Genomic DNA, 57,104 nt, shown 5'->3' with positions numbered 1-57,104 from the left:
TCCTTCGCCGGCTTCGCCCCCGCCGACAACCCTCAGATCACCGTCTACTGCGCCATCCAGAACCCCACCAAGGGCAGCTACTTCGGCGGCCAGATCTGCGGACCCATCTACAAGAAGGTCATGGAGTTCGCCCTCAAGACCCTCCACGTCGCCCCCACGGGCAGCGAGCCCGCCCGACTGCCGGTCTTCTCCGACCGCACCCCGTGACCCTCCGGGAGCACCAGTGACAACGATCACCCCCCATTCCGGGAACCGGAAATCGAACTCCGGCGACGCCCCGGGCTCTTTTGGCCCCGCACAGGGTGCGCCCGGTACGCTCACCGCCGTGCCACACGCTGATCAGTACCGAACCACCCCGCCCCGGCCGCAGCAGGCCCGCCCGACACCCCTGGGCGACCTGGCCGCACAGCTGGGCGTCGACACCCCCGGCGCCGGCCCCGTCTCCATCACGGGCATCACGCACGACTCCCGGGCCGTACGCCCCGGGGACGTGTACGCGGCCCTGCCCGGCGCCCGCGCCCACGGCGCCGACTTCGTCGCCCAGGCCGCCGGACTCGGAGCCGCCGCGGTCCTCACCGACCCGGCGGGCGCCGAGCGCGCCGCCGCGACCGGCCTGCCGGTCCTCGTCGTCGAGAACCCCCGCGGCCGGATGGGCGAGCTCGCCGCCGAGATCTACGGACGGCCCGGCGCCGACCTCCTCCAGATCGGCATCACCGGCACCTCCGGCAAGACCACCACGGCCTACCTCGTCGAGGGCGGCCTGCGCGGCGCCGGACGGAGCACCGGTCTCGTCGGCACCGTCGAGATGCGCATCGGCGACGAACGCATCAAGTCGGAGCGCACCACCCCCGAGGCCACCGACCTCCAGGCGCTCTTCGCCGTCATGCGCGAGCGGGGCGTCGAGGCGGTCGCCATGGAGGTCTCCAGCCACGCCCTCGTGCTCGGCCGGGTCGACGGCTGCGTCTTCGACGTCGCCGTCTTCAACAACCTCAGCCCGGAGCACATGGAGTTCCACTCCGACATGGAGGACTACTTCCGGGCCAAGGCCGCGCTCTTCACCCCCGAGCGCAGCAGGCTCGGCGTCGTGAACCTGGACGACGCGTACGGCCGCAGGCTCGCGAAGGAGGCGACCGTCCCGGTCGTCACCTTCTCCGCCGAGGGCCGCGCGGACGCCGACTGGCGCGCCGATGACCTCGTCCTCGGCTCCCACGACTCGACGTTCACCGCCGTCGGCCCGCAGGGCGAGCGGATCTCCGCCACCGCCCCGCTGCCCGGCCCGTTCAACGTCGCCAACACCCTCGCCGCGATCGCCACGCTCGCCACCGCGGGCCTGGAGGCGAAGAGCGCCGCCGACGGCATCGCCGCCGTCCCCGGCGTCCCCGGCCGCCTGGAGCGGGTCGAGGCCGGCCAGCCGTACCTCGCGGTCGTCGACTACGCCCACAAGACGGACGCCGTCGAATCGGTCCTGCGCTCCCTGCGCGAGGTCACCGAGGGCAAGCTGCACGTGGTCATCGGCTGCGGCGGCGACCGGGACACCACCAAGCGCGGCCCGATGGGCGCCGCGACGGCCCGGCTCGCCGACACCGCCGTCCTGACCTCCGACAACCCCCGCTCCGAGGATCCGCTCGTGATCCTCTCCGCGATGCTCGCGGGCGCCGCGGAGGTCCCCGCGCAGGAGCGCGGCGAGGTCCTCGTCCTCGCCGACCGCGCCGCCGCCATCGCCGCCGCCGTGGCCCGCGCGCAGCCAGGGGACACCGTCCTCGTCGCGGGCAAGGGCCACGAGCAGGGCCAGGAGATCGCCGGGGTCGTACGCCCCTTCGACGACCGCCAGGTCCTCCGCGCGGCGATCCTCGAACAGCACGGCCGGGTCGCCCTGGGGGGCGGCAAGGACACAGACAGCCACCCGAACAGTCAGGGATGAAGCAGTGATCGCCCTCTCCCTCGCCGAGATCGCCGAAATCGTCGGCGGGCAGCCGCACGACATACCGGATCAGGCCGCCCGGGTCGCCGGGCCCGTCGTCATCGACTCCCGCGAGGTGCGGCCCGGCAGCCTCTTCGTCGCCTTCGCCGGTGAGCACGTCGACGGCCACGACTACGCGGAGCGCGCCGTCGAGGCGGGCGCGGCGGCCGTGCTCGCCGCCCGGCCCGTCGGCGTCCCCGCGATCGTCGTGGACGACGTGCAGACCGCGCTGGGGGCCCTCGCCCGCGCGGTCGTCGAACGGCTCGGCACCGACGTCGTCGCCCTCACCGGCTCCGCCGGCAAGACCTCCACGAAGGACCTGATCGCCCAGGTCCTCGACCGGCACGCGCCCACCGTGTGGACGCCGGGCTCCCTCAACAACGAGATCGGCCTGCCGCTCACCGCGCTCCGCGCGAGCGACGAGACCCGGCACCTCGTCCTGGAGATGGGCGCCCGCGGCATCGGGCACATCCGGTACCTCACCGGCCTCACCCCGCCCCGCATCGGCCTCGTCCTCAACGTGGGCACCGCCCACATCGGCGAGTTCGGCGGCCGTGAGCAGATCGCCGAGGCCAAGGGCGAGCTCGTCGAGGCCCTGCCGTCCGCCGAGGAGGGCGGGATCGCGGTCCTCAACGCCGACGATCCCCTCGTCCGCGCGATGGCGAGCCGCACCAAGGCCCGCGTGATCCTCTTCGGCGAAGCGGACGAAGCGGCCGTACGGGCCGAGAACGTCCTCCTCACAGAGAACGGACAGCCTTCTTTCAGGCTTCACACACCCACCGGGTGCAGCGACGTGACCTTGCGCCTGTACGGTGAGCACCACGTGTCGAACGCGCTCGCCGCGGCCGCCGTCGCGCACGAGCTGGGCATGCCTGTCGAAGAGATCGCCACCGCGCTCTCCGAGGCCGGCACCCTGTCGCGCTGGCGCATGGAGGTCACCGAGCGTCCGGACGGCGTGACGATCGTCAACGACGCCTACAACGCGAACCCCGAGTCCATGCGAGCCGCCCTGCGCGCGCTCGCGTCCATGGGGCGGGCCGCACAGGCCCGAGGGGCTCGTACGTGGGCGGTGCTCGGCAAGATGGCCGAGCTCGGTGACGCATCGCTCGTCGAGCACGACGCGGTCGGACGGCTCGCCGTCCGGCTCAACGTCAGCAAGCTCGTCGCGGTCGGGGACAGGGAAGCGTCCTGGCTGCAACTGGGCGCATATAACGAGGGTTCGTGGGGTGAGGAGTCGGTGCACGTGTCCGACGCGCAGGCGGCTGTCGACCTGTTGCGCAGTGAGCTGCGCCCGGGGGACGTCGTCCTTGTGAAGGCTTCCAGGTCGGTCGGTCTCGAACGGGTCGCGCTGGCCCTCCTCGACACCGAGGGCGAGGTCGCCGGACGATGAGGCAGATCCTCTTCGCGGGGGCCATCGGGCTCTTCCTGACCCTGATCGGTACCCCGCTGCTGATCAAGCTCCTTGCCCGCAAGGGGTACGGGCAGTTCATCCGGGACGACGGCCCGCGCGGCCACGCCGGGAAGAAGGGCACGCCCACCATGGGCGGCATCTCCTTCATCCTGGCCACGCTCATCGCGTACGCCCTGGCCAAGGTCATCACCGGCGAGGACCCGACGTACTCGGGTGTCCTGGTGCTGTTCCTCATGGCCGGCATGGGCCTGGTCGGCTTCCTCGACGACTACATCAAGATCGTCAAGCAGCGTTCGCTGGGCCTGCGGGCCAAGGCGAAGATGGCCGGCCAGCTGATCGTCGGCATCGCCTTCGCGGTGCTGTCGCTGCAGTTCGCGGATCTGCGCGGGCTCACGCCCGCCTCCACGAAGCTCTCCTTCATCACGGACTTCGGCTGGGCCCTCGGCCCGGTGCTGTTCGTGGTCTGGGCGCTCTTCATGATCCTGGCCATGTCCAACGGCGTGAACCTGACGGACGGTCTGGACGGCCTGGCCACCGGCGCCTCGGTGATGGTCTTCGGCGCGTACACCTTCATCGGGCTCTGGCAGTTCCAGGAGTCCTGTGCGAACGCGGTGACGCTGACCAACCCCAACGCCTGTTTCGAGGTGCGCGACCCGCTCGACCTCGCCGTCGTCGCGTCCGCCCTCATGGGCTCCTGCTTCGGCTTCCTGTGGTGGAACACTTCGCCCGCCAAGATCTTCATGGGCGACACCGGCTCGCTGGCCCTCGGCGGCGCGCTGGCCGGTCTCGCCATCTGCTCCCGTACGGAGCTCCTGCTGGCCCTGCTCGGCGGCCTGTTCGTGCTGATCACGATGTCCGTGGTCATCCAGGTCGGCTCGTTCAAGATGACCGGCAAGCGCGTCTTCCGGATGGCGCCACTCCAGCACCACTTCGAACTCAAGGGGTGGTCCGAGGTCCTGGTCGTCGTCCGGTTCTGGATCATCCAGGGCATGTGCGTGATCGTGGGCCTGGGCCTCTTCTACGCGGGATGGGCATCGGAGAAGTGACAGAACAGCTCGACTGGAACGGCAAGAAGGTCACCGTCGCGGGGCTCGGCGTCTCCGGGATTCCGGCCGCCCGGGTGCTGCACGGCCTGGGCGCGGTCGTGACCGTCGTCAACGACGGCGACGACGAGCGCTCCCGGGCGCAGGCCGCCGACCTGGAGGCGGAGGGCGTCACCGTCCGCCTCGGCGACGGGGCCACCCTGCCGACCGGCACCGAGCTGATCGTCACCACCCCCGGCTGGCGGCCCGACAAGCCGCTCTTCGCGGCCGCCGCCGAGGCGGGCGTCGAGGTCTGGGGCGACGTCGAACTGGCCTGGCGCCTGCGCGGCCCCGACGCCGCTCCGTGGCTCGCGGTCACCGGCACCAACGGCAAGACCACGACCGTGCGGATGCTCGCCTCGATCCTGGAGGCGGCCGGTCTGCGGACCGCCGCCGTCGGCAACATCGGGGTCTCGCTCCTCGACGCCGTCCTCGGCGAGGAGCCGTACGACGTGCTCGCCGTCGAGCTCTCCAGCTACCAGCTCCACTGGGCGCCGTCCGTCCGTGTCCACTCGGCCGCCGTCCTCAACCTGGCGCCGGACCACCTCGACTGGCACGGCTCGATGGAGGCGTACGCCGCCGACAAGGGCCGCGTCTACGAGGGCAACCAGGTCGCCTGCGTCTACAACGTCGCCGACAAGGCGACCGAGGACCTGGTCGTCGAGGCCGACGTCGAGGAGGGCTGCCGCGCCATCGGCTTCACCCTCGGCACCCCCGGCCCGTCCGAACTGGGCGTCGTCGAGGGCATCCTCGTCGACCGGGCCTTCGTCGAGAACCGGCAGAAGAACGCCCAGGAACTCGCCGAGGTCGCCGACGTCCAGCCGCCGGCCCCGCACAACATCGCCAACGCGCTCGCCGCGGCCGCCCTCGCCCGCGCCTTCGGCGTCTCCGCGACGGCCGTACGGGACGGGCTGAAGGCCTTCCGGCCGGACCCGCACCGCATCGAACTCGTCGAGGAGATCGAGGGCGTCACGTACGTCGACGACTCCAAGGCCACCAACACCCATGCCGCGGAAGCCTCGTTGGCGGCCTACGACCCGATCGTCTGGATCGCCGGCGGCCTCGCCAAGGGCGCGACCTTCGACGAGCTCGTCCAGAAGTCGGCGAAGCGCTTGCGCGGGGCCGTCCTGATCGGCGCCGACCGCGCGCTGATCCGCGAAGCCCTGGCGCGACACGCCCCGGAAGTACCCGTGGTGGACCTCGGCCGGACCGACACTGGGGCGATGTCCGAGGCGGTCCGGGAGGCGGCCCGGCTTGCCCGCCCGGGGGACACGGTGCTCCTCGCCCCGGCCTGCGCCTCGATGGACATGTTCACCAACTACAACAAGCGGGGCGAGGCCTTCGCGGACGCTGTCCGCGCCCTCGCCACCACCGGGGACGCCTGACCTGACCAGTGGGAGGGTCCGGCCGGACCGGGCACGACTGGAGGGGGCAGCGACCATGCCGAGCAAGATCGCCGGGACACGCCGGCCTTCCGCCGTACGCGGCGGAGGGCGGGCGCCAGCGACCCCGCGGCGGCCGCGCGGCGGGGGCGTACGGCGGCTGTACGAGCGGGCGCTGAAGGCCTGGGACCGGCCCCTCACGGCGTACTACGTGATCATCGGTGCCGCCCTGCTCATCACCATGCTCGGCCTGGTGATGGTCTTCTCCGCCTCGATGATCACGGCCCTCCGCTACGACCTGGTGCCCTCCTACTTCTTCCGGAAGCAGTTCTTCGCCGCGCTCCTGGGCACCGGACTGCTCCTGGCCGCCTCCCGGATGCCGGTGAAACTGCACCGGGCGCTCGCCTACCCGATCCTGGTCGGCGCCGTCTTCCTGATGGTGCTCGTGCAGATCCCCGGGATAGGGCACTCGGTCAACGGCAACCAGAACTGGATCTCGCTCGGCGGCCCCTTCCAGCTCCAGCCCAGCGAGTTCGGCAAGCTGGCGCTGATCCTGTGGGGGGCCGACCTGCTCGCCCGCAAGCAGGACATGCGGCTGCTGTCCCAGTGGAAGCACATGCTCGTGCCGCTGGTCCCCGTGGCCTTCATGCTGCTCGGACTGATCATGCTCGGCGGCGACATGGGCACCTCGATCATCCTCGCCGCGATCCTCTTCGGTCTGCTGTGGACGGCCGGCGCCCCCACCCGGCTCTTCGTCGGAGTGCTCTCCGTCGCCGGCGCGATCGGTGTGCTGCTGATCAAGACGAGTGACAACCGGATGAAGCGCTTCGACTGCATCGGCGCGACCGACCCCGGTGGCGAGGGAGCCCCCTGTCTCCAGGCCGCGCACGGAATCTATGCTCTGGCCTCGGGCGGATGGTTCGGTTCCGGGCTCGGTGCCAGTGTGGAGAAATGGGGCCAACTCCCCGAAGCGCACACCGACTTCATCTTCGCGGTCACCGGTGAGGAACTGGGCCTCGCGGGGACGCTGTCGGTACTCGCCCTGTTCGCGGCTCTAGGCTATGCGGGTATCCGCGTGGCCGGACGCACGGAGGACCCCTTCGTGAGGTACGCCGCGGGAGGCGTGACCACCTGGATCACGGCGCAGGCCGTGATCAACATCGGTGCGGTGCTCGGCTTGCTGCCGATCGCCGGAGTCCCGCTCCCGCTGTTCTCGTACGGGGGGTCGGCCCTGCTGCCGACCATGTTCGCCGTCGGGCTCCTCATCGCCTTCGCGCGACAGGAACCCGCCGCGAAAGCGGCCCTGGCCATGCGCCGCCCCGGCTGGGGCAAGCGGGCCGGGGTGAGATGGAAGTCGATGCGACGGCGCGTCAAGAAGCGCCCGTCCGGAGAGCGGTGAATTTCGGTGCATGTCGTACTCGCCGGCGGGGGGACCGCCGGCCACATCGAGCCGGCGCTGGCCCTCGCGGACGCCCTGCGCAGGCAGGACCCCAGCGTGGGGATCACAGCGCTGGGCACAGAAAAGGGTCTGGAGACCCGGCTCGTGCCCGAGCGGGGCTACGAGTTGGCGCTCATCCCCGCCGTACCGCTGCCCCGTAAGCCCACCCCCGAGCTGATCACCGTTCCCGGGCGGCTCCGCGGCACCATCAAGGCCGCCGAGCAGATCCTGGAGCGGACGAAGGCGGACTGCGTGGTCGGCTTCGGCGGCTACGTGGCGCTGCCCGGCTATCTCGCGGCGAAGCGGCTCGGGGTGCCGATCGTGGTCCACGAGGCCAACGCCCGGCCCGGGCTCGCCAACAAGATCGGCTCGCGGTACGCGGCCGGGGTCGCCGTCGCCACCCCGGACAGCAAGCTCCGCAACGCCCGCTACATCGGCATCCCGCTGCGGCACACCATCGCGACCCTCGACCGGGCGCGCGTGCGCCCCGAGGCGCGCGCCGCCTTCGGGCTCGACCCGAACCTGCCGACGCTGCTCGTCTCGGGCGGCTCGCAGGGCGCCCGGCGGCTCAACGAGGTCGTCCAGCAGATCGCCCCGGTGCTCCAGCGCTCGGGCATCCAGATCCTGCACGCGGTGGGCCCGAAGAACGAAATGCCGCGCGTCGACAACATGCCCGGTATGCCGCCGTACGTGCCGGTACCGTACGTGGACCGGATGGATCTCGCGTACGCCGCTGCCGACATGATGCTCTGCCGCGCGGGCGCGATGACCGTCGCCGAGCTCTCCGCCGTCGGGCTGCCGGCCGCCTACGTCCCGCTGCCCATCGGCAACGGTGAACAGCGGCTCAACGCCCAGCCGGTGGTCAAGGCCGGCGGTGGACTCCTCGTCGACGACGCGGAGCTGACGCCGCAGTGGGTGCAGGGCAACGTCCTGCCCGTACTGGCCGATCCGCACCGGTTGTACGAGATGTCCCGTGCGGCCGCCGAGTTCGGCCGCCGGGACGCCGACGACCTGCTCGTCGGCATGGTGTACGAGGCGATCGCCGCCCGCCGACAGGCGTAGCGGCGACGGAAGGCGGAAGCGTGGCAGCCGGATCGACGACCGCCGAGAAGAGCGGCGCGAAGAAGCCGAAGGGGTCGTCGGAGCGGCCGTCCCGCACGGGCGCCCGGAATCAGCGGTTCCGGGTGCCCGCCCCCCGTGTGCTCCTCGTCGCGCTCGGCGTCGTCGCCCTCACGGCCGGGGTGATCTGGGCGCTGTACGGATCGACCTGGTTCCGTGTAGAACGTGTGAAGACTTCCGGCACAAGGGTTCTGACCCCCGGTGAGGTCGAGAAGGTCGCCGCCGTTCCGACGGGGGCGCCGCTCGTCTCCGTCGACACCGAGGCGATCGAGGCGCGGCTCCGGCAGCAGCTCCCGCGCATCGAATCCGTCGACGTCGTGCGGTCCTGGCCGCACGGAATCGGTCTGAAAGTGACAGAACGGAAGCCCGTACTCCTGCTGGAAAAGGGCACGAAGTTCATCGAAGTGGACGCGACCGGCGTCCGGTTCGCCACCGTCGACACCGCCCCCCGGGGCGTCCCCCGGCTCGTCCTCGACGCCGCCTCCTCGCCCAGCCTGCGCCGCTTCGACGCGGACCGGCTGCTGGGCGAGGCGGTCCGCGTCAGGGGTGAACTCCCGGAGGAAATCGCCCGGAACACTCGTGTCGTCCGCGTCACCTCGTACGACTCCGTCACTCTGGAGCTGACCAAGGGGCGCACCGTCTTCTGGGGGAGCGCGGAACACGGCCCGGTGAAAGCCCGGGTGCTGACCGCTCTCATGAAGGCGACGCCCAAAGCGGGGCACTTCGATGTAAGTGCCCCCACGGCGCCCGCGTCGTCCGGGAGTTGACGGACATCGCCGCTGGCCAGCACCCTGGTTCGCCAGCGCTCCGGGTGATCACATAGGGTGAAAAGAAAAACGGGAGGTTCGGCGTGTTCGTTGAACGTGCGCCGCTTGTCGACTTAGTGTCCTGTTCGGAAGAGTCCAGCGAACAGCGACACTGGTAACCCTAAACTTCAACGTTAGGGTTTGGGTCGGCGTTCCGGACCGCCCCAATCGGCATCCGTCGTCGCAGCGCGACCAACCACCGCGTAGCGGCGACACGTAACTCGAGGCGAGAGGCCTTCGACGTGGCAGCACCGCAGAACTACCTCGCAGTCATCAAGGTCATCGGTGTCGGCGGCGGTGGTGTCAATGCCATCAACCGAATGATCGAGGTCGGCCTCAAGGGCGTCGAGTTCATCGCGATCAACACCGACGCGCAAGCGCTGTTGATGAGCGACGCCGACGTCAAGCTCGACGTCGGTCGTGAACTCACCCGGGGCCTTGGCGCCGGGGCCAACCCGGCCGTCGGTCGCAAGGCGGCAGAGGACCACCGTGAGGAGATCGAGGAGGTCCTCAAGGGGGCCGACATGGTCTTCGTCACCGCCGGCGAAGGCGGCGGCACCGGCACCGGCGGCGCACCCGTCGTCGCCAACATCGCGCGCTCGCTCGGCGCCCTGACGATCGGTGTGGTCACCCGACCCTTCACCTTCGAGGGCCGGCGCCGCGCCAACCAGGCGGAGGACGGCATCGCCGAGCTCCGCGAAGAGGTCGACACCCTCATCGTCATCCCGAACGACCGACTGCTGTCGATCTCGGACCGTCAGGTCTCCGTGCTCGACGCGTTCAAGTCGGCCGACCAGGTGCTGCTGAGCGGCGTCCAGGGCATCACCGACCTCATCACCACCCCGGGTCTGATCAACCTCGACTTCGCCGACGTCAAGTCGGTCATGTCCGAGGCCGGATCCGCCCTCATGGGCATCGGTTCCGCCCGTGGCGACGACCGCGCGGTGGCCGCCGCGGAGATGGCGATCTCCTCGCCGCTCCTGGAGGCCTCCATCGACGGCGCCCGCGGGGTGCTGCTCTCCATCTCCGGCGGCAGCGACCTCGGTCTCTTCGAGATCAACGAGGCCGCGCAGCTGGTCAGCGAGGCGGCCCACCCCGAGGCCAACATCATCTTCGGTGCGGTCATCGACGACGCCCTCGGTGACGAGGTCCGGGTCACGGTCATCGCGGCCGGCTTCGACGGCGGCCAGCCGCCGGCCCGCCGGGACAACATCATCGGCTCGGTCTCGGCCAAGCGCGAGGAGCCGGCTCCGGCGCCCCGCATCAGCGAGCCGTCCCGCCCGATGGGCGGACTCGGCACGGTGGCCCCCCGCGAGGAGCAGGTCTCCGTCCCGGTCGAGCCCGCCCCGGCCGTCAACGAGACCCCGCTGACGCCGGCCCCGCCGGTCGTCCCGCCGGCCCGTCCGTACGCGGACTCCCAGGCCGAAGAGCTGGACGTCCCGGACTTCCTGAAGTGATAGGGCAGTACTTCGACGCGAACGGCGCGCACTTCGCCTTCACCGACAGGTGGGGCGGGGTGAGCGCCGTTCCGTACGAGGAGCTCAACCTCGGCGGCGCGGTCGGGGACGACCCCGAGGCCGTCCGGACCAACCGGGCGCTGGCCGCCGGAGCCCTCGGGCTCGACCCGGCCCGCGTCGTCTGGATGAACCAGGTGCACGGCGCGGACGTGGCCGAGGTCGAGGGACCGTGGACCACCGGGGTCGTCCCCGCGGTCGACGGCCTGGTGACCGCGGCCCGCGGCCTCGCCCTCGCCGTCCTCACCGCGGACTGCGTCCCGGTCCTGCTCGCCGATCCCGTCGCCGGGATCGTCTCCGCCGCCCACGCCGGGCGGCCCGGAATGGTCGCGGGGATCGTCCCCGCAGCCGTCGAGGCCATGATCGGTCTCGGCGCCGACCCCGCCCGGATCGTCGCCCGCACCGGCCCCGCCGTCTGCGGGCGGTGCTACGAGGTGCCGGAGGCGATGCGCGCCGAGGTCGCGGAGACCGAACCCGCCGCCTGGGCCGAGACCGGCTGGGGCACTCCCGCCGTCGACGTCACCGCCGGGGTGCACGCCCAGCTCGAACGGCTCGGCGTCACGGACCGGCAGGCCAGTGCGGTCTGCACCCGGGAATCCGGTGACCACTACTCGTACCGCCGCGACCGCACCACCGGGCGACTCGCGGGATATGTCTGGTTTACCCAGGAAGAGACATGACGGACCGGAAGTCGCAACTCGCCGAGAATCTCTCCCGGGTGGAGGAGCGCATCGCCGCCGCTTGCGCCGCCGCCGGGCGCGCGCGGGAGGAGGTGACCCTCATCGTGGTCACCAAGACCTACCCCGCGAGCGATGTGCGCATGCTGCACGAACTGGGCGTGCGGCACGTCGCCGAGAACCGGGACCAGGACGCCGCCCCCAAGGCCGCCGCGTGTGCCGACCTTGATCTGACCTGGCACTTCGTGGGCCAGTTGCAGACCAACAAGGTCCGATCCGTGGTGGGTTATGCCGATGTGGTGCAATCCGTCGACCGCTTGAAGCTCGTTTCCTCTCTCTCCGCGGCCGCGGAGAAGGAGGGGCGCACGCTCGGCTGTCTGCTCCAGGTCGCGCTCGACGCCGAGTCCGGGGAGCGCGGCGCCCGTGGCGGCGTCTCTCCCGAGGGGGTCGAGGAGTTGGCGGCCGCGGTGGACGCCGCTCCCGGTCTGCGGCTCGACGGTCTGATGACCGTGGCGCCGCTCTCCGGTCCGTACGCGGGCAGACAACGCGCCGCCTTCGACCGGTTGATGGATTTGTCGACTGCCCTGCGCGCGACCCGTCCGGCTGCGAACATGGTGTCAGCAGGGATGAGTGCGGACCTCGAGGAGGCCGTCGCTGCCGGGGCGACACACGTACGCGTCGGTACGGCGGTACTCGGTGTCCGCCCGAAGCTCGGGTAACGTCGCGAAGCAAGTCGGACCACAGCAGAAAATATGGTCATTCCGCAGAACAGCGGGGTGGCCCGTGGATCGCGGGCACTCGGTGACGCTGCGACATCGGCCGGTATGGCGATCCACCACAGAGCGGAGGACTCAGAGAATGGCCGGCGCGATGCGCAAGATGGCGGTCTACCTCGGCCTCGTGGAGGACGATGGGTACGACGGCCGGGGCTTCGACCCCGACGACGACTTCGAACCCGAGCTGGAGCCGGAGCCCGAGCGCGAACGGCGCCACACGCCTCCGCGGCAGGTGGAGCGCGAGGAGCCGGTGCGCGTGGTGCAGCCTCCGGCACCCCGGGAACCGATTGCCCATTCTGTCCCGGTACTCGCCGAAAGCGGACGTCCGGCCCGAATTGCCCCCGTGGCATCCATCACACCCGAACGCCCGAGCCTGGAGAAGAACGCACCGGTGATCATGCCCAAGGTCGTGTCCGAGCGGGAGCCCTACCGCATCACCACGCTGCACCCCCGGACCTACAACGAGGCCCGTACCATCGGGGAACACTTCCGTGAGGGCACCCCGGTGATCATGAATCTCACGGAGATGGACGACACGGACGCGAAGCGACTTGTCGACTTTGCCGCCGGACTCGTCTTCGGGCTCCATGGCAGCATTGAGCGCGTGACGCAGAAGGTGTTCCTGTTGTCGCCTGCTAACGTCGATGTCACGGCGGAGGACAAGGCCCGGATCGCTGAGGGCGGATTCTTCAACCAGAGCTGAGAACAACGGAACCGGACGGACCGGTCGCGACGCGGCCGGGCAAGTGAGAGCACGTAAGCCAGGGGAGAGGGAAACGCGGGATGGGCGTCGCACTACAGGTGGTCTACATCGTGCTGATGTGCTTCCTCGTCCTCCTGATCGTCCGGCTGGTCATGGACTACGTCTTCCAGTTCGCGCGTTCATGGCAACCCGGTAAGGCGATGGTGGTCGTTCTGGAGGCCACCTACACTGTCACCGATCCACCGCTCAAGCTTCTGCGGCGACTCATCCCGCCGCTGCGTCTCGGGGGCGTGGCACTCGACCTGTCCTTCTTCGTTCTGATGATCATCGTTTACATCCTGATCTCCGTCGTGAGCAGCTTCGCGAGGTGATGGTGGAGAGAACTGTGGACGATACGGTCTTGCCGACTGCCGACGACTACGTAGAGGTGAAGAAGAGATGCCGCTGACCCCCGAGGACGTGCGGAACAAGCAGTTCACGACCGTCCGCCTTCGAGAAGGCTATGACGAGGACGAGGTCGATGCCTTCCTCGACGAGGTCGAGGCCGAGCTGACCCGCCTGCTCCGCGAGAACGAGGACCTGCGCGCCAAGCTGGCCGCCGCGACGCGTGCCGCCGCGCAGAACCAGCAGCAGCAGGGCATGCGGAAGCCCCCGGAGCCGCAGGATCGTCCCGTCGGTCCCGGCGCGCCTGTGCCCGCGGCCATATCCGGACCGCCGGTCCAGCAGCAGCAGCCGCCGCAGATGGGCCCGCCGCAGCTGCCTTCCGGTGCCCCCGCGCTTCCCGCCGGCCCCATGCAGGGCGGCCCGATGCAGGGTGGCCCCATGGGCCCCGGCCCGATGCAGGGTGGCCCCATGCAGGGCGGCCCGATGGGTCCCGGCCCGATGCAGGGCGGCCCCATGGGTCACCCGCAGCAGCAGCAGATGCAGCAGCAGCAGATGCAGCAGCAGCCTCCGCAGGCCCCGGGTGGCGACAGTGCCGCGCGTGTCCTCTCGCTGGCCCAGCAGACCGCCGACCAGGCGATCGCCGAGGCCCGCTCCGAGGCCAACAAGATCGTCGGCGAGGCGCGCTCCCGCGCCGAGGGCCTGGAGCGGGACGCCCGCGCCAAGGCGGACGCTCTTGAGCGGGACGCCCAGGAGAAGCACCGCGTCGCGATGGGCTCCCTGGAGTCCGCTCGCGCGACGCTGGAGCGCAAGGTCGAGGACCTGCGCGGCTTCGAGCGCGAGTACCGCACGCGTCTGAAGTCGTACCTGGAGTCGCAGCTGCGTCAGCTGGAGACCCAGGCCGACGACTCGCTGGCGCCGCCGCGGACCCCGGCGACGGCCTCGCTGCCGCCGGCGCCCTCGATGGCCTCGGCCGGCGCGAGCGCCCCGTCCTACGGTGGCAACGGCGCGATGGGCGGTGCGCCGTCCATGGGTGGCGCCCCCTCCTACGGTGGCCAGCAGCAGATGTCCCCGGCGATGACCCAGCCGATGGCTCCGGTCCGGCCGCAGGCTCCCCAGCCGATGCAGCAGGCGCCGGCGCCGATGCGGGGCTTCCTGATCGACGAGGACGACAACTGACGGCGGGCGGTCGCGCGATGAGCGCGTAGCCGTCGGCAGGCTGCAAGGGCCGGGATCCGGGTAACACCGGGTCCCGGCCCTTCGCCGTACCCGGACCCACCCGGACCCACCCGGACCCGCCCGGACCCGGCCCCCCGGGGCGGGAGCGAGGGCCAGGGGGTGGTGCGGGTGGTCGCCGGTGGTGCGCGTGGGTGGTCGGGGGGCGCCTGCGGCGGGCCTTCCCCCACCCCGCCCCTTCCCGAAACCGGGGCTCCGCCCCGGACCCCGAGGAGGCCCCGGGGGCAGCGGCAGCTTCGCGCCGCCCCGGGCTCCCAGCGCCGCGGCGGCTTCGCGCCACCGCCCCGCGCTCCCGGCACTGTGGCGGCTTCGCGCCGCCGCCCCCGCTCCCGGAACTGTGGCGGCTTCGCGCCGCAAGCCCCTGGCCTCAGCACCGCCGCGGCTTCGCCTTACCAGCCCCCGGCAGCCCGCGGCGGAGCCGCCAAGGGATGCTGCCGGGAAGGGGCGGGGTGGGGGAACGCGAAAGGCCCGGCACCCCCACCGGGGTGCCGGGCCTTTCCGCGGGGCTTACGCCTTGCGGAGGCGGAACGTCAGGGCGAGGGAGTCGTCCGTGAACGGGGTGCCGTAGGTGTCGTCCGCTTCGCCTTCGGCGTGGTCCGTCGCGAGGACCTCGTCCGAGATGAGCGCGGCGTGGGCCGTGAGGGCCTCCGTCGTCTCCGGGGACGTGGACGTCCAGCGCAGGGCGATCCGGTCCGCGACGTCCAGGCCGCTGTTCTTGCGGGCCTCCTGGATCAGGCGGATCGCGTCGCGGGCCAGGCCCGCCTTGCGGAGCTCCGGGGTGATCTCCAGGTCGAGGGCGACCGTGGCGCCGGAGTCGGAGGCGACCGACCAGCCCTCCCGCGGGGTCTCCGTGATGATGACCTCGTCGGGAGTGACCGTGATCTCCTCGCCGTTCACCGAGAGCGTCGCCTCGCCGGAGCGGAGGGCCAGGGAGAGGGCCGCCGCGTCGGCCGCGGCCACCGCCTTCGCCACGTCCTGGACGCCCTTGCCGAAGCGCTTGCCCAGGGCGCGGAAGTTCGCCTTGGCGGTGGTGTCGACGAGCGAGCCGCCGACCTCCGAGAGGGAGGCGAGGGAGGAGACGTTCAGCTCCTCCGTGATCTGGGCCTGGAGGGCGGGGGAGAGGGCGGCGAAGCCCGTCGCCGCCACCAGCGCGCGCGAGAGCGGCTGACGGGTCTTCACGCCCGACTCGGCGCGCGTCGCCCGGCCCAGCTCCACCAGGCGGCGGACCAGGAGCATCTGCTCGGAGAGGGTCTTGTCGATCTGCGCGGTGTCCGCCTCCGGCCAGCCGGCGAGGTGGACCGACTCCGGGGCGTCCGGGGTCACCGGGACCACGAGGTCCTGCCAGACCCGCTCCGTGATGAACGGGGTCAGCGGGGCCATCAGGCGCGTGACCGTCTCGATCACGTCGTGGAGGGTGCGGAGCGCGGCGGCGTCGCCCTGCCAGAACCGGCGGCGCGAGCGGCGCACGTACCAGTTGGAGAGGTCGTCGACGAAGGACGAGATCAGCTTGCCGGTGCGCTGGGTGTCGTACGACTCCATCGCCTCGGTGACCTCGGCGACGAGCGTGTTCAGCTCGGACAGGAGCCAGCGGTCCAGGACCGTGCGGTCGGCCGGGGCCGGGTCCGCGGCGCTCGGCGCCCAGCCGGACGTCCGGGCGTACAGCGCCTGGAAGGCGACCGTGTTCCAGTAGGTGAGGAGGGTCTTGCGGACGACCTCCTGGATCGTGCCGTGGCCCACGCGGCGGGCCGCCCACGGCGAGCCGCCGGCCGCCATGAACCAGCGGACCGCGTCGGCGCCGTGCTGGTCCATCAGCGGGATCGGCTGGAGGATGTTCCCCAGGTGCTTGGACATCTTCCGGCCGTCCTCGGCGAGGATGTGGCCCAGGCAGACCACGTTCTCGTACGACGACTTGTCGAAGACCAGGGTGCCGACGGCCATCAGCGTGTAGAACCAGCCCCGCGTCTGGTCGATGGCCTCGGAGATGAACTGCGCCGGGTAGCGGGACTCGAAGAGTTCCTTGTTCTCGTACGGGTAGCCGTACTGCGCGAACGGCATCGAGCCCGAGTCGTACCAGGCGTCGATGACCTCCGGCACGCGGGTCGACGTCTTCCCGCAGCCCTCGGTCGGGCAGGAGAACGTGACCGCGTCGATGTACGGGCGGTGCGGGTCGAGCTCCGACTGGTCGGTGCCCGTCAGCTCGGTGAGCTCGGCGCGGGAGCCGACGCAGGTGAGGTGGTCGTCCTCGCAGCGCCAGATCGGCAGCGGCGTGCCCCAGTAACGGTTCCGGGACAGCGCCCAGTCGACGTTGTTGGTCAGCCAGTCGCCGAAGCGGCCGTGCTTGACCGAGTCCGGGAACCAGTTGGTCTTCTCGTTCTCTTCGAGCATGCGGTCCTTGACCGCGGTCGTACGGATGTACCAGGACGGCTGCGCGTAGTAGAGCAGGGCCGTGTGGCAGCGCCAGCAGTGCGGGTAGCTGTGCTCGTACGGGATGTGGCGGAAGAGCAGGCCGCGCGCGTCCAGATCGGCGGTGAGCGCCTCGTCGGCCTTCTTGAAGAAGACGCCGCCGACCAGCGGGACGTCCTCCTCGAAGGTGCCGTCGGGGCGGACCGGGTTCACGACCGGCAGGCCGTAGGCCTTGCAGACCTTGAGGTCGTCCTCACCGAAGGCGGGGGACTGGTGGACCAGACCCGTACCGTCCTCGGTCGTCACGTAGTCGGCGTTGACGACGTAGTGCGCCGGGGCGTCGAAGGCGACCAGCTCGAAGGGGCGCTGGTAGGTCCAGCGCTCCATCTCGGCGCCCGTGAAGGACTCGCCGGTGGTCACCCAGCCCTCGCCGAGCGCCTTGTCGAGCAGCGGCTCGGCGACGACGACCCGCTCGTCGCCGTCGGTCGCGACGACGTACGTGACCTCGGGGTGCGCGGCGACCGCCGTGTTGGACACCAGGGTCCACGGGGTCGTCGTCCAGACGAGGAGCGCCGCCTTGCCCGCCAGCGGGCCGGAGGTCAGCGGGAAGCGGACGTAGACGGACGGGTCGACGACCGTCTCGTAGCCCTGCGCCAGCTCGTGGTCGGAGAGGCCGGTGCCGCAGCGCGGGCACCAGGGGGCGACCCGGTGGTCCTGGACCAGCAGGTCCTTCTCGAAGATCTGCTTCAGCGACCACCAGACCGACTCGATGTACGCGGGGTCCATGGTCCGGTACGCGTCGTCGAGGTCGACCCAGTAGCCCATGCGGGTCGTCAGCTCGGCGAAGGCGTCGGTGTGCCGGGTCACGGACTCGCGGCACTTGGCGTTGAACTCGGCGATGCCGTACGCCTCGATGTCCTTCTTGCCGGAGAAGCCGAGCTCCTTCTCGACGGCGAGCTCGACCGGCAGGCCGTGGCAGTCCCAGCCGGCCTTGCGGGCCACGTGGTAGCCGCGCATGGTCCGGAAGCGGGGGAAGACGTCCTTGAAGACGCGGGCCTCGATGTGGTGCGCGCCGGGCATGCCGTTCGCGGTGGGCGGGCCCTCGTAGAACACCCACTCGGGGCGTCCCTCGGACTGCTCAAGGGTCTTCGCGAAGACCTTGCTGTCGCGCCAGAAACCGAGCACGTCGTGCTCCAGCGCGGGCAGGTCGACCTGGGCGGGTACCTGGCGGTACTGCGGCGGTGTCATCGAGTTCCTCCGGCGGACTGTCGTCATTCCGTCGGAGGGACGAGAGCGCTGCTCCCGCGGTACCACCCTCCTTGGCCCCGGGCACGTACGCCCTGAGCCCCCTCATTGGGGTCGCGACGCCGGGTCTAGTCACCGCGCTCTCGTGCGGCTTTCTTCCGACGGCTCCGGGGTGATGCTTCACATCGGGCGGGCCCCCGGGCTCTCACCGTCCCCGGGTCGCTCATGGCTGCGTACGACGCTACTCGTCCCCATCCAAGCCTTTCGCTCCGCCCAGTGTACGGGGCGGAGCGGGGGGTGGCCGACCCGATTTCCGGAGCCCCGGAGGGCCACCCGAATGGCCATACGAAGGGGGGTGGAGTTCCGTTGCGGCCATGTGGGGGAGAGGCGGGGCGGATAACCCGGTGGGGAGCTGGGCACAACGGAGGCAGGCCCGCCCCGTGGGGAGCGGGGGCGGGTGGGAACGGCGGCGTGCCCCGTTGCCGCGGGCCCTGGGCCGATTTATCGTCCCAGCACGATTCGCGAGCAAGATCACAAAATGTGAAGGGGCCGCGACATGGTGGCGAAGAAGACCGCCGCGAAGAAGTCCTCGACCGCCGATTCCACCGGTGCGGCGGCCCTGGACGGCAAGGACGTGGCCGGGAAGAAGTCGGCGGTCGCGAAGAAGCCGGCGGTCGCGAAGAAGGCGGTCGGCAAGGAGGCGGTCGGCGGGAAGACGGTCGCCAGGAAGACGGTTGCCAAGAAGGCCGCGGCGAAGAAGGCGGGTACGGCGGCCCCTGCCCGCAAGACAGCCGGCACGGCTGCCGATACCGCCGAGGCCGCCGAGGTCGCTGAGACCCCAGACGGGACCCCCGCCGCGCACGCCCCGGCCAAGAAGGCCGCGGCGAAGAAGACGGCCGCCAGGAAGGCGACCGCCGCGAAGAAGCAGACAGGAGCCAGGACGGTGGCAGCGAAGAAGACCGCGGGTGGCGTGACGACAGCGGAGGACGAGGCCGCGGTGCCCCCGGCCCGTACCGGCGAGCTCGCGGTGCGCCCCGGCGAGGACCCGTGGACGCCGGAGGAGGTCGACGAGGCCCGCAGCTCGCTCCAGGCGGAGGTCCTGCGGCTGCGCAGCGAGCTCGTCCACTCGCAGGAGGAGCTCACCGGCCTCATGCGGGACTCGGGCGACGGCGCGGGCGACGACCAGGCCGACACCGGCACCAAGAACATCACCCGCGAGCACGAGCTCGCCCTCGCCGCCAACGCCCGGGAGATGCTGGAGCAGACCGAGCACGCCCTGGAGCGGCTCGACGCGGGCACGTACGGCCTCTGCGAGGTGTGCGGCAAGCCGATCGGCAAGGCGCGGATGCAGGCCTTCCCCCGGGCCACGCTCTGCGTCGAGGACAAGCAGCGACAGGAGCGGCGCGGCTGACGGTCTCGTACGCCTGTGCCGTACCCTCGGGGCACGGTCAGGCATCGAGGTCGAGGGACTCACTCACGTGGCAGAGGCGGAGCGCATCATCGGTACGCCGGATTCAGCAGGGGCCGAGGAGTCGGCCGCCTCCGACGACGGCACGGCCGCTCCCGAGGAGCGGCCCAAGGGCAGGCGCAGGATCATCGCGCTGCTCGTGGTGGCCGTGCTGGCCTACCTGCTCGACCTGGGCAGCAAGATGCTGGTGGTCGCCAAGCTGGAGGGCCGCGAGGCGATCCCGCTGATCGGCGATCTGCTGCGCCTCGACGCCATCCGGAACCCGGGCGCCGCCTTCGGCATGGGCGAGGCCTTCACCATCGTCTTCACCTGCATCGCGGCGGCCGTGATCGTCGTGATCTTCCGGCTGGCGCGGAAGCTCTACAGCCTGCCCTGGGCCATCGCCCTCGGTCTGCTGCTGGGCGGTGCGCTCGGCAACCTCACGGACCGGATCTTCCGCTCGCCCGGCGTCTTCGAGGGCGCGGTCGTGGACTTCATCGCCCCCGCGCACTTCGCCGTCTTCAACCTCGCCGACTCGGCGATCGTCTGCGGCGGCATCCTCATCGTGTTCCTGTCGTTCCGGGGCATCGACCCCGACGGCACCGTCCACAAGGACTGAGCGGGGGCGGGGCGAGGACTGGGCGAGGGCCCGGCGGGACCGGGCGGGGAGTGGGCAAGGGCCCCGCGGGAACCGGGCCGGGGCGGATCACCTCCCGCGCAAGGCATACTCGACGGGTGAGTACGAGTCCCGAGATCCGCACGCTGCCCGTTCCCGATGGCCTGGAGGGCGAGCGCGTCGACGCCGCCATCGCCCGTATGTTCGGGTTCTCCCGTACGAAGGCGGCCGAGCTGGCCGCCGCAGGGAAGGTCCAGGTCGACGGCTCCGTCGTCGGCAAGTCCGAGCGGGTGAGCGGCGGCGCGTGGCTCGAGGTCGAGATGCCCGGGGCGCCCGCGCCCGTGCAGATCGTCGCCGAGCCCGTCGAGGGCATGGAGATCATCCATGACGACGACGACATCGTCGTGATCATGAAGCCGGTCGGCGTCGCCGCGCACCCCAGCCCCGGCTGGACCGGCACCACCGTCATCGGCGGCCTCGCCGCCGCCGGGTACCGCATCTCCACCTCCGGCGCCGCCGAGCGCCAGGGCATCGTGCACCGCCTCGACGTCGGCACCTCCGGTCTGATGGTGGTCGCCAAGTCCGAGTACGCGTACACCTCGCTCAAGCGCCAGTTCAAGGAGCGCGTGGTCGACAAGCGCTACAACGCGCTCGTCCAGGGCCACCCCGACCCGATGAGCGGCACCATCGACGCGCCGATCGGCCGGCACCCGAACCACGACTACAAGTGGGCGATCACCGCCGAGGGCAAGCCCTCCGTCACGCACTACGACCTCATCGAGGCGTACCGGTCGGCCTCGCTGCTCGACATCAAGCTGGAGACGGGCCGCACCCACCAGATCCGGGTGCACATGTCCGCCCACCGCCACCCCTGCGTCGGTGACCTCACCTACGGCGCCGACCCGACGCTCGCCAAGCGCCTCGGCCTGACGCGGCAGTGGCTCCACGCCGTCCGCCTCGGCTTCGAGCACCCGGGCGACGGCTCGTGGGTCGAGTTCGCCAGCACCTACCCCGAGGACCTCCAGAAGGCCCTGGACCGGATCGCGTCGGAGAGCCAGTGACCGCCGAGTACACCGTCCGCGAGGCGATCGGCCCCGACGACCGGGAGGCCTGCTTCGCGGTGCGCCGCGAGGTCTTCGTCGAGGAGCAGGGCGTCCCGCAGGAGCTGGAGTACGACCCGTACGACACGACCGCCGTCCATGTCCTCGCCGTGCGCGCGGACGGGCTGCCGCTGGGCACCGGACGGCTCCTGCACGGGGCGGACGCCCTCGACAGGACCGGTGGCGACGCCTCGGTGGGCTCGCTCGGCCGGCTCGCGGTCGGCAAGGCGGCCCGCGGCCTCGGCATCGGCGCGGCGGTCGTGCGGGCCATCGAGGACGCGGCGCGCGAGCGCGGTCTCGCCGCCGTCGACCTCCACGCGCAGACCCACGCGCTGGGCTTCTACGAGCGGCTCGGCTACGAGGCGTACGGGCCGGAGTTCGCGGACGCCGGCATGCCGCACCGGGCCATGCGAAGGGCCCTGTAGGCGGAGGCCCTGGCGGACCTCCCGGCGGAGTCCCCGGCAGGGGACCGGCCGGGCATATTTCCTGTCTGCCGCCCTGAGGGGGGCATCGCGGTCAAAGCGGACGTTCGTGGCAGGGTGGGCCCGTGGATCAATTGGCCCTGCTCTTCCTGCTGCTCCTCGGCGCCCTGCTCACCGTCCCCCTCGGTGAGCGGCTCGGACTGCCCGCGCCCGTCCTGATGACCCTCGTCGGGATCGTGCTGGCCGTCCTGCCGTTCATCCCGAACGTCGACATCCCGCCGGAGCTGATCCTCCCGCTGGTGCTGCCGCCCCTCCTGTACGCCTCCGTGCAGCGGACGTCCTGGCGGCAGTTCTGGGCCAACAAGCGGCCCATCTTCCTGCTCGCCGTCGCCCTCGTCTTCGTGACCACGGCCGCCGTCGGAGCCGTCGCCGACGCGCTCGTGCCCGGCATCCCGCTGGCCGCCGCCCTCGCGCTCGGCGCGCTCGTCGCCCCGCCCGACCCGGTCGCGGCCACCGCCGTCGCCGGGTCGCTCGGCCTGCCCCGCCGCCTGGTCTCGATCCTGGAGGGCGAGGGGCTGTTCAACGACGTCACCGCCATCGTGCTCTACCACGTGGCCATCAGCGCCGTCGTCAGCGGCTCCTTCTCCTGGCCCGAGGCGATCGGCGAGCTCGTGCTCTCGGCCGTGGTCGCCGTCGCCGTCGGCATGGGGCTCGGCTGGCTCTCCAACAAGCTGATCGGCTTCCTCGGGGACGTCACGCTCCAGACCGGGCTGACCCTCCTCGTACCGTTCGTGAGCTACGTCCTCGCCGAGGAACTGCACGGCTCCGGCGTCCTCTCCGTCCTCATCACCGCGCTCTTCCTCGCCGAACACGCCGTCGACGCCGACGACGTGATGGGCCGGCTGGCCGGGCAGACCTTCTGGCAGATCGTCGACACCCTCGTCACCGGCATCGCCTTCGGCCTCATCGGCCTGGAGCTCATTCACGTGTTCGGCGTGGCCGAGGGGCACGGCTGGGAGATGCTCGGCTGGGGGGCCGCCGTGGTCGGGGTGGTCGTCGGGGTCCGGCTGCTGTGGCTGCTGCCCGCCACCTGGCTGGCGAAGCGCATGCACACGCGCCGGGACGTCGACGAGGAGATCCCGACGAGCTGGCGCGAGACCATCGTCATGTGGTGGTCCGGCATGCGCGGGGTGGCCTCGGTGGCCCTCGCCCTCGCCATCCCGCTGCGTACCGACGACGGTTCGCCCTTCCCCGGCCGCGACGAACTCGTCTTCATCGCCTTCTGCGTGATCATGGCCACCCTCGTCCTCCAGGGGCTGACCCTGCCGTGGCTGGTCAAACGGCTCGGCGTACAGGCCGACACGGACGCCGAGCGGGTGCTTGAGCGCGACCTCGCGATCCGGGCGGCGAAGGCCGCCCGGCGCAGGCTGAAGGAGATCGAGGAGGTCGAGGAGCTGCCCGAGGACGTCCAGGAGCGGCTGCTGCGCGGCGCGTACGACATCGGCGCCCGGATCAGTCCGGACATGGTCGACGAGGAGCGGCGGGCCGCCTTCGCCGCGCGGACGGACCGGCTCAAGGCGGTGCAGCGGATCCAGCGGGAGCTGATGTCCGCCGCCCGGCACGAGGTCCTGGCGGCGCGCAGCGAGCCGGGGGCCGACCCGGAGGTGGTGGACCGGGTGCTGCGGCAGCTGGACGTGCGCAGCATGCGGTGACTGTCGGTGGCGGGTGGCAGGATGGCCCGCATGGACATCATGCTTTTCCACTCGGTCCACGGACTGCGCCCGGCCGTCGAGGACGCGGCCGAGCGGCTGCGGGCCGCCGGCCACCGGGTGTGGGTGCCGGACCTCTTCGACGGCTGGACCACCGAGTCGGTGGAGGAGGGCATGGCGAAGCGGGACGAGATCGGCAAGGACGAGCTGCTGAAGCGCGCAATCCTCGCCGCCGCCCCGTACTCCGAACGCGGTCTGGTCTACGCGGGCTTCTCCTTCGGCGCCTCGGTCGCCCAGACCCTGGCCCTCGGCGACGAGAAGGCGCGCGGGCTGCTGCTGCTCCACGGCACCTCGGACCTCGCGCCCAACGTGTCGGTGGACGAGCTCCCCGTACAGCTGCACGTGGCGGAGCCCGACCCCTTCGAGACGGACGACTGGCTGTCCGCCTGGTACCTCCAGATGCGCAAGGCCGGGGCGGACGTGGAGATCTACCGCTACCGGGGCGCGGGGCACGTGTACACGGACCCGGAGCTGCCCGACTGGGACGCGGAGGCGGCCGAGCGGACCTGGTCGGTGGCGCTGTCCTTCCTCGACAGCCTGTAGCGGTCAGCGGTCAGCGGTCAGCGGTCGGCGCGGTCGTAGCGGTCGCCGGTACGCACGCCCGAGGGCGCGACGGGAGTCTCCTCCTGTCGCGCCCTCGGTCTGTTGCGGGGTGGGTCAGCCCGCGCGGTACGAGGTCCAGAACTGGCCCATGCGGGTCACCTGGCCGGAAGTGAACTGGTACATGCACGCGTCGTACGTGTAGTCCATGAAGTTGTGGATCGGGTCCACGCCGGCCTTGGAGGCGCAGGAGTCACGGCCGGTCGGGCACTCGTAGGCCGGGGACTTCTCGGCCGGGGTGTCGGCCACGGAGTCGCCGGCGCCGGTGCAGCCGCCCTGGAAGGTGTGGTAGAGGCCCATCCAGTGGCCGACCTCGTGGGTCGCGGTGTCGCCCTCGTTGTAGTTGGCCGCGGAGCCGCCCGGGAGGGAGGCGTCGAGGACGACGACACCGTCCATGGACGGGTTCGAGGCGTACGAGGACGGGAAGGTCGCCCAGCCGAGGAGGCCGCCGCCCAGGTTGGCGGTGTAGAAGTTCAGCGCGCCGGCGCCGCCCTTGCGGAGGGTCTGCTTCATCTGCTTCTCGGCGGTGGAGCCGGAGGTCAGGTTGTACCAGGTGGCGTTGTCCGTGTAGTCGGTACCGGCCAGCGTGAACTGGAAGTTGGTGTTCACATTGCCGGTGCCCTGGCCCGCGTAGGCCGCGTTCAGGACGTTCATCTGGTCGTTGATGGCGGTGGCGGAGAGCTTGCCCGTCGTGCCGCTGTGGACGACGTGGAAGTAGACGGGGATGTTGACCACGGCGGCGGCGCCCGCGGTGGCGCTGAGGCGCCCCGCGGCGCCGGCCGCGGCCAACTTCTTCTTCAGGTCGTCGTCCATGGCCTTCGCCTTGGCGGCCGTGACCTCGTTGGGCTCGGCGGCGTGGCTGTCGGCACCGCGCGCCTTGCGGGCGCTGGAGACGCCGGCGTCGTCCGCACACTCCTCGGCGGAGGAACCGGCCAGGGTGGCAGTGGACGCACCGGTGGCGACGGGGGCGGAAAGCGGAGCCAGAGCCAAGGTTCCGGCCATGACGGCGGTACCGAGAATACGACGTGACATACGGGGCGATATACGGGCAAGAGCACGCACGGTGACTCCTCGTGGGGGGTGGTGGGGGAGGAACTTCCTCGCCACGGCCCGGAGATTACGCGTCCATGTCAGACACTGTTGAGGAGTGATCAAGCCCAATCATTCATGGGGCAATTCGGTCCATCGGGAAGAAAATCTTGCGCCGATTCCGGAGTTTGAGACCTCGACGTAATGGATGAGGTGACGGAGGCGGGTGGTGTGTCCGGATTCGATCTCTAAAACTCGCCACCCGCCGTAGCGATGTGATCTCCCGTTAACAGAAGAGATCATGGCTGAAAATCGCTGTTACGACCCGTCAGCGAACCGGCTGGTACACCCGCTCGACACGCTGGGTTCCGTTCTTCGTCCGGTACGAGCGCGCCCAGGCGGTCGTCGCGGCCGGGTCCGTCTTGTCGGAGACCGTGTAGTAGTCCATCTGCGAGTGCTCGGAGGTCACGTCGAGCACGCCGTAGCCGTGGTGGTCCATGTCCACCCACTTCACATGGCGGTTGGCGGCCTTCACGGCGCCGGCGGCGACGACCGAGACGGTCCCCGGGGCCACGTGCAGCAGGTCGTCGAGGTTGTCCGAGGTCACCGAGGTGACGACGAACTCGGTGGCCGCCGAGGTCGACAGCGGGTACGTCGCGGCCTTCACCGGCACGTCGTTGGCCCAGGCCATGTGGATGTCGCCGGTCAGGAAGACCGTGTTCCGGATCGCCCGCGAGGTCAGGTGCGCGATCAGTTCCCTGCGGTCGTCGGTGAAGCCGTCCCACTGGTCGACGTTGACCGCGAGCCCCTCCTTCGGCAGGCCCATCAGCTCGGCGAGCGGCTCCAGGAGGTGGGCGGGCAGGGCGCCGAACGCGACCGGCGAGATCATCACCGACGTCCCGACCAGCTGCCAGGTCGCGTCCGAGCCGGCGAGACCCGCCTTGAGCCAGTCCAGTTGGGCGCGGCCGGTGATCGACCGCTCCGGGTCGTCGACCGTGCCGCTGCCCGTCTTCGCCGGGGCGGAGCGGAAGGTGCGCAGGTCGAGCAGGTGGAGATCGGCCAGCCTGCCGAAGCGCAGCCGCCGGAAGACCGTGCCCTCGGTGGAGGCGCGGACCGGCATCCACTCGAAGTACGCCTGCTTCGCGGCGGCCACGCGGGCCGCCCACTCGCCCTCGGCGCCGGGGGTGTGGTTCTCGGCCCCGCCCGCCCAGGCGTCGTTGGCGAACTCGTGGTCGTCCCAGATCGCGATCACCGGGTGGGCGGCGTGCAGCGCCTGGAGGTCGGGGTCCGTCTTGTACTTCCCGTGCCGGGTGCGGTAGTCGGCGAGCGAGACGATCTCGTGGCGCGGCTCGTGCTGCCGGACGACGTACTTCGCCTCCGGGTAGGCCCCGCTGGCGTACTCGTAGACGTAGTCGCCGAGATGGAGGACGGCGTCCAGGTCGGCGCGGCCGGCGAGGTGGCGGTACGCGGAGAAGTGGCCGGACTCCCAGTTCGCGCAGGAGACCACGCCGAAGCGCACCCCGGGGGCGGCGGCGTCGGCGGCCGGCGCGGTCCGGGTGCGGGCGGCCGGCGAGACGGCGTCGCCCGCCGTGAAGCGGAACCAGTAGGCGGTCGCCGGGCGGAGGCCCCGCACGTCGGCCTTCACGGTGTGGTCGGCGGAGGCGCTCGCCGTGGTCGAACCGGCGGCGGCGATCCGGCTGAAGCCGCGGTCCTCGGCGAGTTCCCAGCCGACCGTGACGTCCGGGCCGAGCCCGGATCCGGGCACGGCCTCGGGGGAAGGGGTGACGCGCGTCCAGAGGAGGACGCCGTCGGGCAGCGGGTCGCCGGAGGCGACGCCGTGGAGGAAGGCGGGGGCCCCGGAGTCCGCGAGGGCGGGGGAGGCGGCGCCCAGGAGGGCGGGCGCGGCGACGGCGGTGGCGGCGGCGGCCTTGACGACCGTGCGGCGGCTGGGGGCAGGAGATATGAACTGACTGGTCACGGCCAGTCAGATTACTGACGGGTAGGCCCGTTGGGCAGGCGAATCCCGGAAGTTCGTCGACTTGTCGCCCGTACGTCGCCCGGCCCCGCACACCACTCGCCCCCGTACGCCGCCCGGCCCCGGACCTCAGGGGTCCGGGGCCGGGCGGCGGGGCGGCAAGGGAGCCGCGTGAAGGGCGTCAGCCCTTGAGGGCCGCGTCGATCGCCGTGTTGAACTGATCGGCCGTCATCGGCGGGGTATCGGCGCCCGCCGCCGTGACCGGCTTGCCGTCCATCTTCAGCGTCGGCGTACCCGTCACGCCGCTCTTGTCGAAGGCCTCGGACATCTTCATCGCCCAGGCGTCGAAGGTGCCGCTCTCGACGTTCTTCTTGAACTCGGCGTTGCTCTTGAGGGCCGGGACCGAGTCCGCGACCTCCAAGAGGTACGAGTCCTTGGCGAACTTGTCCTGGGTCTCCTCCGGGTGGAAGTCCGTCGAGTAGAGCGCCGACTTGAACTTCAGGAAGGCCTCGGGGCTCACGTTCAGCGCCGCGCCCAGGGCCGAGAGGGCGTTCTTCGAACCCTCGCCCGGGACGCCGTCGTCGATGAAGGTGGCGCCGACGTACTTGATCTTGTACTTGCCGGACTCGACGTCCTTCTCGATCCGGGAGCCCACGCCCTGCTCGAAGGTCGCGCAGACCGGGCAGCGCGAGTCCTCGTACAGCTCCAGGGTCTTCTTCGCGGTCGGCTTGCCGATGACGACCGTCGTGCCGTTCGTGCCCGAGGTGTTCTTCGGGGCCGTCACGGTCGTCGCCTTCGCCGCCGCCTCCCACTGGGTGGGCTTGTTGGACTGCACGACCGCGTAGCCGATGCCGCCGGCGGCGGCCAGGACGGCCACGGCCGAGACGCCGACGACTACCTGCCGGCGCGCCCGGTCCTTCTTCGCCTGGCGCTCGCGCTCGACGCGCAGCCGCTCGCGGGCGGCGGCCTTGTTGTTCTGGCTGTTGCGTGCACTCATGATCGTGATCTCCGTGACGGTGAGAGGAAGACAAGGGGGAACCGCTGTACCGGCGTCGCTCAGACGAGAGCGAAGCCCGGCACCGGCGGCCCCCGCCGCCCTACGGAGTGCACGAGAAGACGGATACGGGAGGACCGGGGCCGGCTCGTGGGCCGGGCGGCCCGCCGCGGGGCCGTACCGCCGCCGCGGAAGAAGGCCGCCACGAGCAGCAGCGGCCGGAACGTGAAGGCCGTCACCGCGCCGAGGACCCGGGCGAGCGCCCGCTCCCCGCCGCGCAGCCAGCACGCCGCCGCGAGCCCGACGCCGACATGCGCCAGGAGCAGCAGCCACGGCAGCGCCGGGTCGGGGGAGTCGAGCAGGGCGGCCGCGGTCCCGCTCTCGGGGGCGGCCACGCCCGGCAGCGGCGCGCCCACCGCGCCGCCGCAGAAGACCTCCACACCGACCGCGCGCAGCGAGCCCGCGACGGGGCCCCCGGCAGCGCCGTAACAGACCACCTGACCGCTGGTGAAGAGGGTGTCGGCCGCCAGCTCCAGCGGGACGAGGAGCCCGGCGATCGGGCCGAAGCCGCGCTCGCGGCCGGCCAGCGCGTACGCCACGGCGAAGACGGCGGCCGCGACCGGGACGACCGTCCCCAGCGGCAGCGGCACGCCGGAGAGCAGCACGTGGGACGCCACGGACAGCGTCACGACCAGAGCCGTGAAGAACGCCGCCCGCAGCGTCCTCAGCTGCGCCCCTGCCATGTCCATCGTCGTGGAGTGTCCCATGTCGGGCCGTAAGAGGTCCCTAAAGGCAGCCTGTGAACCGTCCCACCGGCCCCTCCTGGCCACCGACTCCTGGCCACCGCCTCCCGGCTACAGCCCGGGGATCCGGCCGTTGCGGAAGAGGTCCACGAAGATCTGGTGGTCGGCACGGGCGCGGGCCCCGTACGCGTGCGCGAAGTCCACCAGGAGATCGGCGAAGCCCTCCTCGTCGGCGGCGATCGCCGCGTCGATGGCCCGCTCCGTCGAGAACGACACCAGCGACTGCCCGCTCGTGTCGTCCGCCGCCGCGTGCATGGTCGCCGTCGCCCGGCCCAGGTCCGCGACGGTCGCCGCGATCTCGTCGAGGTCGTCGATGTCCGACCAGTCCAGGTCCACCGCGTACGGCGAGACCTCGGCGACCAGCTGCCCGGCGCCGTCGAGCTCCGCCCAGCCCAGCCACGGGTCCGCGTGCGCCTGGAGGGCCCGCTGCGAGATCACGGTGCGGTGGCCCTCGTGCCGGAAGTACTCCCGTACCGCCGGGTCCGTGACGTGGCGGGAGACCGCCGGGGTCTGGGCCTGCTTCATGTAGATGACGACGTCGTTCTCCAGGGCGTCGCTGTGGCCCTCCAGGAGGATGTTGTACGAGGGGAGGCCGGCCGAACCGATGCCGATCCCGCGCCGCCCGACGACGTCCTTGACCCGGTACGAGTCGGGGCGGACCAGGCTCGCCTCCGGCAGGGTCTCCAGATAGCCGTCGAAGGCGGCCAGGACCTTGTACCGGGTGGCCGCGTCCAGGTCGATCGCGCCCCCGCCGGCCGCGAAGCGGCGCTCGAAGTCGCGGATCTCCGTCATCGAGTCGAGCAGCCCGAAACGGGTCTGCGCCCGGGCGTCGCGCAGGGCGCCGAGCAGCGCGCCGTCGGCCGTCTCCAGGGTGAAGGGCGGCACCTCGTCCTCGCCGGCGCCGGTCGCGAGGGCGTGGATCCGCTCGCGGTAGGCGGCGGCGCAGATCCGGACGCCCTTGGTGATCTGCTCGTCGCTGAGCGCCTTGGCGTAGCCGATCAGGGCGAGCGAGGCGGCGAGGCGCTTCAGGTCCCAGGTGAAGGGCCCCACGTACGCCTCGTCGAAGTCGTTGACGTTGAAGACCAGCCGGCCGTTGGCGTCCATGTACGTGCCGAAGTTCTCGGCGTGCAGATCGCCGTGGATCCAGACCCGGCCGGTGCGCTCGTCCAGGTAGGGGCCAACACCTACGCTCCCGCCCGCCCGCCCGGTGGACTCCTTCTCCAGGTCCGCGTAGAAGAGGCAGGCCGTCCCCCGGTAGAAGGCGAAGGCGGAGCCGGCCATCTTCCGGAACTTGACGCGGAAGGCCGCGGGGTCGGCGGCGAGGAGCTCGCCGAAGGCGGTGTCGAAGACGGCGAGAATGTGCTCACCGCGCTCGGCGACGGTGGGCTGGGGGACCGACATTCGAGGTGCCTCCTGGTACCGGACGTGCTGCGAGACTGGTCATGACAAAAGGGACAGGTGTTCTGTGTCTCTCAACGGGCGACCCTAGCCCCGAGTGCCCGCCGTCTGTCAGTCGGCCGACGTAGACTTCCACGCTGTCCCCCCAGACTGTCCGCAGCCTGTTTCTCAGCGTTCTCCGGAGGCCTTCCGCCGTGACCAAGCCGCCCTTCACGCACCTCCACGTCCACACCCAGTACTCGCTGCTGGACGGTGCCGCGCGGCTCAAGGACATGTTCAACGCGTGCAACGAGATGGGCATGACCCATATCGCCATGTCCGACCACGGCAACCTCCACGGGGCGTACGACTTCTTCCACACGGCGAAGAAGGCCGGGGTGACCCCGATCATCGGCATCGAGGCGTACGTCGCCCCCGAGTCCCGGCGCAACAAGCGCAAGATCCAGTGGGGCCAGCCGCACCAGAAGCGGGACGACGTCTCCGGTTCCGGCGGTTACACCCACAAGACGATCTGGGCGGCCAACGCCACCGGGCTGCACAACCTCTTCAAGCTCTCCTCCGACGCGTACGCCGAGGGCTGGCTGCAGAAGTGGCCCCGGATGGACAAGGAGACCATCTCCAAGTGGTCGGAGGGGCTCATCGCCTCCACCGGCTGCCCCTCCGGCGAACTGCAGACCCGGCTCCGCCTCGGCCAGTTCGACGAGGCCCTGAAGGCCGCCTCCGAGTACCAGGACATCTTCGGCAAGGACCGGTACTTCCTGGAGCTGATGGACCACGGCATCGAGATCGAGCGCCGGGTCCGCGACGGACTCCTGGAGATCGGCAAGAAGCTCGGCATCCCGCCGCTCGTCACCAACGACTCGCACTACACGTACGCGCACGAGTCGACCGCGCACGACGCCCTGCTGTGCATCCAGACCGGCAAGAACCTCTCCGACCCGGACCGCTTCCGCTTCGACGGCACCGGCTACTACCTCAAGTCCACGGACGAGATGTACGCCATCGACTCGTCGGACGCCTGGCAGGAGGGCTGCCGCAACACCCTCCTGGTCGCGGAGCAGATCAACACCGACGGCATGTTCGTCGAGAAGAACCTCATGCCGAAGTTCGACATCCCGGAGGGGTACACCGACACGACCTGGTTCCGCGAGGAGACCATGCGGGGCATGCACCGCCGCTTCCCCGGGGGCATCCCCGAGGACCGCATGAAGCAGGTCGAGTACGAGATGGACACCATCATCTCGATGGGCTTCCCCGGCTACTTCCTCGTCGTCGCCGACTTCATCATGTGGGCGAAGAAGCAGGGCATCGCCGTGGGCCCCGGCCGAGGCTCCGCGGCCGGCTCGATCGTCGCGTACGCCATGGGCATCACCGACCTCGACCCGATCCCGCACGGACTGATCTTCGAGCGCTTCCTCAACCCCGAGCGCGTCTCGATGCCCGATGTCGACATCGACTTCGACGAGCGTCGGCGCGTCGAGGTGATCCGGTACGTGACGGAGAAGTACGGCTCCGACAAGGTCGCCATGATCGGCACGTACGGCAAGATCAAGGCGAAGAACGCCATCAAGGACTCCGCGCGCGTCCTCGGCTACCCCTACGCCATGGGCGACCGGCTCACCAAGGCCATGCCCGCCGACGTCCTCGGCAAGGGCATCGACCTCAACGGCATCACCGACCCCTCGCACCCGCGGTACAGCGAGGCCGGCGAGATCCGCGCGATGTACGAGAACGAGCCGGACGTCAAGAAGGTCATCGACACCGCCCGCGGCGTCGAGGGCCTGGTCCGCCAGATGGGCGTCCACGCGGCCGGCGTCATCATGTCCAGCGAGCCGATCGTCGACCACGCGCCGATCTGGGTGCGGCACACGGACGGCGTGACCATCACGCAGTGGGACTACCCCCAGTGCGAGTCGCTCGGCCTGATCAAGATGGACTTCCTGGGCCTCAGGAACCTCACGATCATGGACGACGCCGTCAAGATGGTGAAGGCCAACAAGGGCGTCGAGCTCGACCTGCTGGCCCTCCCGCTGGACGACCCCAAGACGTACGAACTGCTCTGCCGTGGTGACACGCTCGGCGTCTTCCAGTTCGACGGCGGCCCCATGCGCTCGCTGCTGCGGCTGATGAAGCCCGACAACTTCGAAGACATCTCCGCCGTCTCGGCCCTGTACCGGCCGGGCCCGATGGGCATGAACTCGCACACGAACTACGCCCTGCGCAAGAACAAGCAGCAGGAGATCACCCCGATCCACCCCGAGCTGGAGAAGCCGCTCGAAGAGGTGCTCGCGGTCACCTACGGCCTGATCGTGTACCAGGAGCAGGTGCAGAAGGCCGCCCAGATCATCGCCGGGTACTCGCTCGGCGAGGCCGACATCCTGCGCCGCGTGATGGGCAAGAAGAAGCCCGAGGAGCTGGCGAAGAACTTCGTCATCTTCCAGGAGGGCGCGAAGAAGAACGGCTACAGCGACCAGGCGATCCAGGCGCTCTGGGACGTCCTGGTCCCCTTCGCCGGCTACGCCTTCAACAAGGCGCACTCCGCCGCGTACGGCCTCGTCTCCTACTGGACCGCGTACCTCAAGGCGAACTACCCCGCCGAGTACATGGCCGGTCTGCTCACCTCGGTCAAGGACGACAAGGACAAGTCCGCCGTCTATCTGAACGAGTGCCGCCGCATGGGCATCAAGGTGCTCCCGCCGAACGTGAACGAGTCCGAGTCGAACTTCGCCGCCCAGGGCGACGACGTGATCCTCTTCGGCCTCTCCGCCGTGCGGAACGTCGGTACCAACGTCGTCGAGTCGATCATCAAGTCGCGCAAGGCCAAGGGGAAGTACGCCACCTTCCCCGACTTCCTCGACAAGGTCGAGGCCGTCGTCTGCAACAAGCGGACCATCGAGTCGCTGATCAAGGCCGGCGCCTTCGACGAGATGGGCCACACCCGCAAGGGCATGGTCGCCCACCACGAACCGATGATCGACAACGTGGTAGCGGTCAAGCGCAAGGAGGCCGAGGGACAGTTCGACCTCTTCGGCGGCATGGGCGAGGAGACGAGCGACGAGCCCGGCTTCGGCCTGGACGTCGAGTTCTCCGACATCGAGTGGGAGAAGTCGTACCTGCTCGCCCAGGAGCGCGAGATGCTCGGCCTCTACGTCTCCGACCACCCGCTCTTCGGCATCGAGCACGTCCTGTCCGACAAGACGGACGCGGCGATCTCGCAGCTCACCGGCGGCGAGCACAGCGACGGCGCGGTCGTCACCATCGGCGGCATCATCTCGGGCCTCCAGCGCAAGATGACCAAGCAGGGCAACGCCTGGGCGATCGCCACCGTCGAGGACCTCGCCGGCTCCATCGAGTGCATGTTCTTCCCGGCCACCTACCAGCTGGTCTCCACCCAGCTCGTCGAGGACACGGTCGTCTTCGTCAAGGGACGGCTCGACAAGCGCGAGGACATCCCCCGGCTCGTCGCCATGGAGCTGATGGTCCCCGACCTGTCGAACGCCGGGACCAACGCGCCGGTGATCCTCACCATTCCGACGGTCAAGGTGACCCCGCCGATGGTCACCAGGCTCGGCGAGATTCTCAAGCACCACAAGGGCAACACCGAGGTGCGGATCAAGCTCCAGGGCCCCCGGACCACGACCGTGCTCCGGCTCGACCGGCACCGGGTGACGGCCGACCCGGCGCTCTTCGGCGACCTGAAGGTCCTGCTCGGCCCGTCCTGCCTGGCCGGCTGAGGCCTGCCCTGTAGCTCCACGCACCGGAAGGGGCGCGCCCGTCGTCACGGGCGCGCCCCTTCCGGTGTCTACGGTCAGTTGTGACCGAAGCGCTTCTGCCGACCCTTGCGGGCCATGTCACCCGGGGTCACCTGGGTGGAGCGCTGCTCGGCCTGCGATTCCATCGAGGACTGCTGCGCCTGCTGGGCGCCGCGTTCCGCTGCCGACGCCTTCTGCTGCATGCGGTCCTGCTTGCGGTTCTTGGCCATGGGGATGATGCCTCCTCAAAGGGACCTAGGGGCCAGGGCCGCTGTCAGATTCACACACGGTCGAATCGGCCGCATTTTGGATCATTACGGAACGTAAGGGCCGGGCGGACGTGATATCCGCCACGCCGATGATCCAGTTCCGACCGTCAAGCTCCCGGCCGTCGGGCAGACTCGAAGAGAACGAAGAAGATACGGAGCACCTTCCGACCCCCGAGTCCGACCCCGAGGTTCCCGAAAGAGGGTGGAACACGTGGACCGCTGCGTCGTCCTGGTGGACGCCGGCTACCTGCTGGGCGCCGCCGCCAGTCTCCTCGCCGGGGAACCGGCCCGCTCCAGGATCGCCGTCGACCACGCCGCACTCATCCAGCAGCTGCGTGAGCGCGCCGAGGCCGAGACCGCGCTGCCGCTCCTCCGGATCTACTGGTTCGACGGCGCACCCGACCGGGTGCCCCAGCCCGAGCACCGCAGACTGCGCGTGATGCCCCGGGTCACCGTCCGGCTGGGCGCCCTGACCAGGAGCGACGGACGCTGGGCGCAGAAGGGCGTCGACGCGGCCATGCACACCGAGCTGACCGAGCTCGCCCGGAACAGGGCCTGCTCCGACATCGTGCTCGTCACCGGCGACGGCGATCTGCTGCCCGGTCTCATGTCCGCCAAGGAGCACGGCGTCGCCGTCCACCTGTGGGCCGTCCAGGCCGCCGACGGCGACTACAACCAGTCCGAGGACCTCGTGGCCGAGGCCGACGAGCGGCGGGTCCTCGACCGGACCTGGATCACCCGGGCCGTCCGCGCCAGGGACCTCACCGGCATGTGCGCGCCCCCGCCCGCCCCGCGCCCCGAGATCGCCGCGATCCTCTCGGCGCCGCTGCCCGAGGCCGCCCTCGCGGCCTCCGCCGAACGGGCCGCCGAGGCCGCCGCGGCCGCGGCGCGGAACGGGGGAGCGGACCCGGCGGAGGCGCCCGCCGCCTCCAACGGGCACGCCCACGGCGTCCCGGCCCCCGCCGGGGGCAAGGGCGTCCCCACCCCCAAGGACCTGGCGGGGCTGCGCGCCCCCAGCGGATCGGGCGGGCCGCTCGCCCCGGTGCCGCAGGGCGCGAGCGCGCTCCGCTGGTCCTCCGACCGGGGCTGGATCGACCGCCCGGCCACCTCCCTCGGCGAACCGGCGGAGACCGCCTCGCTGCCCACCCTCGCCCTGCTCACCAGCGCCGAGCAGCGCTGGGCGGACCGCGAGGAGGACATCACGACCGTCGGCGGCGACCCGTTCGAGGTCGGACAGGTGTTCGCCCGCCGCTGGATGGAGCGGCTCCCCGAACAGACCCACGTCCAGAAGCTCTCCACCCTCTACCCGCGCATCCCGCACCGCATCGACGGCGAACTCCTCCGCTACGCGGCACGGTTCGGTCTGCTCGCCCACAAGGACGACCAGATCGACGAGCACGACCGCTACGCCATCCGGGCCGGCTTCTGGCGCGAGATCGACGTGCGGGCCGCCGCCGATCACGCCCCCGCGCCCGGAGCCGGCCCGGCGACCCCGTAGGCTCTTCCCCCGTGAGTACGGTGTGCGTGGTGCGGGATCTGGTCAAGACGTACCCCGCCACGCGCGGCAGGCGCGGTGCGCCGGCGACTCCCGAGGTGCGCGCCACCGACGGGATCAGCCTCGACGTGCGCGGCGGCGAGATCTTCGGCCTGCTCGGACCCAACGGAGCGGGCAAGTCCACCCTCGTGCGCCAGCTCACCGGGCTCATGCGCCCCGACTCCGGCACCGTCGAGCTCCTCGGCCACGACCTCGTACGCCACCCCGAGCGCGCGTCCCGGCTCCTCGCCTACCTCGGCCAGGAGTCCACCGCCCTCGACGAGCTGACCGTCGCCCTCGCCGCCGAGACCACCGGGCGGCTGCGCGGGCTCGGGCTCCACGACGCGCGCGCCGAGCGCGACGCCGTCCTGGAGGAGCTCGGCCTCACCGCGCTCGCCGGCCGGCCCCTCAAGAAGCTCTCCGGCGGTCAGCGGCGGCTCGCCTGCCTCGCCGCCGCGCTCGTCGGCGGGCGGCCCGTCCTCGTCCTCGACGAACCCACCACCGGCATGGACCCCGTCGCCCGCCGGGCCGTCTGGGCCGCCGTCGACCGGCGGCGCGCCGAGCACGGCACCACCGTGCTGCTCGTCACCCACAACGTCATCGAGGCCGAGACCGTCCTCGACCGCGTCGCCGTCCTCGACCGCGGCCGGGTCATCGCCTGCGACACCCCGGCCGGACTCAAGGAGCGCGTCGCGGGCGAGGTCCGCGTCGAGCTGGTGTGGCGCGAGGCGCCCCCGCTCCAGCTGCCCGAGATCGCCGCGCTGCGCGGACTCGCCCAGGAGACCGGACGCCGCTGGATCCTCCGGCTCGCCCCCGACGCCGCCCGCTCGGCCGTCGCCACCGTCACCGGCGGGGCCGCCTTCGCCGCGCTCGACGACTTCACGCTGGCCACGCCCAGCCTGGAGGACGTGTACCTCGCGCTGGGCGGCGCGACCGAGGGGCTGGTGAAGGCGTGAGCCCCTTGCCTCCTTCGCCGGGACCTCGCGGCCTCCTCGTATCCTGTGGCCCCCGAGCCCCCTTCGTGGCCCGTGCTCCCCGCGGTCCTCTCGTATCCCGTGGTCCCCGCGTTCCGTACGTGACCGTCAGGAGCTGTACGCAGTGAGCACCGTGCCCGCCGAGGTCCTGCCGACCGGCGCGCTCCCCGTCGGGTCGCACGACGCCGAGGACGGCGCGGCGCCCCTCGCCCCCCCCGCCCGGCTGCTGCCCTCCCTGGCCGCCGTCTACCGCGCGCAGCTCTCGCGCGCCCGCGTGGCCCGCATCCCGCTGCTCTTCGTGGCCACCTTCCAGTCCATCGGGATCATGGTCCTGATGCGCGGGGTCGTCGACGGCGGATCCGAGGCCCGGGCCGTCGTGGCCGGCTCCACCGTCCTCGTCGTCGCCTTCGTCGCGCTCAACCTGCTCGCCCAGTACTTCGGGCAGCTGCGGGCGAGCGGCGGCCTCGACCACTACGCCACCCTGCCCGTGCCGCCGGCGGCCGTCGTGCTCGGCGCGGCCGGCGCGTACGCCTCCTTCACCGTGCCCGGGACCGTCGTCACCGCCGTCGCCGGTTCCGTGCTCTTCGGCCTGCCCCTCGGCCAGCTGTGGATCCTCATCGCCGTCGTCCCGCTCGCCGGGGCGGCCCTCGCCGGGCTCGGCGCCGCCCTCGGCCTCCTCGCACCCCGGCAGGAGCTGGCCACGCTCCTCGGCCAGCTCGGCATGTCGGCGGCGCTGCTCCTCGGTGTGCTCCCGGCCGAGCGGCTGCCGGAGCCGATCGGCTGGGCGCGGGACCTGCTGCCCTCCACGTACGGCGTGGAGGCCCTGGCCCGCACCTTCGACCCGCACCCGGACTGGGCGGCCGTCGGCCTCGACCTCGCCGTCTGCGGGGCGGTCGGCGTGGTGTCCCTGGCGGTCGCCACCTGGGCGTACCGGCGGGCGGCCGTCCGCTGAGGCGGGTCACAGACACACCTGGCACGATGGCGGGGTGACCGCACCCCTGACTCCGCCTCACCAGCCTCCGCACGATCCCGACTGGCCGCCGTCGCCTCCGTCGCCGTACGGCCCCGCCGGGGACCCGATCACGGCGGCCGAGGTCGTGCGGGGAGGCGTCGTGGCCCTCGTCTCGACGGTCGCGGGTGCGCTGCTCGGACTGCTGTGGCTGTGGCTGGCGCCGCGCGTCCAGCTGATCTCGGACGGCAAGGGCGTCTTCCTCCGCGACTCCGAGGGCGAGTCGGCGATCGGCGCGGACGGGACGTTCGTCCTCCTCGCCCTGGCGTTCGGGGCGGTCGCCGCGCTCGTCGTCTTCCTGCTGCGCCGCGAGGGCGGCGTGCCGCTGGTCCTCGGCCTGGCGCTCGGCGGCGTCCTCGGATCGCTGCTCGCCTGGGGCGTGGGGACGTACTTCGGCCCTGCGCGGGACGTGGTCGCCCACGCGAAGGCGGTCGGCCCCAACGTCGTCTTCGAGGCACCGCTCGAACTGAACATGGCGGCCGCGGCGATGCTGGCCTGGCCGCTCGCCGCGATGATCGTCCACCTGGCGCTCACGGCCCTCTTCGGTCCCCGCGACCCGGAACCGGAGTACTGGGGACCGCAGCAGGCACCGCCCGGGCAGAAGTCGCTCTGAGCACCGGGCGCGCGACCGCGGCCGTCGTGCCCGTCCCGGGCGTCAGCCGCGGCCGATCGGCGCCACTACCGCCGAGGTGAGGGCGGCCAGGTCCGCGGGGGAGAGCTCGACCTCCAGGCCGCGGCGGCCCGCCGAGATGCAGATCGTCGCGTGGTCCGAGGCCGAGGCGTCGAGGACCGTGCGCAGCCGCTTGCGCTGGCCCAGGGGCGAGATGCCGCCCCTGACGTACCCCGTCGTGCGCTCCGCGGCGGCCGGGTCCGCCATCGCCGCCCGCTTCCCGCCGACCGCCGACGCCAGGGCCTTCAGGTCCAGCTGCCCCGCGACCGGGACCACCGCGACCGTCAGCTCGCCGTCGACGTCCGCCACCAGCGTCTTGAAGACCCGGTCGGGGGAGACGCCGAGCGCCTCCGCCGCCTCCTCGCCGTACGAGGGCGAGGCCGGGTCGTGCTCGTACGCGCGCAGGGTGAACGGGGTCCCGGCCGCGGTCAGCGCGACCGTCGCCGGGGTGCCCCCGCTGTTCTTCTTCTGCTTCTTCGCCACGTGCTCTTCCTGGGGTCGTGACCGGGGTTCGGCTCAGTTCGGGTACGTCGGACCCTGCGTCAGGTCGACCGCCGGCAGCGAGGGCAGGTGCCGCAGCACCGCCGTCTCCGCGCGCAGCAGCGCCAGCTCCTCGCGCAGCCGGGTCGCCGTGTCCGGCGCCTGGAGCAGCCGCTGCTTCGCCGGGGTGTCGAGCACCGCCGCCGCGGCGACGAGGTACGACACCACCGACGGGTCGTCCGGCAGTTCGCTCGTCGTCAGCGACCGCTCCCGCGCCCCCGCGAGCCGCTTCTGGTAGTTCCGGAAGGCCCGCAGCACCCCCTCGGAGAGGGTGCCCGCGTCCTCGCCCCGTTCCTCCGGGATCTCCTCGACCTCGGCGACCAGGAACGGCCCGCTCGCGTCGACGGAGAGCAGCTTCACCCGGGTCGTCCCGGTGGCCATGATCTCGAAGCTGCCGTTGGCGCGCTCCCGGATGCTCGCCGCGTCGGCGATACAGCCGACCCGGTGGAAGGCCTGGATCGGGTCGGCGCCGAAGCCGGCCGCGGGGCCCTTCTCCGGCAGCGCCGTCGGGTCCGGCATCCCGGGAGCGGTGGGCGCGACCTCGCGCCCGTCGCGGATGGCGACGACGGCGAAGCGGCGCGGCTCCGTGTCGTCGATCGTGAGCAGCTCACGCATCATGGCGCGATAGCGCTCCTCGAAGACGTTCAGCGGCAGCACGAGGCCAGGGAACAGCACCGCGTTGAGCGGGAAGAGAGGCAGGCGAGCGGTGGTCACAGCGGCCAAGCCTAATGGCCGCCGGGACCGCCCCGTCCGGCCCGTCCGTCTCCGGGCCTCCAGAGGGGCGTCCGGCCGGCCGACTCGGCCCGTACGACGTCCCGCACGGCCAGGAACCTGCGCAGCGGATCCTCCTGGACGGCACCCCGTGGAGCGCCCCACGGGAAGGAGGTCGCATGGGGGCCGATCCGGCGGAACTCGTCCAGCGCCTCCTCCCACCGCGCCCGCTCCACCAGCACGTACGCGAGCAGATTGCGGACCTCGGCGGGCCACGGGTCGCCGGGTGGGAAGGCGGCCGACAGCGCGAGGGCCCGGTCGGCAGCCCGGTCGAGCCGCGTCGCGGCCGCCGAACGGTCCGGCCTGGGCAGCGCCCGGAGCCGGTCGTAGACCGCGCGGACCGGGAGCGCGCGCACGAGCGAATCCGGGGCGGCGTCGTCGGCGGCCTGCTCGGCGAAGTCGAACGCGGCCCGGTGCGAGCCGTACCACTGCGCGGAGAGGTACTTGAGCGCCGCGACGTGGCTGCCGTAGTGGTGCGGGGAGCGGCGCACGGCCTGCTCCCACAGCGTCTCGAAGACGGTGTGCCCGGCGTGCGCCCCGCGCGCGTGGTCCAGGGCCAGCCGCCACGGCACCGGATCGTGCGGCGCCTCCTCCGTGACCGTCCGGATCAGCGGGTCGAGCTCGCGCAGCCGCTCGGCCCGGGCGGGGGACTCCCAGGCCCGGCGGACGGCGAGCTGCGCCGAGACGAGCAGGGCGTCGGGGTCGCGGGGAGCGGCGGAGAGCCAGTGCTCCAGCCAGTCGCCCCTGTGGTACGCGAAGGTGGCGAGCCGGGTGACGTACCGGTCGCGGTCCTCCCACTCGGCGGCGTCCCGGGTCGTGGCGAGCAGCTTCGCGGCGGGTTCCGGGTCGGCCAGGGCGGCGGCGACCAGGGCGGGGGCGAGCCGCTCGTCCGGGGCGTCGAGCAGCACGTCGTCGTCCGGCACGAGCCCGGCGGCGAGCCGCGGGGTGTGCCGGGCCGAACGGACGGCGCCGATCACGGCGCGGAGGAAGGACATGGTGCGACGTATTTTCCCACCGGGTCGTGCTGTTTCGCTCCCATCTGCCCAGCCCTTTCACCCCCACCTCACCCCGCCCCCTCACAACGCCGCTTCCGCCGCCCGCGGTCGAGGGAGGCGGCGCGAGTCCAGGGCGAATGCGCGAGGCAGAGGGCGGCTGCGCGAGGTGGAGAGAGGCTGCCCGAGGTCGAGGGCGGCTGTGCGAGGTCGAGAGCGGCTGTGCGAGGTGGAGGGCGGCTGTGTGAGGTCGAGAGCGGCTGTGTGAGGCAGAAGGCGGCTGCCGCGAGGTCGAGGGCCGCCTCGCCCCGTCAGCCGCGGCGCAGGAGACGCGTCGCGCCCGCCGCCACCGTCGTCGCCAGGATCCAGCCGAGCAGTATCAGCGCCGCCGCCACCCACTGCCAGATGCCCTCCAGACGCCAGTAGCCGTCCTGCCCGAGGTTGATCACCGGCAGCAGCAGGTCCAGCGCGTACAGCGTCCCGTTCCACTCCGGAGCCTCGTCCCCCTTCAGCGCTATCGGGCGGTAGTGCGAGAAGGCCACCGTGCCCGCCGCCCACAGCACCGCCATCCACAGCGCCGCGCGCCCCGGCCGGTAGCCGTACGCCACCGTCCAGTCCTGCACGAACCCCCACAGCTTCCCCGCCAGCGGCAGCGTCTCCCGCCTGCGCCGCTGCTTGGCGAGCAGCACCTCGCGCGCGTCCGCGTCCTCCCCGCTGTTGCGCAGGACCGTCGCCAGGCGCTCGTACGGCTCGGGGGCGTACTCCGGAGTCGCCGCCGCCACCCACTCCAGGCGCCGCGCCAGCGGGAAGTGCCCGTACGGCACGAGGTTCTCGTAGACGAACCCGCCCATCGCCAGGCCGCCGGGCCCCGGCCAGCTGGTCGACAGGTCGATCAGCGTGACGATCCTGGCGCCGTTGAGCACCACCCGCCCCTCCTCCGGGCGCTCGCCGTTGAACCGCAGCTCCGGGGTGGCGATCCGGCGCAGCGACACCTCCTCCCGGCGCGAGCCGTTCAGCAGGAACCGGGCGCTGTGCAGGTCCACCGCGTCGCCGAAGCGGCCGTCGTCGAGCCGGACGCCGCCGTGGCACTCCACGGGTTTGCGCCGGGCGCCCTGGGCGGGCGTCACGCCGTACGGCGGGGTGGCCGTCGAGTTGGCCGTGCTTCCCGACGTCCCCGTCTCCTCGTACACCCACGCCGCGTTCAGATAGAGCGAGCGCTCCACCGTCAGCTGCGGGGCGTTGAGCGCGCGGCGCTGCTGCGCCCCGCGCAGCACGCTGCCCCGCAGGCTGAGCGAGACGCCGACCTTCGCCCCGCGCAGGCTCAGCTCGCCGTGCGTCTCGATCAGTTCGGCCTGGAGGTCCTGGGCCACCACCATCCCGTCCGCCGTGATCGCCCGCCCGCGCCGGTCCGGCCACACCTGGATCTGGTTGATCAGCAGGTCCGTGCCGATCTGCGCGTCCGTGAGCCGGATGCCGCGCCCCACCCGGCAGCGCGGCAGATGCAGGTCGCCCGTCGTGTGCAGCCGGGCCGCCTCCAGGCGCGGGATCGCGCAGGCGACCATCCGCAAGGTGCCGAACTGGGCCTCGGGGAGCACGACCTCGCCGTCGAAGCGGCAGCCGTGCAGCTCCACGTACGGCCCTATCGTCCCGCCGGCCAGATTCAGCACTCCGGTGATCCGCACCCCGCGCAGCTTCAGCGCGGCCACCCGGCCCGACCGGGCCTGCGGCCCGTCGAGCAGCAGCAGGGCCACCACGTCCGCGCGGACGCTCCGCTCCGGGCCCCACTCCCGTGCGCCGAACGGGTCGTCCCGCTCGGCGATCCCCTCCGTCAGATCGCAGGTCCTGCCGACCCGGAACGCCCGCCAGACGGCCCGCTCCGGGCCCGTCAGCCCGTCGGGCATCCCGTCCTCGTGCGGCTCGGTCACGCCGCCCCCTCGCTTTCCCCGTGAAACGTGAATCTGTGAATCTGTGAATCCGCGAAGCTGCGAACCCGGGAATCCGCGAATCGACGCGTCGGCGACCGACGTTTCGGTGCATCCGCCCAGGCCGTTCGTGCCGTTCGTGGATTCGCACAGCCGTTCTTCCCGCTGTGTGACGGGCTGAACGCTAACGGTCAGGTGTGGCGACAAGACGCCACTGTGGCGCGTATCAGCACGTGTATCAGCCAGTGATACAGGCGACCGGAGCGATGGAGCCGTCTGCGAGAATTGACCCGTGATCTCTCGAATCGATCTGCGCGGCGAGGCCCTCCCCGAGGGTGCCGCCCTGCGCGACCTGCTGCCCCGTGCCGAGTTCGACGTGGAAGCCGCCCTGGAGACGGTGCGGCCGATCTGCGAGGACGTCCGGCATCATGGCGCGGCGGCAGTGATCGACTATGGCGAGAAATTCGACGGCGTGCGCCTCACGCGCCTCCGCGTGCCCGCCGAGGAGATCAGCCGCGCCCTCGACGAGCTCGACCCGGCCGTCCGGGCCGCGCTGGAGGAGTCCATCCGGCGGACCCGCATCGTCCACCGCGAGCAGCGCCGCACCACCCACACCAGCCAGGTCGTCCCCGGCGGCACGGTCACCGAGAAGTGGATCCCGGTCGGGCGAGTCGGCCTGTACGTGCCGGGCGGCCGCTCCGTCTACCCGTCCTCCGTCGTGATGAACGTCGTCCCGGCGCAGGAGGCCGGTGTCGAGGGCGTGGCCATCGCCTCGCCCCCGCAGAAGGAGTTCGGCGGACTGCCGCACCCGACGATCCTCGCCGCCTGCGCCCTGCTCGGCGTCGACGAGGTGTACGCCGCCGGCGGCGCCCAGGCGGTCGCCATGTTCGCGTACGGCACCGAGACGACCGCCGACGAGCCGGGCTGCGAACCCGTCAACCTGGTGACCGGCCCCGGCAACATCTACGTGGCCGCCGCCAAGCGCCTCCTCAAGGGCCGCATCGGCATCGACGCCGAGGCCGGACCGACGGAGATCGCGATCCTCGCGGACTCCACCGCCGACCCCGTGCACGTCGCCGCCGACCTCATCAGCCAGGCCGAGCACGACCCGATGGCCGCCTCCGTCCTCGTCACCGACTCGGAGGAGCTGGCCGCCGCCACCGAGGCCGAGCTGAAGACCCAGGTCGCCGCCTCCAAGCACGTCGACGACCGGATCGTCCCGGCCCTCGCCGGCCGCCAGTCCGCGATCGTCCTCGTCCGCGACCTGGCCGACGGCCTCAAGGTCGTCGACGCGTACGGCGCCGAGCACCTGGAGATCCAGACCCGCGACGCGGCCGCCGTCGCCGACCGCGTCCGCAACGCCGGCGCGATCTTCGTCGGCCCCTGGGCCCCCGTCTCGCTCGGCGACTACTGCGCCGGCTCCAACCACGTCCTGCCCACCGGCGGCTGCGCCTGCCACTCCTCGGGCCTCTCCGTGCAGTCGTTCCTGCGCGGCGTGCACATCGTGGACTACACGCGCGACGCGCTCGCCGAGGTCGCCCACCACGTGGTGACCCTCGCCGAGGCCGAGGACCTCCCGGCCCACGGCGCCGCGATCAAGGCCCGATTCGGCTGGAAGGTGCCCCGATGAGCCGCGGAACCGACACCGACGGCTTCGGCATCGACGACCTGCCCGTCCGGGACGAGCTGCGCGGCCAGAGCCCGTACGGCGCGCCCCAGCTCGACGTCCCCGTCCAGCTGAACACCAACGAGAATCCCTACCCGCTGCCCGAGGCGCTCGTCGCCCGGATCGCGGAGCGGGTCGCCGAGGCCGCCCGCGGCCTCAACCGCTACCCCGACCGGGACGCGGTCGAACTGCGCACCGAGCTCGCCCGCTACCTCTCCCGCACCGGGAAGCACCCGGTCGCCGTGGAGAACGTGTGGGCGGCCAACGGCTCCAACGAGGTCCTCCAGCAGCTGCTGCAGACCTTCGGCGGCCCGGGCCGTACCGCGATCGGCTTCGAGCCCTCGTACTCGATGCACGCCCTGATCTCCCGCGGCACCGGCACCGGCTGGATCTCCGGGCCGCGCAACGACGACTTTACGATCGACGTGGCGGCGGCCGAGCGGGCCATCGCCGAGAACACGCCGGACGTCGTCTTCATCACCTCGCCCAACAACCCCACCGGCACCGCGGTCGAGGCCGCGACCGTCCTCGCGCTGTACGAGGCGGCCCAGGCGGCCAAGCCCTCCCTGGTGGTCGTCGACGAGGCGTACGTGGAGTTCAGCCACCGCGCCTCGCTGCTGCCCCTCATCGAGGGCCGGCCGAACCTGGTGGTCTCCCGGACCATGTCCAAGGCCTTCGGCGCCGCCGGACTGCGCCTCGGCTACCTCGCCGCGCACCCGGCCGTCGTCGACGCCGTCCAGCTGGTCCGCCTGCCGTACCACCTCTCCGCCGTCACCCAGGCCACCGCGCTCGCCGCCCTGGAGCACACCGACACCCTCCTCGGGTACGTCGAGCAGCTCAAGGTCGAGCGCGACCGGCTCGTCACCGAACTGCGTGCCCTCGGCTTCGAGGTCACCGAGTCCGACGCCAACTTCGTGCAGTTCGGGACGTTCCCCGACACGCACGCGGCCTGGCAGCGGATCCTCGACCGGGGCGTCCTGGTCCGGGACAACGGCGTACCGGGCTGGCTGCGGGTCACCGCGGGCACCCCCGAAGAGAACGACGCGTTCCTCGACGCGGTCCGTGAACTGATGAAGGAGCAGAAGCGATGAGCCGCGTAGGCCGCGTTGAGCGCACCACCAAGGAGACCTCCGTCGTCGTCGAGATCGACCTCGACGGCACCGGAAAGGTCGACGTGTCGACCGGGGTCGGCTTCTACGACCACATGCTCGACCAGCTCGGTCGGCACGGTCTGTTCGACCTCACCGTCAAGACCGACGGCGACCTGCACATCGACTCGCACCACACCATCGAGGACACCGCCCTCGCCCTCGGTGCCGCGTTCAAGCAGGCCCTCGGCGACAAGGTCGGCATCTACCGCTTCGGCAACTGCACCGTCCCGCTGGACGAGTCGCTCGCCCAGGTGACCGTCGACCTCTCCGGCCGTCCGTACCTCGTGCACACCGAGCCCGAGAACATGGCGCCGATGATCGGCTCGTACGACACGACGATGACCCGGCACATCTTCGAGTCCTTCGTCGCGCAGGCCCAGATTGCGCTGCACATCCACGTCCCGTACGGGCGCAACGCCCACCACATCGTGGAGTGCCAGTTCAAGGCCTTCGCCCGCGCCCTGCGCTACGCCTCGGAGCGCGACCCGCGCGCCGCCGGAATCCTCCCCTCCACGAAGGGCGCGCTCTAACCGTGAACGGCCTCTCCACCATCCTCATCGTCGTCGGGCTCTTCCTGCTCGGCGGCATCTACTCCTTCGTGAAGCAGCAGATGCCGAAGGGCCTCATCGTGCTCGTCGCCATCGGCGCCGCGATGTGCATCTCCGCCGGCGTGCTCCGCCTGGACGTGTGGTCATGACCGTGACCGGCAGCCCCAAGAAGGTCGTCGTCTTCGACTACGGCTTCGGCAACGTCCGCTCCGCCGAGCGCGCGCTCGCCAGGGTCGGCGCCGACGTCGAGATCACCCGCGACTACGACAGGGCCATGAACGCCGACGGACTCCTCGTCCCCGGCGTCGGCGCCTTCTCCGCCTGCATGGACGGCCTCAAGGAGGCCCGCGGCGACTGGATCGTCGGCCGCAGGCTCGCCGGCGGCCGCCCCGTCATGGGCATCTGCGTCGGCATGCAGATCCTCTTCGCCAACGGGATCGAGCACGGCGTGGAGACCGAGGGCCTCGACGAGTGGCCCGGTACGGTCGAGCCGTTGAACGCCCCCGTCGTCCCCCACATGGGCTGGAACACGGTGGACGCCCCCGAGGGCAGCACGCAGTTCGCGGGCCTCGACGCCGACGCCCGGTTCTACTTCGTGCACTCCTACGCGGTGCGCGAGTGGAGCCTGGAGGTCGGCAACCCCAACATGCGCGCCCCCAAGGTCACCTGGGCCACCCACGGCGAGCCGTTCGTCGCGGCCGTCGAGAACGGCGCCCTGTGGGCGACCCAGTTCCACCCCGAGAAGTCCGGCGACGCCGGAGCCCAGCTCCTCACCAACTGGATCGGAACCCTGTGACAGTGTCTTCCAGCCGCCTGCTCGAACTCCTCCCCGCCGTCGACGTCCGCGACGGTCAGGCGGTCCGTCTCGTACACGGCGAGTCCGGCAGCGAGACCTCCTACGGCTCCCCCCTCGAGGCGGCCCTCGCCTGGCAGAGCTCGGGCGCCGAGTGGCTGCACCTGGTCGACCTCGACGCCGCCTTCGGCACCGGTGACAACCGGACGCTGATCGCCGAGGTCGCGCAGGCCATGGACATCAAGGTGGAGCTCTCCGGCGGCATCCGCGACGACGCCTCGCTCGCCGCGGCGCTCGCCACCGGCTGCACCCGCGTCAACCTCGGCACCGCCGCCCTGGAGACCCCCGAGTGGGTCGCCAAGGTCATCGCCGAGTTCGGCGACAAGATCGCCGTCGGCCTCGACGTGCGCGGCACGACCCTGCGCGGCCGCGGCTGGACCCGCGACGGCGGCGACCTGTACGAGACGATGGCCCGCCTCGACGCCGAGGGCTGCGCCCGCTACGTCGTCACCGACATCGCCAAGGACGGCACCCTCCAGGGCCCCAACCTGGAGCTCCTGAGGAACGTCTGCGCGGCCACCGACAAGCCCGTCGTCGCCTCCGGCGGCGTCTCCTCCCTGGACGACCTGCGGGCCCTGTCCGGCCTCGTCCCGCTGGGCGTCGAGGGCGCGATCGTCGGCAAGGCGCTCTACGCCAAGGCGTTCACCCTGGAAGAGGCGCTCGCGGCGGTGAAGTCGTGACCTCCGAGGTCCGCAAGGTGGTGACCGGCGCTCCCTGGGAGGAGCAGTTCGGCTACTCCCGCGCGGTGGAGCTGCCGAACGGCCTGGTCCTCGTCGCCGGCTGTACGTCGGTGGTCGGCGGCCAGATCGCCGGGGGAGGCCCCTACGAGCAGACGGTCAACTCCTTCAACGTGGCCCTGGACGCGCTGAAGCAGCTGGGCCTGGGCGCCGAGCACGTCGTGCGGACGCGGATGTACATCACGCACGCGCGGGACGTGGACGAGGTCGGCCGCGCCCACAAGCAGCTGTTCGACGCCGTCCGCCCTGCCGCGTCGATGATCATCGTCTCCGGCTTCGTCGACCCGAGTCTGGTCGTCGAGGTGGAGGTCGAGGCGTACCGGACGGAGGCCTCCGCATGAGCCTCGCCGTACGCGTGATCCCCTGCCTGGACGTGGACAACGGCCGGGTCGTCAAGGGCGTCAACTTCCAGAACCTCCGCGACGCGGGCGACCCCGTCGAGATGGCCAAGCTGTACGACGCCGAGGGCGCCGACGAGCTGACCTTCCTCGACATCACCGCCTCCTCCGGGAACCGGGAGACCACCTACGACGTGGTGCGCCGCACCGCCGAGCAGGTCTTCATCCCGCTCACCGTGGGCGGCGGGGTCCGGGCGGCCGAGGACGTCGACAAGCTGCTGCGGGCCGGGGCCGACAAGGTGGGCGTCAACACCGCCGCCATCGAGCGCCCCGAGCTGATCCAGGAGATCGCGGAGCGCTTCGGCCGTCAGGTGCTCGTCCTCTCCGTGGACGCGCGCCGGACCGAGTCCGGCTCCTTCGAGGTCACCACGCACGGCGGGCGCCGGGGCACCGGCATCGACGCCGTCGAGTGGGCCCACCGGGCCGCCGAGCTCGGCGCGGGCGAGATCCTGCTCAACTCGATGGACGCGGACGGCACCAAGGACGGCTACGACACCGAGATGATCGCGGCCGTGCGCAAGCACGTCACGGTCCCGGTGATCGCCTCCGGCGGCGCCGGCAAGCTCTCCGACTTCGCGCCGGCCGTCGAGGCGGGCGCGGACGCGGTGCTCGCCGCCTCCGTCTTCCACTTCGGCGATCTGCGGATCTCGCAGGTCAAGGACGCGCTGCGGGAGGCGGGCCACCCGGTCCGCTGAGCCGTCGTCAAGAAGGGCCCCTGCGGGGGCCCTTCTTCTTCCCGAGACGTGCAGGATTATTTGTGCAATTTCTGTTGTGCAACTTTTCCTGTGCATCTAGGGTCGGTGTCATGACCTCGCAGGAGAACCGTCGGATCACCGATCTCGGCACGCTCAAGGCCATCTCGCACCCGCTGCGGATGCGCCTCTACCGCGCCCTCTTCGTGGCCCGCACCGCCACCGCCTCCCAGCTCGCCGACCAGGTCGACGAGGCCGTCTCACTCGTCAGCTACCACCTGCGCAAGCTCGCCGACCACGGCCTCATCGAAGAGGCCGAGACCCAGTCGGCGGACGGCCGCGAGCGCTGGTGGCAGCCGAGCTCGTACGGGGTCAGCATCCGCGACGAGGACGTCCGCGGCACCCCCGAGCTGGCCGCCGCGAGCGACGCCCTCGGCCGCGCCATCAACGAACAGCGCACCGAACTCCACCGGCGCTTCCTCGACGAGCGGCTCACCTGGTCCGACGCGTGGCGCTCCGCCTCCGTCAGCGCCGAGTGGCTGCCCCGGCTCACCGCCGCCGAACTCACCGCCCTCGGCGCGGAGCTCGACGCCGTCCTGGAGAAGTACGACCAGAAGGCCCGCGCCGCCGAAGCCGCCGGTGAGACCGAGGGCCGCGAGAACGTCGCCGTCCACCTCCACGCGTTCCCCTACCGCTCATGACGGCCACCCAGCTCGCCGCCCCCGTCGAGCGCCCCGCCTACCGCGACCCCAACATCCTGCGCTGGCTCGGCGCGTACACCGCCTCCGCCACCGGCGACATGGTCTACCACCTGGCCCTCTCCTGGGCCGCCGTCCAGAGCGGCACGCCCGCGCAGGCGGGGATCGTCCTCGCCCTCAGCGCCGTGATGCGCGCCCTCCTGATGCTCGGAGGGGGAGTGGTCGCCGACCGCTTCGGGCCCTGGCGGGTCGTCATATCCTCCGACGCCGTCCGCTGCGCCGTCGTCCTCGGCGTCGCCGCGACACTGGCGCTCGCCACCCCCGGCCTCTGGGTCCTCGCCGCCGTCGCGCTCGTCTTCGGAGCCGTGGACGCCCTGTTCATGCCCGCCGTCGGCGCCCTGCCGCCACGGATCGCCGCCTCGGGACAGCTCGGCCGGGTCCAGGGGATGCGGGGCCTCGCCTACCGCGTCTCGGTCCTCGTCGGCGCCCCGCTCGGCGGCCTCGCCGTCGCCCTCGGCGGATCGGCCGCCGCCTTCGGCACCGCCGGGCTGCTCTTCGCCCTCTCGCTGCCCCTGCTCCTGACGCTCCGCCTCAGGCCGCTGCCGACCGACGAGGGGGCACGGGAGAAGACCACCGCCCTGCGCGACCTCGCCGACGGGCTGCGCTACATCCGCCGCCACCGCGTCCTCGGCCCGCTGATGATCGTCGTCGCCCTCAGCGACCTCGGCTTCGTCGGCCCCCTCAACGTCGGCCTCGCGCTCCTCTCCGACCAGCGCGGGTGGGGCGCCGCCGGCATCGGCTGGGTTCTCGCCGGTTTCGGTACGGGAGCGGGGGCCGCGTCCCTGCTCCTGACCGTCCGGGGCCGCGTCCCGCGCGCCGGACTCGTCCTCTCCTGGACCATCGCCCTCGGCGCCGTGTCGATCGCCGCCCTCGCGTACGTGCCGGGGCTGCCCGCGGCCGTCGCCGTGTCCGTCTCGGTCGGCCTGCTCGCCGGCCTCAGCGGCGCCCTGTGCGGAGCACTCACCCAGACCGAGTGCGACCCCGCCTACCTGGGCCGGGTCACCTCGGTGTCCACCTTCTTCAGCCTCGGCATCGCCCCGCTGAGCTTCCCGCTCACCGGCGCGGCCGTCGGCCTGTGGGGCCCCGCGCCGGTCTTCACCGCCAGCGCCGCGGTCTGCGCCCTCGGCGGGCTCTACGGCCTCTCGGTGAGGTCCCTGCGCCGCGCGGAGCTGCCGAAGTAGCCCGGACCTGGACCCCCGAAGCAGCCCGGCCCGGACTCAGATCCCCAGCTGCTTCGCCTCGCGCAGCCGCTCGATCGCGTCCGGCTCGCCGTCCAGGGCCACCTTCGCCACCGCCTGGCGGCCGTACAGGTACATCAGGAGCTCGCCCGGCTCCCCGGAGGCCGTCACCACCGGGGTGCCGCGGTGGGCGACGGCCGTCTGGCCGTTCGGGCGGCGCAGCACCAGGCCCACCGGGGCCTTCCGGCCGAGGAGCCGGGCCATGCGCTCCAGACGGGACCAGAGGGCGTCCGCGAAGACCGGGTCGAGCTCGCGCGCCGACCAGTCGGGCTGGGCGCGGCGTACGTCCTCCGTGTGGACGTAGAACTCGACGACGTTCGCGCCCTCGTCCACCTGCTTGATGGTGAACGGCGAGAACCGCGGCGGCCCCGTACGAATGAGCTGGATCAGCTCCTCGTACGGCTTGTCGGCGAACTCCGCCTGCACCCGGTCCTGCCGCTCTTTGAGCGCCGGCACGAGCGCACCCGCCGCCGCGTCCGGGCGCCGCTCGCGCACCACCACATGGGCAGCGAGGTCCCGGGTCCGCCAGCCCTCGCAGAGCGTCGGGGCGTCCGGGCCCGCCGCCTCCAACAGATCGGCGAGCAGAAGCCGTTCACGTTTCGCATGCGTCGACATGCCCGCCAGCGTACGACCGGCGCCACCGGTCCGCCCAGTGGACGCCCCGCCGGACACCGTCCCCGGGCGCGGCACAATGGCGCCATGAGCAGCAATCTCGACCCGGCCATCGCCGCCCGCCTCAAGCGCAGCCCCGACGGGCTCGTGCCCGCCATCGCCCAGCAGTACGACACCGGCGAGGTGCTGATGCTCGGCTGGATGGACGACGAGGCCCTCCACCGCACCCTCACCACCGGCCGCTGCACCTACTGGTCCCGCAGCCGCAACGAGTACTGGGTCAAGGGCGACACCTCCGGGCACGTCCAGCACGTCAAGTCCGTCGCCCTCGACTGCGACGCCGACACCGTCCTCGTCAAGGTCGACCAGGTCGGAGCCGCCTGCCACACCGGCGACCGCACCTGCTTCGACGCCGACGTGCTCCCGCTCTCCCAGTAAGGTCTGGCGCCATGGATCTCGAGACCTTCCGCAAGCTGGCGGCCGACCGCCGCGTCATCCCCGTCAGCCGCAGGCTCCTCGCGGACGGCGACACCCCGGTCGGGCTCTACCGCAAGCTCGCCGCCGAACGCCCCGGCACCTTCCTCCTCGAATCCGCGGAGAACGGCCGGAGCTGGTCCCGCTACTCCTTCATCGGAGTCCGCAGCGACGCCACCCTCACCGTCCGGGACGGCGAGGCCCACTGGCTCGGCACCCCGCCCGTCGGCGTCCCCACGGACGGCGACCCGCTCCAGGCCCTGCGCGCCACCGTCGAGACCCTCCACACCCCGCGGAGCCCCGAGCCCGGCATGCCCCCGTTCACCGGCGGCATGGTCGGCTACCTCGGCTACGACATCGTCCGCCGCCTGGAGAAGATCGGGGACTCCACCCGCGACGACCTGGAGCTCCCCGAGCTCACCATGCTCCTCACCAGCGACCTCGCGGTCCTGGACCACTGGGACGGCACCGTCCTGCTGATCGCCAACGCGATCAACCACAACGACCTGGAGACCGGCGTCGACGAGGCGTACGCGCACGCCGTCGCCCGCCTCGACGCCATGGAGGCCGACCTGGCCCGCCCGGTCGCCACCGCCCCCGCCGCCCTCCCCGCCTCCGAACTGCCCGAGTTCTCCGCCCTCTGGGGCGGCCCGGCCTACCAGGACGCCGTCGAGGACATCAAGGAGCGCATCCGGGCCGGCGAGGCCTTCCAGGTCGTCCCCTCCCAGCGCTTCGAGACCGCGTGCACGGCCTCCGCGCTCGACGTCTACCGGGTCCTGCGGGCCACCAACCCGTCCCCGTACATGTACCTCTTCCGTTTCGAGTACGGCTTCGACGTCGTCGGATCCAGCCCCGAGGCCCTCGTCAAGGTCGAGGACGGGCACGCGATGCTCCACCCGATCGCCGGCACCCGGCACCGCGGCGCCACCCCGCAGGAGGACCACGACCTCGCCGAGGAGCTGCTCGCCGATCCCAAGGAGCGCGCCGAGCACCTCATGCTCGTCGACCTCGGCCGCAACGACCTCGGCCGGGTCTGCGCGCCCGGCTCGGTGGAGGTCGTCGACTTCATGTCCGTCGAGCGCTACTCGCACGTCATGCACATCGTCTCCACCGTGACCGGCAGGGTCGCCGAGGGCCGGACCGCCTTCGACGTCCTCACCGCCTGCTTCCCGGCCGGCACGCTCTCCGGCGCCCCCAAGCCCCGCGCCATGCAGATCATCGAGGAGCTCGAACCCTCCCGGCGCGGTCTGTACGGCGGATGTGTCGGTTATCTCGATTTCGCCGGCGACGCGGACACGGCCATCGCCATCCGCACCGCCCTGCTCCGCGACGGCACCGCGTACGTGCAGGCCGGAGCGGGTGTCGTCGCGGATTCCGATCCGGTCGCCGAGGACAACGAGTGTCGCAACAAGGCCGCGGCCGTGCTCCGCGCCGTACACACCGCCAACCGGATGAACGGCTCCTGAGCACGTAGGGGATAGTGGGGTACGTGAGTGCCGTACCCGTACCCCAGCCCCGGGCCGCCCGCGCGGCCGTCCCCACCGGCGGCCGCCGCAGCCTGGCCGCGGCCCTCCTCCTCGGCGCCCTCGGCGCCACCGTCGTCCTGCTCTCGGCCGGCCAGATCTGGGCGGAGGGCATCGCCTCCGTCGGCGGCGGCACCGTCTCCGTCGAGGCCGACGGCAGCGCCGTCACCGGCGTGCCGACGGCCCTCGCGATCGTCGGCCTCGCCGCGCTCTTCGCCGTCTTCGCCGTCCGCCGCACCGGCCGCACCCTCGTCGCCGCGCTCCTCGCGCTGAGCGGCGCCGGCGCCGCGCTCGCCGCCGTCCTCGGCGCGACCGACAGCGCGGCCCTGGACGCCGAGGCCGCCCGGATCAGCGGCGACACGGCCGCCGCCGTGGCCGGTCTGACCCACACCGCCTGGCCGTACGTCACGGCCGCCGGCGCCGTCCTCATCCTGCTCGCCGGGCTCCTCGCCCTGCGCTTCGGCAAGAGCTGGCCCGGGATGGGCGGGCGCTACGAGCGGTCCGGGACCCCGCGCACCGCACGCAAGGCCCCCACGGTCGACCCGGACCGCCCCGAGGACCTCTGGAAGGCCCTGGACCGCGGCGAGGACCCCACCCGCGGCGAGTGAGCCCGCGAAGGCGATCCGGAGGGCCGACCGCGACGCGTGATCGTCCGGGCACCCCCGATTCATCCTCGCGCGCCCGCGTGCGGGACAATGGGCACCGAGTGTCCGCGCACGCGAGACCTCACCACCGAGCAACAGCAACGAGGAGCAACTCATGGCGGGCAGCGCCCACGGACACACCCCGGCCGCCTGGACCGGTGTCATCATCTCCTTCATCGGCTTCTGCATCGCCGGCGTCTTCATGGTGGCCGCCAACCTGCCCGGGTTCTGGGCCGGCATGGGTGTCATCGTGCTCGGCGGCATCGTCGGCGGCGCGATGAAGGCGGCCGGCCTCGGCATGCCGAAGGAGTCGGCGGCCGTCGCCGCCGCTCGCGAGGCCGCCACCGCGACCGCGCAGGCCCGTTCCTGACGCGACACGCGTACCTGAGGGCGCAGTCCGGCCGTGCCGGGCTGCGCCTTCGCGCGTCAGGAGCGAGAATCACCGGGTGGACCCGCAGCCGACGGCCGAAGCCGAGACCGACGATCCCCTCGCCCGACCGGGTGAACCCGCCCGGGCGGACGCCCCGGGTCCGGCCGCGCCCGCCGGACCCCCGGTGCACCCGGCCGTACACCAGGCCGCGCAGCCCGTTCCGGCGCCTCCCGCGCCTCCCGCGCCTCCCGCGCCTCCCGCGCCTCCCGCGCCTCCCGTGTCCCTCCTGCCTCCCGCGCATCACCTCCCTCCGCTGCCTCCTGCGCCTCCCGTGCCTCCGCGGCCGCTCGCCCGGCGGCTCCTCGCACCGGTCGCGACCCTCGCCGGGGTCGCCGCCGCCTTCGCCTACGTCGGGGCCGTCGACCCCAACGAACCCGGGCACTACCCCGTCTGCCCCCTGCTCCGCTTCACCGGCATCTACTGCCCCGGGTGCGGCGGACTCCGCAGCGCCCACGCCTTCGCCCACGGCGACCTCCCGGCCGCCCTGGGCTCCAACGCCCTCGCCGTCCTCGGCTACGGACTCTTCGCCGTCGTCATGGCCCTGTGGCTGATTCGTGCCATCCGCGGGGTGCCCATGCGCCTCGCGATCTCCCCGGCGTGGTGGTGGGGGATCGGGGCCGTCCTCGCCCTCTTCACCCTGGTCCGGAACCTTCCCTTCGGCTCAGCGCTGGCCCCGTGAGGGCCCGCGCGCTCCCGGGCAAACCCCCACGGGAGTCCCAGCAGGTGGGACGCCACTCCGGCCGATGCGAGTCCGGGGCCGTCCTGCGGATAGGATCGATGTGGCTGAACCTGGTTCCTCATCACCATCACCGTCCCGGAAGGGGGCCCCTCGCGTGAGTGTGCTCGACGAGATCATCGAAGGCGTACGCGCCGACCTCGCAGAGCGGCAGGCGCGGGTCACCCTCGACGAGCTCAAGGAACGCGCCGCCAAGGCGCCGCAGGCCAAGGACGGCGTCGCCGCACTGCGCGGCGACGGCGTCAAGGTGATCTGCGAGGTCAAGCGCTCCAGCCCGTCCAAGGGCGCGCTCGCCGCGATCGCCGACCCCGCCGGACTCGCCGCGGACTACGAGGCGGGCGGCGCGGCCGTCATCTCGGTCCTCACCGAGCAGCGCCGCTTCGGCGGCTCGCTCGCGGACCTGGAGGCCGTCCGGGCCAAGGTCGACATCCCGGTCCTGCGCAAGGACTTCATCGTCACCGCGTACCAGCTCTGGGAAGCCCGCGCGTACGGGGCGGATCTCGCGCTCCTCATCGTCTCGGCCCTGGAGCAGGAGGCGCTGGTCTCCCTCATCGAGCGTGCCGAGTCCATCGGGCTGACCCCGCTGGTCGAGGTCCACGACGAGGACGAGGTCGAGCGCGCCGTCGACGCGGGCGCCCGGATCATCGGCGTCAACGCGCGGGACCTCAAGACCCTCAAGGTCGACCGCTCCACCTTCGAGCGCGTCGCCCCCGAGATCCCGGCGCACATCGTCAAGATCGCCGAGTCCGGCGTCCGGGGCCCGCACGACCTCATCGCGTACGCCAACGCGGGCGCCGACGCGGTCCTGGTCGGCGAGTCCCTCGTCACCGGCCGCGACCCGAAGGCCGCCGTCGCCGACCTGGTCGCCGCCGGCGCCCACCCGGCCCTCCGCCACGGCCGGAGCTGAACCTGACATGACCGTCGTCCGCGCCACGCCGACCCCTCCGGGCACCGCCCGGGGGATCGTCGGCGTGCCGTCGACGGTCACAGGACGTGGCGGCAGGCTGCGTATCGCCGCCTCCGTCCCCGCGCATGCCCCGCTGGCCAGGGGCTGCCGACCGCGTGGCTGCCGCGCGCCCGCCCGCCGTGTCCACGGCCGCCGGGTCCGGTACGTGATCGGCGACGAGCCGGGCCAGGTCAACGGCATGCGATGGCGCCCGCGCCTCGCGCGCACCTTCACCAACACCACCACCGCCTAACCCGACCGCTCCGCCCCCTGCCCCTCCGTTGTGGGCAGTCGTTCCGCTGGGCTGGGGGTCCCCCCTCTGGGGGAGGGTGGGCACAACGGAACGGCGCCCTTGCGGGCGCGTTCCGCACCTGTGCCTACCCGCACCACGTGCCCGGCCCGCCCTCGTGGGCACCGGGTTTCGGGAGCGGAGGCACCCGCAAAGGGTGCCGTCCCGTGTGCCCACCCGTCCCGCCCCAGCGGGACGATTGCCCACACGGGACTCGGGCCCAGCCCGCACGGGAGTCAGGCGCGGTTCACCGGGACTCGGGTGCAGTCCATCCGGGACCCGGGCGGAGCCCGGTGGTGTAGCGGCGTTGCCGTTGGTGAAGGGGTCGCGCGCATAACGTGACCATCTACCGCAACGCGATCCGGGGCACCCGCCCCGCGAGGAGCATCCGCATGTCCAGCGAGTTCTTCATTCCGGACCTGGAAGGTCAGGTCCCCACCGCCGAGGGGTACTTCGGCGCCTACGGCGGCAAGTTCATCCCGGAGGCCCTCGTCGCCGCCGTGGACGAGGTCGCCGCCGAGTACGACAAGGCCAAGGCCGACCCCGAGTTCGCCCGCGAGCTCAACGACCTCATGGTCAACTACACCGGCCGCCCGAGCGCCCTCACCGAGGTCCCCCGGTTCGCCGAGCACGCCGGCGGTGCCCGGATCTTCCTCAAGCGCGAGGACCTCAACCACACCGGCTCGCACA

55 protein-coding genes (2 of these 55 cut by a window edge) are annotated in these 57,104 nt (G+C 71.9%); 43 read left to right on the top strand and 12 right to left on the bottom strand.

What is annotated here, in order from left to right:
- The 14 genes from ACFC0G_RS01545 to ACFC0G_RS01480 all read left to right on the top strand — a co-directional run.
- A protein-coding gene (locus tag ACFC0G_RS01545; protein ID WP_376395397.1) for a peptidoglycan D,D-transpeptidase FtsI family protein crosses the window boundary here: on the top strand, positions 1–207 show its 3' end. Its footprint begins 1,785 nt before the window's first position; only the last 207 of its 1,992 coding nucleotides appear in the window; the start codon falls outside the window, past its left edge; its stop codon occupies positions 205–207.
- 16 nt (positions 208–223) lie between these two features.
- On the top strand, positions 224–1,921 hold the full coding sequence (locus tag ACFC0G_RS01540) for a UDP-N-acetylmuramoyl-L-alanyl-D-glutamate--2,6-diaminopimelate ligase (protein WP_376395394.1): 1,698 nt from the start codon (positions 224–226) through the stop codon (positions 1,919–1,921).
- A 4-nt stretch (positions 1,922–1,925) separates the two neighbouring features.
- A complete protein-coding gene (murF, locus tag ACFC0G_RS01535) occupies positions 1,926–3,350 on the top strand; it encodes a UDP-N-acetylmuramoyl-tripeptide--D-alanyl-D-alanine ligase (protein WP_376395391.1) in 1,425 nt (474 codons plus the stop codon).
- Complete coding sequence (gene mraY / locus ACFC0G_RS01530) at positions 3,347–4,417, top strand: phospho-N-acetylmuramoyl-pentapeptide-transferase (protein ID WP_376395388.1); 1,071 nt, start codon at positions 3,347–3,349, stop codon at positions 4,415–4,417. Before murF ends, mraY begins: the two co-directional genes overlap by 4 nt.
- Complete coding sequence (murD, locus tag ACFC0G_RS01525) at positions 4,399–5,838, top strand: UDP-N-acetylmuramoyl-L-alanine--D-glutamate ligase (protein WP_376395385.1); 1,440 nt, start codon at positions 4,399–4,401, stop codon at positions 5,836–5,838. Before mraY ends, murD begins: the two co-directional genes overlap by 19 nt.
- 55 nt (positions 5,839–5,893) lie before the next feature.
- Positions 5,894–7,234 carry a putative lipid II flippase FtsW gene (ftsW, locus tag ACFC0G_RS01520; protein WP_024757247.1) on the top strand — a complete coding sequence of 447 codons (1,341 nt, stop codon included), beginning with the start codon at positions 5,894–5,896 and terminating at the stop codon, positions 7,232–7,234.
- A gap of 6 nt (positions 7,235–7,240) precedes the next feature.
- Positions 7,241–8,335 (top strand): undecaprenyldiphospho-muramoylpentapeptide beta-N-acetylglucosaminyltransferase, encoded by a 1,095-nt coding sequence (gene murG, locus ACFC0G_RS01515; RefSeq protein WP_024757246.1) that lies wholly within the window; start codon positions 7,241–7,243, stop codon positions 8,333–8,335.
- A 20-nt stretch (positions 8,336–8,355) separates the two neighbouring features.
- Positions 8,356–9,159, top strand: coding sequence for a cell division protein FtsQ/DivIB (locus ACFC0G_RS01510; RefSeq protein ID WP_376395381.1), 804 nt, complete (start codon positions 8,356–8,358; stop codon positions 9,157–9,159).
- A gap of 281 nt (positions 9,160–9,440) precedes the next feature.
- The gene (ftsZ, locus tag ACFC0G_RS01505; RefSeq protein ID WP_376395378.1) at positions 9,441–10,655 is read left to right on the top strand and encodes a cell division protein FtsZ; all 1,215 of its coding nucleotides are present in this window, start codon (positions 9,441–9,443) and stop codon (positions 10,653–10,655) included.
- A complete protein-coding gene (gene pgeF / locus ACFC0G_RS01500) occupies positions 10,652–11,392 on the top strand; it encodes a peptidoglycan editing factor PgeF (RefSeq protein WP_376395376.1) in 741 nt (246 codons plus the stop codon). The genes ftsZ and pgeF overlap by 4 nt, the downstream gene beginning before the upstream one ends.
- Entirely contained in the window at positions 11,389–12,108 is a 720-nt protein-coding gene (locus ACFC0G_RS01495; RefSeq protein WP_376395373.1) for a YggS family pyridoxal phosphate-dependent enzyme, read from the top strand. The genes pgeF and ACFC0G_RS01495 overlap by 4 nt, the downstream gene beginning before the upstream one ends.
- 139 nt (positions 12,109–12,247) lie before the next feature.
- On the top strand, positions 12,248–12,868 hold the full coding sequence (locus ACFC0G_RS01490; protein ID WP_024757241.1) for a cell division protein SepF: 621 nt from the start codon (positions 12,248–12,250) through the stop codon (positions 12,866–12,868).
- An 80-nt stretch (positions 12,869–12,948) separates the two neighbouring features.
- Entirely contained in the window at positions 12,949–13,239 is a 291-nt protein-coding gene (locus ACFC0G_RS01485; RefSeq protein WP_190102598.1) for a YggT family protein, read from the top strand.
- Positions 13,240–13,306: 67 nt separating this feature from the next.
- Positions 13,307–14,428, top strand: coding sequence for a DivIVA domain-containing protein (locus ACFC0G_RS01480; RefSeq protein ID WP_376395368.1), 1,122 nt, complete (start codon positions 13,307–13,309; stop codon positions 14,426–14,428).
- 564 nt (positions 14,429–14,992) lie between these two features.
- Here the strand turns inward: ACFC0G_RS01480 and ileS are convergent.
- Complete coding sequence (ileS, locus tag ACFC0G_RS01475; protein ID WP_376395367.1) at positions 14,993–18,136, bottom strand: isoleucine--tRNA ligase; 3,144 nt, start codon at positions 18,134–18,136, stop codon at positions 14,993–14,995.
- A gap of 553 nt (positions 18,137–18,689) precedes the next feature.
- Here ileS and ACFC0G_RS01470 point away from each other — a divergent pair.
- From ACFC0G_RS01470 to ACFC0G_RS01445, 6 genes are all read left to right on the top strand, one after another.
- The gene (locus tag ACFC0G_RS01470; protein ID WP_376395363.1) at positions 18,690–19,544 is read left to right on the top strand and encodes a TraR/DksA family transcriptional regulator; all 855 of its coding nucleotides are present in this window, start codon (positions 18,690–18,692) and stop codon (positions 19,542–19,544) included.
- 67 nt (positions 19,545–19,611) lie between these two features.
- Positions 19,612–20,199, top strand: a complete 588-nt coding sequence (gene lspA / locus ACFC0G_RS01465; RefSeq protein WP_376395360.1) for a signal peptidase II — start codon at positions 19,612–19,614, stop codon at positions 20,197–20,199.
- Positions 20,200–20,315: 116 nt separating this feature from the next.
- The gene (locus ACFC0G_RS01460) at positions 20,316–21,257 is read left to right on the top strand and encodes an RluA family pseudouridine synthase (protein ID WP_329624007.1); all 942 of its coding nucleotides are present in this window, start codon (positions 20,316–20,318) and stop codon (positions 21,255–21,257) included.
- Entirely contained in the window at positions 21,254–21,721 is a 468-nt protein-coding gene (locus ACFC0G_RS01455) for a GNAT family N-acetyltransferase (RefSeq protein WP_376395356.1), read from the top strand. Before ACFC0G_RS01460 ends, ACFC0G_RS01455 begins: the two co-directional genes overlap by 4 nt.
- Before the next feature lie 122 nt (positions 21,722–21,843).
- Entirely contained in the window at positions 21,844–23,430 is a 1,587-nt protein-coding gene (locus ACFC0G_RS01450; RefSeq protein ID WP_376395353.1) for a Na+/H+ antiporter, read from the top strand.
- Positions 23,431–23,460: 30 nt separating this feature from the next.
- Positions 23,461–24,030, top strand: coding sequence for a dienelactone hydrolase family protein (locus ACFC0G_RS01445; RefSeq protein ID WP_376395350.1), 570 nt, complete (start codon positions 23,461–23,463; stop codon positions 24,028–24,030).
- A gap of 114 nt (positions 24,031–24,144) precedes the next feature.
- On the opposite strand, the gene ACFC0G_RS01440 is transcribed toward ACFC0G_RS01445, so the two are convergent.
- The 5 genes from ACFC0G_RS01440 to ACFC0G_RS01420 form a co-directional block, all read right to left on the bottom strand.
- A complete protein-coding gene (locus ACFC0G_RS01440; RefSeq protein WP_376395347.1) occupies positions 24,145–25,119 on the bottom strand; it encodes a zinc metalloprotease in 975 nt (324 codons plus the stop codon).
- A 325-nt stretch (positions 25,120–25,444) separates the two neighbouring features.
- On the bottom strand, positions 25,445–27,094 hold the full coding sequence (locus tag ACFC0G_RS01435; RefSeq protein WP_376395344.1) for an alkaline phosphatase D family protein: 1,650 nt from the start codon (positions 27,092–27,094) through the stop codon (positions 25,445–25,447).
- Positions 27,095–27,272: 178 nt separating this feature from the next.
- Entirely contained in the window at positions 27,273–28,088 is an 816-nt protein-coding gene (locus tag ACFC0G_RS01430) for a DsbA family protein (protein WP_376395341.1), read from the bottom strand.
- A gap of 59 nt (positions 28,089–28,147) precedes the next feature.
- A complete protein-coding gene (locus ACFC0G_RS01425) occupies positions 28,148–28,834 on the bottom strand; it encodes a hypothetical protein (protein ID WP_376395338.1) in 687 nt (228 codons plus the stop codon).
- A gap of 105 nt (positions 28,835–28,939) precedes the next feature.
- The gene (locus ACFC0G_RS01420) at positions 28,940–30,289 is read right to left on the bottom strand and encodes a DUF2252 domain-containing protein (RefSeq protein ID WP_376395335.1); all 1,350 of its coding nucleotides are present in this window, start codon (positions 30,287–30,289) and stop codon (positions 28,940–28,942) included.
- A 191-nt stretch (positions 30,290–30,480) separates the two neighbouring features.
- Here ACFC0G_RS01420 and dnaE point away from each other — a divergent pair, with 191 nt between their 5' ends.
- On the top strand, positions 30,481–34,020 hold the full coding sequence (gene dnaE, locus ACFC0G_RS01415; RefSeq protein ID WP_376395332.1) for a DNA polymerase III subunit alpha: 3,540 nt from the start codon (positions 30,481–30,483) through the stop codon (positions 34,018–34,020).
- Between the two features lie 74 nt (positions 34,021–34,094).
- On the opposite strand, the gene ACFC0G_RS01410 is transcribed toward dnaE, so the two are convergent.
- Positions 34,095–34,268, bottom strand: coding sequence for a hypothetical protein (locus ACFC0G_RS01410; RefSeq protein WP_376395329.1), 174 nt, complete (start codon positions 34,266–34,268; stop codon positions 34,095–34,097).
- 241 nt (positions 34,269–34,509) lie between these two features.
- Between ACFC0G_RS01410 and ACFC0G_RS01405 the strand changes: the two genes are divergently transcribed.
- The 4 genes from ACFC0G_RS01405 (at position 34,510) to ACFC0G_RS01390 (ending at position 38,437) form a co-directional block, all read left to right on the top strand.
- Positions 34,510–35,805, top strand: a complete 1,296-nt coding sequence (locus ACFC0G_RS01405) for an NYN domain-containing protein (RefSeq protein ID WP_376395326.1) — start codon at positions 34,510–34,512, stop codon at positions 35,803–35,805.
- A 20-nt stretch (positions 35,806–35,825) separates the two neighbouring features.
- Complete coding sequence (locus ACFC0G_RS01400; RefSeq protein ID WP_376396142.1) at positions 35,826–36,797, top strand: ABC transporter ATP-binding protein; 972 nt, start codon at positions 35,826–35,828, stop codon at positions 36,795–36,797.
- A gap of 142 nt (positions 36,798–36,939) precedes the next feature.
- Entirely contained in the window at positions 36,940–37,767 is an 828-nt protein-coding gene (locus tag ACFC0G_RS01395; protein ID WP_376395323.1) for an ABC transporter permease, read from the top strand.
- A gap of 34 nt (positions 37,768–37,801) precedes the next feature.
- On the top strand, positions 37,802–38,437 hold the full coding sequence (locus ACFC0G_RS01390) for a DUF2567 domain-containing protein (RefSeq protein ID WP_376395320.1): 636 nt from the start codon (positions 37,802–37,804) through the stop codon (positions 38,435–38,437).
- Between the two features lie 42 nt (positions 38,438–38,479).
- On the opposite strand, the gene ybaK is transcribed toward ACFC0G_RS01390, so the two are convergent.
- The 4 genes from ybaK to ACFC0G_RS01370 all read right to left on the bottom strand — a co-directional run bounded on the left by ybaK (position 38,480) and on the right by ACFC0G_RS01370 (position 42,722).
- Complete coding sequence (gene ybaK / locus ACFC0G_RS01385; protein ID WP_376395317.1) at positions 38,480–38,977, bottom strand: Cys-tRNA(Pro) deacylase; 498 nt, start codon at positions 38,975–38,977, stop codon at positions 38,480–38,482.
- A gap of 33 nt (positions 38,978–39,010) precedes the next feature.
- Complete coding sequence (locus ACFC0G_RS01380; RefSeq protein ID WP_376395314.1) at positions 39,011–39,748, bottom strand: LON peptidase substrate-binding domain-containing protein; 738 nt, start codon at positions 39,746–39,748, stop codon at positions 39,011–39,013.
- 11 nt (positions 39,749–39,759) lie between these two features.
- Positions 39,760–40,800: a hypothetical protein gene (locus ACFC0G_RS01375; protein WP_376395311.1), complete on the bottom strand. Its 1,041-nt coding sequence runs from the start codon at positions 40,798–40,800 to the stop codon at positions 39,760–39,762.
- Positions 40,801–41,108: 308 nt separating this feature from the next.
- Entirely contained in the window at positions 41,109–42,722 is a 1,614-nt protein-coding gene (locus ACFC0G_RS01370) for an oxidoreductase (RefSeq protein WP_376395308.1), read from the bottom strand.
- Positions 42,723–43,011: 289 nt separating this feature from the next.
- On the opposite strand from ACFC0G_RS01370, the gene hisD reads away from it, so the two are divergent.
- The 10 genes from hisD to ACFC0G_RS01320 all read left to right on the top strand — a co-directional run bounded on the left by hisD (position 43,012) and on the right by ACFC0G_RS01320 (position 50,703).
- A complete protein-coding gene (gene hisD / locus ACFC0G_RS01365; protein WP_376395305.1) occupies positions 43,012–44,349 on the top strand; it encodes a histidinol dehydrogenase in 1,338 nt (445 codons plus the stop codon).
- Positions 44,346–45,476, top strand: a complete 1,131-nt coding sequence (locus ACFC0G_RS01360) for a histidinol-phosphate transaminase (RefSeq protein WP_376395303.1) — start codon at positions 44,346–44,348, stop codon at positions 45,474–45,476. Before hisD ends, ACFC0G_RS01360 begins: the two co-directional genes overlap by 4 nt.
- Complete coding sequence (gene hisB, locus ACFC0G_RS01355; RefSeq protein ID WP_015032911.1) at positions 45,473–46,066, top strand: imidazoleglycerol-phosphate dehydratase HisB; 594 nt, start codon at positions 45,473–45,475, stop codon at positions 46,064–46,066. Before ACFC0G_RS01360 ends, hisB begins: the two co-directional genes overlap by 4 nt.
- Before the next feature lie 2 nt (positions 46,067–46,068).
- Positions 46,069–46,233, top strand: coding sequence for a hypothetical protein (locus ACFC0G_RS01350; protein WP_376395300.1), 165 nt, complete (start codon positions 46,069–46,071; stop codon positions 46,231–46,233).
- Positions 46,230–46,880, top strand: a complete 651-nt coding sequence (gene hisH, locus ACFC0G_RS01345) for an imidazole glycerol phosphate synthase subunit HisH (RefSeq protein ID WP_376395297.1) — start codon at positions 46,230–46,232, stop codon at positions 46,878–46,880. Before ACFC0G_RS01350 ends, hisH begins: the two co-directional genes overlap by 4 nt.
- Positions 46,881–46,882: 2 nt before the next feature.
- A complete protein-coding gene (gene priA, locus ACFC0G_RS01340) occupies positions 46,883–47,617 on the top strand; it encodes a bifunctional 1-(5-phosphoribosyl)-5-((5-phosphoribosylamino)methylideneamino)imidazole-4-carboxamide isomerase/phosphoribosylanthranilate isomerase PriA (protein ID WP_376395294.1) in 735 nt (244 codons plus the stop codon).
- The gene (locus ACFC0G_RS01335) at positions 47,614–48,015 is read left to right on the top strand and encodes a RidA family protein (protein WP_376395291.1); all 402 of its coding nucleotides are present in this window, start codon (positions 47,614–47,616) and stop codon (positions 48,013–48,015) included. The genes priA and ACFC0G_RS01335 overlap by 4 nt, the downstream gene beginning before the upstream one ends.
- Entirely contained in the window at positions 48,012–48,767 is a 756-nt protein-coding gene (hisF, locus tag ACFC0G_RS01330; protein WP_376395288.1) for an imidazole glycerol phosphate synthase subunit HisF, read from the top strand. The genes ACFC0G_RS01335 and hisF overlap by 4 nt, the downstream gene beginning before the upstream one ends.
- Before the next feature lie 110 nt (positions 48,768–48,877).
- On the top strand, positions 48,878–49,465 hold the full coding sequence (locus ACFC0G_RS01325; RefSeq protein WP_376395286.1) for a helix-turn-helix domain-containing protein: 588 nt from the start codon (positions 48,878–48,880) through the stop codon (positions 49,463–49,465).
- Positions 49,462–50,703, top strand: coding sequence for an MFS transporter (locus ACFC0G_RS01320; protein ID WP_376395284.1), 1,242 nt, complete (start codon positions 49,462–49,464; stop codon positions 50,701–50,703). Before ACFC0G_RS01325 ends, ACFC0G_RS01320 begins: the two co-directional genes overlap by 4 nt.
- 36 nt (positions 50,704–50,739) lie before the next feature.
- Here the strand turns inward: ACFC0G_RS01320 and ACFC0G_RS01315 are convergent, their stop codons facing one another.
- On the bottom strand, positions 50,740–51,375 hold the full coding sequence (locus ACFC0G_RS01315; protein ID WP_376395281.1) for a TIGR03085 family metal-binding protein: 636 nt from the start codon (positions 51,373–51,375) through the stop codon (positions 50,740–50,742).
- A gap of 84 nt (positions 51,376–51,459) precedes the next feature.
- On the opposite strand from ACFC0G_RS01315, the gene hisI reads away from it, so the two are divergent.
- From hisI to trpB, 8 genes are all read left to right on the top strand, one after another.
- Positions 51,460–51,810 (top strand): phosphoribosyl-AMP cyclohydrolase, encoded by a 351-nt coding sequence (gene hisI, locus ACFC0G_RS01310; RefSeq protein WP_024757910.1) that lies wholly within the window; start codon positions 51,460–51,462, stop codon positions 51,808–51,810.
- Positions 51,811–51,821: 11 nt separating this feature from the next.
- On the top strand, positions 51,822–53,312 hold the full coding sequence (locus tag ACFC0G_RS01305; protein WP_376395278.1) for an anthranilate synthase component I: 1,491 nt from the start codon (positions 51,822–51,824) through the stop codon (positions 53,310–53,312).
- 14 nt (positions 53,313–53,326) lie between these two features.
- Positions 53,327–53,977, top strand: a complete 651-nt coding sequence (locus ACFC0G_RS01300) for a TIGR02234 family membrane protein (protein ID WP_376395276.1) — start codon at positions 53,327–53,329, stop codon at positions 53,975–53,977.
- A gap of 151 nt (positions 53,978–54,128) precedes the next feature.
- Positions 54,129–54,383, top strand: coding sequence for an HGxxPAAW family protein (locus tag ACFC0G_RS01295; protein WP_376395273.1), 255 nt, complete (start codon positions 54,129–54,131; stop codon positions 54,381–54,383).
- A 184-nt stretch (positions 54,384–54,567) separates the two neighbouring features.
- On the top strand, positions 54,568–55,122 hold the full coding sequence (locus ACFC0G_RS01290; protein ID WP_376396139.1) for a DUF2752 domain-containing protein: 555 nt from the start codon (positions 54,568–54,570) through the stop codon (positions 55,120–55,122).
- A gap of 154 nt (positions 55,123–55,276) precedes the next feature.
- Complete coding sequence (gene trpC / locus ACFC0G_RS01285) at positions 55,277–56,086, top strand: indole-3-glycerol phosphate synthase TrpC (protein WP_376395270.1); 810 nt, start codon at positions 55,277–55,279, stop codon at positions 56,084–56,086.
- A 64-nt stretch (positions 56,087–56,150) separates the two neighbouring features.
- Positions 56,151–56,378, top strand: coding sequence for a tryptophan biosynthesis modulator TrpM (trpM, locus tag ACFC0G_RS01280; protein WP_376396136.1), 228 nt, complete (start codon positions 56,151–56,153; stop codon positions 56,376–56,378).
- Positions 56,379–56,806: 428 nt separating this feature from the next.
- Positions 56,807–57,104, top strand: partial view of a tryptophan synthase subunit beta gene (trpB, locus tag ACFC0G_RS01275; protein ID WP_376396133.1) — the 5' end (the start) only. Its footprint extends 941 nt past the window's final position; 298 of the gene's 1,239 nt are visible here — the first part of the coding sequence; its start codon is at positions 56,807–56,809; the stop codon falls past the right edge of the window.

The sequence above is a fragment of the Streptomyces sp. NPDC056169 genome (assembly GCF_042268445.1).
Classification (GTDB): domain Bacteria; phylum Actinomycetota; class Actinomycetes; order Streptomycetales; family Streptomycetaceae; genus Streptomyces.
This window is presented reverse-complemented; position numbering and strand designations above follow the sequence as displayed.

Bases quoted from the DNA above. Each gene is read 5' to 3' on its own strand.
- mraY (WP_376395388.1), top strand. From the start codon at position 3,347: ATGAGGCAGATCCTCTTCGCGGGGGCCATCGGGCTCTTCCTGACCCTG.
- murD (WP_376395385.1), top strand. From the start codon at position 4,399: ATGGGCATCGGAGAAGTGACAGAACAGCTCGACTGGAACGGCAAGAAG.
- ftsW (WP_024757247.1), top strand. From the start codon at position 5,894: ATGCCGAGCAAGATCGCCGGGACACGCCGGCCTTCCGCCGTACGCGGC.
- ACFC0G_RS01495 (WP_376395373.1), top strand. From the start codon at position 11,389: ATGACGGACCGGAAGTCGCAACTCGCCGAGAATCTCTCCCGGGTGGAG.
- ACFC0G_RS01490 (WP_024757241.1), top strand. From the start codon at position 12,248: ATGGCCGGCGCGATGCGCAAGATGGCGGTCTACCTCGGCCTCGTGGAG.
- ACFC0G_RS01485 (WP_190102598.1), top strand. From the start codon at position 12,949: ATGGGCGTCGCACTACAGGTGGTCTACATCGTGCTGATGTGCTTCCTC.
- ACFC0G_RS01480 (WP_376395368.1), top strand. From the start codon at position 13,307: ATGCCGCTGACCCCCGAGGACGTGCGGAACAAGCAGTTCACGACCGTC.
- ileS (WP_376395367.1), bottom strand. From the start codon at position 18,136: ATGACACCGCCGCAGTACCGCCAGGTACCCGCCCAGGTCGACCTGCCC.
- ACFC0G_RS01470 (WP_376395363.1), top strand. From the start codon at position 18,690: ATGGTGGCGAAGAAGACCGCCGCGAAGAAGTCCTCGACCGCCGATTCC.
- ACFC0G_RS01445 (WP_376395350.1), top strand. From the start codon at position 23,461: ATGGACATCATGCTTTTCCACTCGGTCCACGGACTGCGCCCGGCCGTC.
- ACFC0G_RS01440 (WP_376395347.1), bottom strand. From the start codon at position 25,119: ATGTCACGTCGTATTCTCGGTACCGCCGTCATGGCCGGAACCTTGGCT.
- ACFC0G_RS01430 (WP_376395341.1), bottom strand. From the start codon at position 28,088: ATGAGTGCACGCAACAGCCAGAACAACAAGGCCGCCGCCCGCGAGCGG.
- ACFC0G_RS01425 (WP_376395338.1), bottom strand. From the start codon at position 28,834: ATGGACATGGCAGGGGCGCAGCTGAGGACGCTGCGGGCGGCGTTCTTC.
- ACFC0G_RS01420 (WP_376395335.1), bottom strand. From the start codon at position 30,289: ATGTCGGTCCCCCAGCCCACCGTCGCCGAGCGCGGTGAGCACATTCTC.
- ACFC0G_RS01410 (WP_376395329.1), bottom strand. From the start codon at position 34,268: ATGGCCAAGAACCGCAAGCAGGACCGCATGCAGCAGAAGGCGTCGGCA.
- ACFC0G_RS01375 (WP_376395311.1), bottom strand. From the start codon at position 40,800: ATGTCCTTCCTCCGCGCCGTGATCGGCGCCGTCCGTTCGGCCCGGCAC.
- ACFC0G_RS01360 (WP_376395303.1), top strand. From the start codon at position 44,346: ATGAGCCGCGGAACCGACACCGACGGCTTCGGCATCGACGACCTGCCC.
- hisB (WP_015032911.1), top strand. From the start codon at position 45,473: ATGAGCCGCGTAGGCCGCGTTGAGCGCACCACCAAGGAGACCTCCGTC.
- hisH (WP_376395297.1), top strand. From the start codon at position 46,230: ATGACCGTGACCGGCAGCCCCAAGAAGGTCGTCGTCTTCGACTACGGC.
- hisF (WP_376395288.1), top strand. From the start codon at position 48,012: ATGAGCCTCGCCGTACGCGTGATCCCCTGCCTGGACGTGGACAACGGC.
- ACFC0G_RS01325 (WP_376395286.1), top strand. From the start codon at position 48,878: ATGACCTCGCAGGAGAACCGTCGGATCACCGATCTCGGCACGCTCAAG.
- ACFC0G_RS01320 (WP_376395284.1), top strand. From the start codon at position 49,462: ATGACGGCCACCCAGCTCGCCGCCCCCGTCGAGCGCCCCGCCTACCGC.
- ACFC0G_RS01315 (WP_376395281.1), bottom strand. From the start codon at position 51,375: ATGTCGACGCATGCGAAACGTGAACGGCTTCTGCTCGCCGATCTGTTG.
- hisI (WP_024757910.1), top strand. From the start codon at position 51,460: ATGAGCAGCAATCTCGACCCGGCCATCGCCGCCCGCCTCAAGCGCAGC.
- ACFC0G_RS01305 (WP_376395278.1), top strand. From the start codon at position 51,822: ATGGATCTCGAGACCTTCCGCAAGCTGGCGGCCGACCGCCGCGTCATC.
- ACFC0G_RS01295 (WP_376395273.1), top strand. From the start codon at position 54,129: ATGGCGGGCAGCGCCCACGGACACACCCCGGCCGCCTGGACCGGTGTC.